Origin of the sequence: Ktedonobacter robiniae, assembly GCF_016587375.1 — a bacterium.
Classification (GTDB): domain Bacteria; phylum Chloroflexota; class Ktedonobacteria; order Ktedonobacterales; family Ktedonobacteraceae; genus Ktedonobacter; species Ktedonobacter robiniae.
Map to the genome: position 1 here is coordinate 4,073,427 of NZ_BNJG01000001.1, position 57,520 is coordinate 4,130,946.

51 protein-coding genes and 2 pseudogenes (2 of these 53 only partly in view) are annotated in these 57,520 nt (G+C 54.2%); 30 read left to right on the plus strand and 23 right to left on the minus strand.

Features of this window, described 5'->3' with window-relative positions; genetic code table 11:
- Window positions 1-1,596: the 3' portion of a sensor histidine kinase gene (locus JMJ04_RS16955; protein WP_201371633.1), read on the plus strand. It extends 114 nt beyond the left edge of the window; the window shows 1,596 of its 1,710 coding nt (coding positions 115-1,710); its start codon lies beyond the left edge, outside the window; its stop codon occupies window positions 1,594-1,596.
- A 24-nt stretch (window positions 1,597-1,620) separates the two neighbouring features.
- Here the strand turns inward: JMJ04_RS16955 and JMJ04_RS16960 are convergent, their stop codons facing one another.
- A complete protein-coding gene (locus tag JMJ04_RS16960) occupies window positions 1,621-2,571 on the minus strand; it encodes a heme NO-binding domain-containing protein (protein WP_201371634.1) in 951 nt (316 codons plus the stop codon).
- 785 nt (window positions 2,572-3,356) lie between these two features.
- Between JMJ04_RS16960 and JMJ04_RS16965 the strand changes: the two genes are divergently transcribed.
- From JMJ04_RS16965 to JMJ04_RS16975, 3 genes are read left to right on the plus strand one after another with little or no spacing between them, the layout of a single operon-like run.
- Window positions 3,357-4,718 (plus strand): PAS domain-containing protein, encoded by a 1,362-nt coding sequence (locus JMJ04_RS16965; RefSeq protein ID WP_201371635.1) that lies wholly within the window; start codon window positions 3,357-3,359, stop codon window positions 4,716-4,718.
- On the plus strand, window positions 4,709-5,911 hold the full coding sequence (locus JMJ04_RS16970; protein ID WP_201371636.1) for a sensor histidine kinase: 1,203 nt from the start codon (window positions 4,709-4,711) through the stop codon (window positions 5,909-5,911). The genes JMJ04_RS16965 and JMJ04_RS16970 overlap by 10 nt, the downstream gene beginning before the upstream one ends.
- A 3-nt stretch (window positions 5,912-5,914) precedes the next feature.
- Window positions 5,915-7,135 (plus strand): hybrid sensor histidine kinase/response regulator, encoded by a 1,221-nt coding sequence (locus JMJ04_RS16975; RefSeq protein WP_201371637.1) that lies wholly within the window; start codon window positions 5,915-5,917, stop codon window positions 7,133-7,135.
- A 21-nt stretch (window positions 7,136-7,156) separates the two neighbouring features.
- Here JMJ04_RS16975 and abc-f read toward each other — a convergent pair whose 3' ends face one another.
- The 6 genes from abc-f to JMJ04_RS17005 all read right to left on the minus strand — a co-directional run bounded on the left by abc-f (window position 7,157) and on the right by JMJ04_RS17005 (window position 16,812).
- On the minus strand, window positions 7,157-8,827 hold the full coding sequence (abc-f, locus tag JMJ04_RS16980; protein WP_201371638.1) for a ribosomal protection-like ABC-F family protein: 1,671 nt from the start codon (window positions 8,825-8,827) through the stop codon (window positions 7,157-7,159).
- Window positions 8,828-9,287: 460 nt separating this feature from the next.
- Window positions 9,288-10,472: a VWA domain-containing protein gene (locus JMJ04_RS16985; protein WP_201371639.1), complete on the minus strand. Its 1,185-nt coding sequence runs from the start codon at window positions 10,470-10,472 to the stop codon at window positions 9,288-9,290.
- Complete coding sequence (locus tag JMJ04_RS16990) at window positions 10,459-12,786, minus strand: DUF5682 family protein (RefSeq protein WP_201371640.1); 2,328 nt, start codon at window positions 12,784-12,786, stop codon at window positions 10,459-10,461. The genes JMJ04_RS16985 and JMJ04_RS16990 overlap by 14 nt, the downstream gene beginning before the upstream one ends.
- On the minus strand, window positions 12,786-13,916 hold the full coding sequence (locus tag JMJ04_RS16995; protein WP_201371641.1) for an ATP-binding protein: 1,131 nt from the start codon (window positions 13,914-13,916) through the stop codon (window positions 12,786-12,788). Before JMJ04_RS16995 ends, JMJ04_RS16990 begins: the two co-directional genes overlap by 1 nt.
- A 2-nt stretch (window positions 13,917-13,918) precedes the next feature.
- Entirely contained in the window at window positions 13,919-15,493 is a 1,575-nt protein-coding gene (locus JMJ04_RS17000; protein WP_201371642.1) for a DUF5691 domain-containing protein, read from the minus strand.
- 2 nt (window positions 15,494-15,495) lie between these two features.
- Window positions 15,496-16,812 carry an SWIM zinc finger family protein gene (locus JMJ04_RS17005; RefSeq protein WP_201371643.1) on the minus strand — a complete coding sequence of 439 codons (1,317 nt, stop codon included), beginning with the start codon at window positions 16,810-16,812 and terminating at the stop codon, window positions 15,496-15,498.
- 314 nt (window positions 16,813-17,126) lie between these two features.
- Between JMJ04_RS17005 and JMJ04_RS17010 the strand changes: the two genes are divergently transcribed.
- The gene (locus JMJ04_RS17010) at window positions 17,127-17,621 is read left to right on the plus strand and encodes a hypothetical protein (protein ID WP_201371644.1); all 495 of its coding nucleotides are present in this window, start codon (window positions 17,127-17,129) and stop codon (window positions 17,619-17,621) included.
- A 47-nt stretch (window positions 17,622-17,668) separates the two neighbouring features.
- Window positions 17,669-18,064: an Hsp20/alpha crystallin family protein gene (locus JMJ04_RS17015; RefSeq protein ID WP_201371645.1), complete on the plus strand. Its 396-nt coding sequence runs from the start codon at window positions 17,669-17,671 to the stop codon at window positions 18,062-18,064.
- Between the two features lie 112 nt (window positions 18,065-18,176).
- Here JMJ04_RS17015 and JMJ04_RS17020 read toward each other — a convergent pair whose 3' ends face one another.
- Window positions 18,177-18,665 (minus strand): fluoride efflux transporter FluC, encoded by a 489-nt coding sequence (locus tag JMJ04_RS17020; RefSeq protein ID WP_201371646.1) that lies wholly within the window; start codon window positions 18,663-18,665, stop codon window positions 18,177-18,179.
- Window positions 18,662-18,991, minus strand: a pseudogene (locus JMJ04_RS17025) (fluoride efflux transporter FluC); the annotation flags it as partial. The pseudogene JMJ04_RS17025 and the gene JMJ04_RS17020, both read right to left, overlap by 4 nt.
- Before the next feature lie 732 nt (window positions 18,992-19,723).
- Here JMJ04_RS17025 and JMJ04_RS17030 point away from each other — a divergent pair.
- Window positions 19,724-20,806: a zinc ribbon domain-containing protein gene (locus JMJ04_RS17030; RefSeq protein ID WP_201371648.1), complete on the plus strand. Its 1,083-nt coding sequence runs from the start codon at window positions 19,724-19,726 to the stop codon at window positions 20,804-20,806.
- 171 nt (window positions 20,807-20,977) lie between these two features.
- A complete protein-coding gene (xylB, locus tag JMJ04_RS17035; protein ID WP_201371649.1) occupies window positions 20,978-22,516 on the plus strand; it encodes a xylulokinase in 1,539 nt (512 codons plus the stop codon).
- Window positions 22,517-22,647: 131 nt separating this feature from the next.
- On the opposite strand, the gene JMJ04_RS17040 is transcribed toward xylB, so the two are convergent.
- Entirely contained in the window at window positions 22,648-23,205 is a 558-nt protein-coding gene (locus JMJ04_RS17040) for a DUF4190 domain-containing protein (RefSeq protein WP_201371650.1), read from the minus strand.
- 312 nt (window positions 23,206-23,517) lie between these two features.
- Here JMJ04_RS17040 and JMJ04_RS17045 point away from each other — a divergent pair, with 312 nt between their 5' ends.
- Window positions 23,518-24,177 (plus strand): thiaminase II/PqqC family protein, encoded by a 660-nt coding sequence (locus JMJ04_RS17045; protein WP_201371651.1) that lies wholly within the window; start codon window positions 23,518-23,520, stop codon window positions 24,175-24,177.
- A gap of 562 nt (window positions 24,178-24,739) precedes the next feature.
- A complete protein-coding gene (locus JMJ04_RS17050; RefSeq protein ID WP_201371652.1) occupies window positions 24,740-26,011 on the plus strand; it encodes an MFS transporter in 1,272 nt (423 codons plus the stop codon).
- A 12-nt stretch (window positions 26,012-26,023) separates the two neighbouring features.
- Here JMJ04_RS17050 and JMJ04_RS17055 read toward each other — a convergent pair whose 3' ends face one another.
- On the minus strand, window positions 26,024-26,275 hold the full coding sequence (locus JMJ04_RS17055) for an endonuclease III domain-containing protein (protein ID WP_201371653.1): 252 nt from the start codon (window positions 26,273-26,275) through the stop codon (window positions 26,024-26,026).
- A 348-nt stretch (window positions 26,276-26,623) separates the two neighbouring features.
- On the opposite strand from JMJ04_RS17055, the gene JMJ04_RS17060 reads away from it, so the two are divergent.
- Window positions 26,624-27,361: an endonuclease III domain-containing protein gene (locus JMJ04_RS17060; protein WP_201371654.1), complete on the plus strand. Its 738-nt coding sequence runs from the start codon at window positions 26,624-26,626 to the stop codon at window positions 27,359-27,361.
- On the opposite strand, the gene JMJ04_RS17065 is transcribed toward JMJ04_RS17060, so the two are convergent.
- Window positions 27,358-27,741, minus strand: a complete 384-nt coding sequence (locus tag JMJ04_RS17065; protein ID WP_307811690.1) for a sigma factor — start codon at window positions 27,739-27,741, stop codon at window positions 27,358-27,360. The genes JMJ04_RS17060 and JMJ04_RS17065 overlap by 4 nt on opposite strands.
- A 314-nt stretch (window positions 27,742-28,055) precedes the next feature.
- On the opposite strand from JMJ04_RS17065, the gene JMJ04_RS17070 reads away from it, so the two are divergent.
- The 7 genes and pseudogenes from JMJ04_RS17070 (at window position 28,056) to JMJ04_RS17095 (ending at window position 32,539) form a co-directional block, all read left to right on the plus strand.
- Entirely contained in the window at window positions 28,056-28,847 is a 792-nt protein-coding gene (locus JMJ04_RS17070) for an SDR family NAD(P)-dependent oxidoreductase (protein WP_201371655.1), read from the plus strand.
- A gap of 190 nt (window positions 28,848-29,037) precedes the next feature.
- Entirely contained in the window at window positions 29,038-29,949 is a 912-nt protein-coding gene (locus tag JMJ04_RS17075; protein ID WP_201371656.1) for an alpha/beta hydrolase, read from the plus strand.
- A gap of 29 nt (window positions 29,950-29,978) precedes the next feature.
- A complete protein-coding gene (locus JMJ04_RS17080; RefSeq protein WP_201371657.1) occupies window positions 29,979-30,287 on the plus strand; it encodes an EthD family reductase in 309 nt (102 codons plus the stop codon).
- Between the two features lie 132 nt (window positions 30,288-30,419).
- Window positions 30,420-30,599, plus strand: a pseudogene (locus tag JMJ04_RS46560) (IS5/IS1182 family transposase); the annotation flags it as partial.
- Between the two features lie 311 nt (window positions 30,600-30,910).
- Window positions 30,911-31,498, plus strand: a complete 588-nt coding sequence (locus JMJ04_RS17085) for an IS110 family transposase (RefSeq protein WP_201371658.1) — start codon at window positions 30,911-30,913, stop codon at window positions 31,496-31,498.
- Window positions 31,473-31,940, plus strand: a complete 468-nt coding sequence (locus JMJ04_RS17090) for a transposase (RefSeq protein WP_201371659.1) — start codon at window positions 31,473-31,475, stop codon at window positions 31,938-31,940. Before JMJ04_RS17085 ends, JMJ04_RS17090 begins: the two co-directional genes overlap by 26 nt.
- A 401-nt stretch (window positions 31,941-32,341) precedes the next feature.
- Complete coding sequence (locus JMJ04_RS17095; RefSeq protein ID WP_201371660.1) at window positions 32,342-32,539, plus strand: hypothetical protein; 198 nt, start codon at window positions 32,342-32,344, stop codon at window positions 32,537-32,539.
- A gap of 384 nt (window positions 32,540-32,923) precedes the next feature.
- Here JMJ04_RS17095 and JMJ04_RS17100 read toward each other — a convergent pair whose 3' ends face one another.
- Window positions 32,924-33,259, minus strand: coding sequence for a hypothetical protein (locus JMJ04_RS17100; RefSeq protein WP_201371661.1), 336 nt, complete (start codon window positions 33,257-33,259; stop codon window positions 32,924-32,926).
- A gap of 548 nt (window positions 33,260-33,807) precedes the next feature.
- Here JMJ04_RS17100 and JMJ04_RS17105 point away from each other — a divergent pair.
- Window positions 33,808-35,082, plus strand: coding sequence for an MFS transporter (locus JMJ04_RS17105; RefSeq protein WP_201371662.1), 1,275 nt, complete (start codon window positions 33,808-33,810; stop codon window positions 35,080-35,082).
- Between the two features lie 119 nt (window positions 35,083-35,201).
- On the opposite strand, the gene JMJ04_RS17110 is transcribed toward JMJ04_RS17105, so the two are convergent.
- From JMJ04_RS17110 to JMJ04_RS17120, 3 genes are all read right to left on the minus strand, one after another.
- Window positions 35,202-36,326, minus strand: a complete 1,125-nt coding sequence (locus JMJ04_RS17110) for a pentapeptide repeat-containing protein (protein WP_201371663.1) — start codon at window positions 36,324-36,326, stop codon at window positions 35,202-35,204.
- 264 nt (window positions 36,327-36,590) lie between these two features.
- Window positions 36,591-37,109, minus strand: a complete 519-nt coding sequence (locus tag JMJ04_RS17115) for a hypothetical protein (RefSeq protein ID WP_201371664.1) — start codon at window positions 37,107-37,109, stop codon at window positions 36,591-36,593.
- Between the two features lie 99 nt (window positions 37,110-37,208).
- Window positions 37,209-37,679 (minus strand): methyltransferase family protein, encoded by a 471-nt coding sequence (locus JMJ04_RS17120; protein ID WP_201371665.1) that lies wholly within the window; start codon window positions 37,677-37,679, stop codon window positions 37,209-37,211.
- 229 nt (window positions 37,680-37,908) lie between these two features.
- On the opposite strand from JMJ04_RS17120, the gene JMJ04_RS17125 reads away from it, so the two are divergent.
- Window positions 37,909-38,715 (plus strand): hypothetical protein, encoded by an 807-nt coding sequence (locus tag JMJ04_RS17125; RefSeq protein ID WP_201371666.1) that lies wholly within the window; start codon window positions 37,909-37,911, stop codon window positions 38,713-38,715.
- Window positions 38,716-38,851: 136 nt separating this feature from the next.
- Here JMJ04_RS17125 and JMJ04_RS17130 read toward each other — a convergent pair whose 3' ends face one another.
- Both JMJ04_RS17130 and JMJ04_RS17135 read right to left on the minus strand, forming a co-directional pair.
- Complete coding sequence (locus tag JMJ04_RS17130) at window positions 38,852-39,658, minus strand: ABC transporter ATP-binding protein (RefSeq protein ID WP_201371667.1); 807 nt, start codon at window positions 39,656-39,658, stop codon at window positions 38,852-38,854.
- A 21-nt stretch (window positions 39,659-39,679) separates the two neighbouring features.
- The gene (locus JMJ04_RS17135) at window positions 39,680-41,131 is read right to left on the minus strand and encodes an ABC transporter permease (RefSeq protein ID WP_201371668.1); all 1,452 of its coding nucleotides are present in this window, start codon (window positions 41,129-41,131) and stop codon (window positions 39,680-39,682) included.
- 357 nt (window positions 41,132-41,488) lie between these two features.
- Between JMJ04_RS17135 and JMJ04_RS17140 the strand changes: the two genes are divergently transcribed.
- A complete protein-coding gene (locus JMJ04_RS17140) occupies window positions 41,489-42,241 on the plus strand; it encodes a 2-phosphosulfolactate phosphatase (protein WP_201371669.1) in 753 nt (250 codons plus the stop codon).
- A 7-nt stretch (window positions 42,242-42,248) separates the two neighbouring features.
- Here the strand turns inward: JMJ04_RS17140 and JMJ04_RS17145 are convergent, their stop codons facing one another.
- On the minus strand, window positions 42,249-43,553 hold the full coding sequence (locus JMJ04_RS17145) for a WD40 domain-containing protein (protein ID WP_201371670.1): 1,305 nt from the start codon (window positions 43,551-43,553) through the stop codon (window positions 42,249-42,251).
- Between the two features lie 259 nt (window positions 43,554-43,812).
- Here JMJ04_RS17145 and JMJ04_RS17150 point away from each other — a divergent pair, with 259 nt between their 5' ends.
- The 4 genes from JMJ04_RS17150 (at window position 43,813) to nadA (ending at window position 48,529) form a co-directional block, all read left to right on the plus strand.
- Window positions 43,813-44,226 carry a secondary thiamine-phosphate synthase enzyme YjbQ gene (locus JMJ04_RS17150; protein WP_007905760.1) on the plus strand — a complete coding sequence of 138 codons (414 nt, stop codon included), beginning with the start codon at window positions 43,813-43,815 and terminating at the stop codon, window positions 44,224-44,226.
- 350 nt (window positions 44,227-44,576) lie between these two features.
- Window positions 44,577-46,271 carry an L-aspartate oxidase gene (gene nadB, locus JMJ04_RS17155; protein ID WP_201371671.1) on the plus strand — a complete coding sequence of 565 codons (1,695 nt, stop codon included), beginning with the start codon at window positions 44,577-44,579 and terminating at the stop codon, window positions 46,269-46,271.
- Entirely contained in the window at window positions 46,264-47,106 is an 843-nt protein-coding gene (gene nadC, locus JMJ04_RS17160) for a carboxylating nicotinate-nucleotide diphosphorylase (protein ID WP_201371672.1), read from the plus strand. The genes nadB and nadC overlap by 8 nt, the downstream gene beginning before the upstream one ends.
- Before the next feature lie 235 nt (window positions 47,107-47,341).
- Entirely contained in the window at window positions 47,342-48,529 is a 1,188-nt protein-coding gene (gene nadA / locus JMJ04_RS17165; RefSeq protein ID WP_201371673.1) for a quinolinate synthase NadA, read from the plus strand.
- 91 nt (window positions 48,530-48,620) lie between these two features.
- Here nadA and JMJ04_RS17170 read toward each other — a convergent pair whose 3' ends face one another.
- The 4 genes from JMJ04_RS17170 to JMJ04_RS17185 form a co-directional block, all read right to left on the minus strand.
- Window positions 48,621-49,955 carry a hypothetical protein gene (locus tag JMJ04_RS17170; RefSeq protein ID WP_201371674.1) on the minus strand — a complete coding sequence of 445 codons (1,335 nt, stop codon included), beginning with the start codon at window positions 49,953-49,955 and terminating at the stop codon, window positions 48,621-48,623.
- Between the two features lie 321 nt (window positions 49,956-50,276).
- Window positions 50,277-51,407 (minus strand): glycoside hydrolase family 113, encoded by a 1,131-nt coding sequence (locus JMJ04_RS17175; RefSeq protein WP_201371675.1) that lies wholly within the window; start codon window positions 51,405-51,407, stop codon window positions 50,277-50,279.
- The gene (locus JMJ04_RS17180; RefSeq protein ID WP_201371676.1) at window positions 51,404-52,831 is read right to left on the minus strand and encodes a glycosyltransferase family 2 protein; all 1,428 of its coding nucleotides are present in this window, start codon (window positions 52,829-52,831) and stop codon (window positions 51,404-51,406) included. Before JMJ04_RS17180 ends, JMJ04_RS17175 begins: the two co-directional genes overlap by 4 nt.
- A 99-nt stretch (window positions 52,832-52,930) precedes the next feature.
- On the minus strand, window positions 52,931-53,401 hold the full coding sequence (locus JMJ04_RS17185; protein WP_201371677.1) for an alpha/beta hydrolase family protein: 471 nt from the start codon (window positions 53,399-53,401) through the stop codon (window positions 52,931-52,933).
- Between the two features lie 247 nt (window positions 53,402-53,648).
- On the opposite strand from JMJ04_RS17185, the gene bcp reads away from it, so the two are divergent.
- The 5 genes from bcp to JMJ04_RS17210 form a co-directional block, all read left to right on the plus strand.
- Complete coding sequence (gene bcp, locus JMJ04_RS17190; RefSeq protein WP_201371678.1) at window positions 53,649-54,146, plus strand: thioredoxin-dependent thiol peroxidase; 498 nt, start codon at window positions 53,649-53,651, stop codon at window positions 54,144-54,146.
- A 253-nt stretch (window positions 54,147-54,399) separates the two neighbouring features.
- On the plus strand, window positions 54,400-54,660 hold the full coding sequence (locus JMJ04_RS17195) for a glutaredoxin family protein (RefSeq protein WP_201371679.1): 261 nt from the start codon (window positions 54,400-54,402) through the stop codon (window positions 54,658-54,660).
- 36 nt (window positions 54,661-54,696) lie between these two features.
- On the plus strand, window positions 54,697-55,353 hold the full coding sequence (locus tag JMJ04_RS17200) for a DUF2085 domain-containing protein (RefSeq protein WP_201371680.1): 657 nt from the start codon (window positions 54,697-54,699) through the stop codon (window positions 55,351-55,353).
- 262 nt (window positions 55,354-55,615) lie between these two features.
- Window positions 55,616-57,103, plus strand: coding sequence for a tRNA (N(6)-L-threonylcarbamoyladenosine(37)-C(2))-methylthiotransferase MtaB (mtaB, locus tag JMJ04_RS17205; RefSeq protein ID WP_201371681.1), 1,488 nt, complete (start codon window positions 55,616-55,618; stop codon window positions 57,101-57,103).
- On the plus strand, window positions 57,090-57,520 hold the beginning of the coding sequence (locus JMJ04_RS17210; protein WP_201371682.1) for a Vgb family protein. 721 nt of this gene lie beyond the right edge of the window; 431 of the gene's 1,152 nt are visible here — the first part of the coding sequence; the start codon lies at window positions 57,090-57,092; the stop codon falls past the right edge of the window. The genes mtaB and JMJ04_RS17210 overlap by 14 nt, the downstream gene beginning before the upstream one ends.

Sequence of the window (57,520 nt, forward strand, 5' to 3'; positions counted from 1 at the left end):
CTCTATGTTCGCCGAATGCGCCTGCACGCGGACCAGGTACAGCGGCGCCTGGATGCTCTCCTGGAAGTGTCTCCCGAGGCAATTTCTGTCTATGATAGTACGGGGAGACTGGTACAGTGTAATCGTGCCACGCGTGCTCTATTGCGCTCAAGTCAATTTGAGCATACTCCAGACGAAGCGCGTGATGAGTCAGATCCGCAGGTGACTGATTTTTCCCAGGCCTACCATCCTCTGAGTCGTGCTTTAAGCGGTGAGGCCGTGGCTGGCTACGAGGTACGCCTCCTGGATGGGCGCCGGCGCGGACAGGTGCTTTCAGTGGCCGGTATACCTATCTCTCAATGTGATGGGAAGATTGAAGGCGCTGTACTGATCGCACAGGATATCTCGGCCTTGCAGGCACTGCGGCGCGAGGCTGTGGCACAGACGAAAAAGTGCCAGGCATTGCTCAATGCTGTCACCGATGCCGCCTATGTATTGGATTGCAAAGGGCATATTATTCAGACGAATATGAGTGCACGCCTGGCTCTCCTGAAAATGGAGGGAGGAGCGTTGAGTAGCGCCTCGCTGGTAATGCCGAGCCTTGAGTGCCAGATCTTAGATCCTCAAGGTGGGTCTCTCTGGCCGGACGCCTTGCCTTTAAAACGGGTACTGCGGGGCGAGGAACTGGTGGATGAGCAAAAAGTTGAGCTTCAGGTGCATGCGCATGGCATGTCAGATCTCTGGCTCAGTGTGAGTGGTGTGCCCATTATTGGCGATGAAGGGTATATCTGTGGCGCGATTCTCATCGTGCGCGATATTACGCAAGAACGCTCGCCAGGGTTGCAGGTTGAGTCGTCTTCGCAAACGAACCAGCCAGGTCAGCCACCTCTGGACCAGTTCCTGAGTATTGTTAGCCATGAGTTGCGTACTCCCCTGACAACGATCAGTATGAGCCTGCAATATTCACGCTTACTGTTAAGCAATACGACGCAAACATTATTAGCCGATGACCCCTTGCGTGAGAAGCTCCAGGAAATTCACCACTTGTTGGGGAGGGCAGAGCGGCAAGTTGGAGTCCAGAACCGCATCATTAACGATGTGTTCGAGCTTTCTTCTATCCAATCTAGCCGCTTTCTTTTACAGCCGGTGGCATGTGAGCTACAATCGACACTCTCTCTGCTGGTAAGCGACTATCAATCCTCTCATCCCGAGCGTGTCATCACGTTTGTTCCGCCGGTTTCTGCTCAGCCGATACCGACAGAGATTGATGTGGAACGGATCACACAGGTGCTCAATAACTACATGAACAACGCGTGTAAGTATACGCCTCCGGTGACACCAATCGAGGTTTCTGTAGAGGTTACACAGGAGGAAGTGCGTGTTCTGGTGCGAGACGAGGGGCCGGGGCTAACCGCTGAGGAGCAAGAGCAGGTATGGAAACTGTTCTATCGCGTCCCGGGTGTTGAAGCCAACGAGGGGGCGAGCAAGGGGGCAGGGCTGGGCCTGTATATTTGCCAGGTGATCGTTGAGCAACATCAGGGGCGGGTTGGTGTTGAGAGCACCCCTGGTGTTGGCTCAATTTTCTGGTTTACCCTGCCGCTGAAGCGAGAGACATGATGATTTTTTCTGAAAACGTTTGCCCTATCTGCTCTGAGTGGTTGAGGAGTGGCCTCCGGTGCGTGTCCTGGAGATCCGGGGTTGTGGACCGGTGGCGGAGTGATACCCCTTTGAGTGCGCAGGGGTTGCCTGTGTCGAGGTGGGAGCGCGCCAGTAGCGTCGATGCATGGGGATCTCGCCCGGCTGATTTGCTGTACTTGCTACCAGGCCCACAAACTGTAGATGATTGATGGCCTCTTGCAGGGCGCTCAGGCGGGGCGCGTTCAACCCAAGTAGGGGGAGCTGGCGTTGCAGGTGCTGCTGAAGCTCGCCCAGCTCGATTCCATCGTGATCGGGGAGCACTTTGAGCACGACTTCGGCCAGCTGCTGTTTTTCGCGCCGCTTGGCAATTTGTTCTGGTGTCTCCTGCGGGTTTGCTTGGTGCCTCGGGCGGAAACGAAGCTCAAAGCGACAGACGGGCGCGCCCTGTTTCATACACGTGGTTTCAATAACGCTGACATGTTCGTGAAAGCGCTCGGCTGCGCCCTCGATGGCTCCATGTAGTACTGGACAGAGCTGACGTGGACTATCATAGATGAGCGCAAACTCATTAGGGTGAGTGCCGGCCTCATAGCCAAAGAGCGGAGGTGTCAGAGCTTCGGGGACGCGTCGCATCTGTGCGTGTGCGGTGCGCATGACCAGGAGCAGGTCTTTTCCGCTATGGACACGCGTGAGGAGATAGGCACAAAGATGGCTGGTGAGACCATTCAAAATGAAGTAGCGGCCGTATTCGCGCAAGATGACCTGGGCTGAGAGTCCGGTCAATTCGCAGGCGGCAGCTACACCCGCTAAGAGATGGGTATCTTCATAGACCTTACTGGCGAGGGGCGCATTAGCACTTGTTTCGCCAATCGCTTCTCTATAAGCTTTGAGGAGTGAGTTGCCAAAACGGTCCACCAGATACTTCTCCCACGTAACAAAAACCAATCCATGCATGAGTACACCCTTCCAATAGTACAAAACTAATGCTCTTTAAAAATTTGCTGGCTAACGATTGAGCATGCTCGCTTTCAGACGTAATCTTTAAAAAGCATCAACTATCCAGAACGCTTACTCTCTTTGCTTATATCCATGCTCCCTGCATGCGAAATGTTGTATAGTCAGCAGGTTGAGTACACAACCTATCTAGTTTCTGCCTGCCCTGAGACCTGCCTAATACAGATTGCTGCTGATGACGTCATACGTTGCCTTCCTCCTGGCTGGGTATGTCAATATGCCGATTTAGAATCGTTTCTAGCCTGTGCTTACGCCCTACCTGATAACGCCTGCTTGCCGAGAATGTTTTTCTTTGCCTCTGTCGTAAATTTCTTCATCAGTATAACATGTCTGTAATTGAAATAGATATATTGCCGTGATTAGGTGAATAACTTGTAATAAATTAATGTAGGCTTTACATGTATATTTACGTATTTTTAATTATCTTGTATAAGAAGAAGAGAAAAAGAAGAAATGACCTGGTAAAAGCAACTTCTATCTAGGAGTTTTGTCTTATACAGATGCCTGGGAGGTGAACCAGGGGAAGTCGCGAGAAGTGCAGGCGCGAAAGTTTTTGTTGCCCGCTACCATGTGTAATCCTTTGTTCAAAGGATCTAGTTGCTTGCCCTAAATAAAAAAGGTCTGTTATACTCTTAGTGAATTGCTAAACAACCTACGCTTTTGTCTTTTTTGTTCTGTGATTCGTGACAAAAATACTATAGTCTCTGGCCGGAGGTTGCTATTTTATGTTAGAGAATGTGGTTCCTAAAACTACCGCTGATGGTCATGTCAACACCATCGGAACCAAATCACACGGCTCATTGGATGCCGATATCATTATTAAAAATGCGCCAGACCCGGTCTTTGTCGCGGATCTGGATGGCAAGATTCTGCTGGCGAATGATGCCGTCTACGAACTGTTAGGCTTTCGCACCGATGAGGTCTTGGAGCAGTCGCTCTCGCGTTTCATTAACCAGGAGGAGACGCGCGAGTTCACCGCCGCGTTGCGCGAAGTCATTGAGCGTGGTGTGACGCGTAATGTGCGCCTCAATCCTCTGAGTGCCTCGGGCGAGATCATCTCGACCAGCTTGAACGCCTCGGCCTTGCGCGACGCGGATGGGAAAGTCATCGGCGCGATTGGCATCCTGCGCGACATGCGCGAACTGGAGCAGGCGCGTGTCTATGCCGACAACCTGATCAAGAATGCGCCAGACCCGGTCTTTGTCTCGGATCTGGAGGGCAAAATTTTAACCGCTAATGACGCGGTATATGAGCTACTGGGGTTCCGCACTGACGAGGTGCTGGAGCAGTCGCTCTCGCGTTTTATAAGTGCAGAGGAGACGCGCGAATTTACCGCGGCACTGCGCGAAGTCATTGAGCGTGGTGTGATACGTAACACGCGCCTCAATCCTCTGAGCGCCTCAGGCGAGGTCATCCCTACTAGCTTGAATGCCTCGGCCTTGCGCGACGCGGATGGGAAAGTCATCGGCGCGATTGGTATCCTGCGCGATATGCGCGAACTGGATAAGGCCCTGGCCTACTCTGACAGCTTGATTAAGAACGCGCCGGACCCGATCTTTGTCTCGGACCCAGAAGGTAAGATTCAAAAGGCCAACGATGCTGTGTATGAGCTACTGGGGTTCCGCCCAGATGAGGTGCTGGAGCAGTCGCTCTCACGTTTTATAAGTGCGGAGGAGACGCGCGAATTTACCGCCGCTTTACGCGAAGTCATTGAGCGTGGTGTGACGCGTAATGCGCGCTTAAATCCCCGCAGCGCCTCCAATGAAGTCATTCCAACGACTCTAAATGCCTCTGCTCTGCGTGATACAGATGGGAATGTTATTGGCGCAATTGGTATCCTGCGCGATATGCGTGCCTATGAAAAGGTCTTGTTTGACTTACAGGAGTCTAAAGCCGAACTGCAAGAGAAAATCCTGGACCTGGAGAAGTTTGAGGAAGTGGTCGTTGGTCGCGAACTGAAGATGATCGCACTGGAGAAAGAGATAGAGAACTTGAAGCGCGAAGTAGAGGATCTGCGTCGGGGGCAGGTCGTCAAGCGCGAGCATGATAGCAGAGATAGTCGTAGTCAGGGGGGACGATGGACTTAGCACAGCGGCATGCTATGGACTATACTAACAAAACCGCAAGTTACCGAGAGCAAGAGGCTGAAGTTGAACAACTCAGAGCCGAACTCGCGCAACTTCGTAAAGAGCATGAGTGTGTGCTTCAGGAAAAGCAGATGCTGGAGATGCGGGTGCAGAGAAGCGAGGAGCGCCGCCGTGCTTTTGTGCATATTCTCAGTGATGTCAACACCCTCAATCGCAAGCTTGTGGATCAACGCAAGGCCATGATTCATATCCTTGCCGACTATGAGCAGGACCGTCGCCGCATGGTCAAGCAGACCGAGCGACTGGATAACTCACGTCGGGCGCTCCTGCATATTCTTCAGGATTCGCATCAATCAAATTTGCGCCTGGAGAATAGCCGCAAAGCCATGATTCACATCATGAACGACTTGAAAGTAACGACGGAAGCCGTTCAGCATAGTGAGCAGGAGCTACGCGCGAAGCAAGAGCAACTGGTGCAGGCCGGAAAACTGGCAACGCTGGGTGAACTGACGACTGGGGTCGCGCATGAACTAAATAACCCTTTGAATAATATTGGCCTCTTTGTTGGCAATGCGATTGATCTCATCGAACTGGGCATGGCCGATACCGAGCCTGGACGCATTTTGCAAGAGCTCTCGAATGCGATGCAGCAGGTGCGTAAGGCCACTGAGATTATCTCGCACTTGCGCACCTTTGGCCGGGCCGCTTCTGTAAGTCGTGAGACGATCAATGTGACTCAGGTCATCCAGCGCTCCATCTCGCTTATGGGCGAGCAGCTACGTCTGCGCCTGATCGAGGTAAAGATGCAATTCCCCGAGGAAGATATATTTGTGATGGGGAATGCTATTCAGATGGAGCAGGTCTTCATCAATCTCCTGACAAATGCTCGTGATGCCCTGACCAGCGCTCCAACGAAGATTATCTCTATTGAATGCATCAGGCGCGATGAGATGATCGAGATCAGCGTGGCCGACACAGGTCCTGGTATTCCCACTGAACTGGAGCAGCGTATCTTTGATCCTTTCTTTACCACCAAGGAAGTTGGCGCTGGAACGGGTTTAGGTTTGTCGATCACGTATGGTATTATAAAAGAACATAATGGAGCGATTACCGTACAGAGCCGACTCGGAGAGGGAGCACGTTTCCTGATCCAGCTTCCACTTAAGCCTGATGACGATCCTGAAGAGGTGTAGTCCTTGAAGCAATCTTGCATTCTTTTAGTCGATGATGACACTGCCCTGTTGCAGGCCTTACCCCAGGCAATCTACCTGCGTATGAAGGATGTCACGGTTGATACCTGTGACTCGGCCCTCGATGCGATTGAGCGGATCTGCTCATGCGAATATGACGCGATTGTGAGTGATATTAAGATGCCGGGTATGGATGGCCTGGCCCTGCTGGGAAAGGTGCAGCAAGTCTCTCCCAATACGCCGGTCCTCTTGATTACGGGCCATGGTGATCATAACCTGGCGATTCAGGCCTTGCGCGGCGGAGCCTATGATTTCATCCAGAAGCCAATTGATCGCGATTATTTTGTCGCCGCGCTCGCACGGGCGATTCAAATACATCAGCTTCGTTACCAGGTGGAGGAACAACAACGCGCGCTAGAATTGCATGCTCGCTCGCTTGAGCAGGCGGTAGAGGAGCGCACTCGTGAACTCACGGCTGCAAACTCCGCCAAAGATGAATTCCTGAGCATGGCTTCGCATGAACTAAAAACCCCGCTCTCGAGCCTGAAGGGCATGACGCAGTTGCTACGCCGTAAACTGGAGCGTACTGGCTCAACTGACGTCCCGAACTTGATTAGCATGGAGAACTCCATCCGGCGCATGGAGGTGCTGGTGAATGACCTGCTCAACATTTCTTTTATTGAGATGGGTGTCTTTGAACTGCATACCATGCCGTGCAACCTGAATGTGTTGTGTCAGCGCCTGGTAGATGAGTATGTTATCGGTACCAATCCCCAACCTATCGTAGAACTCCATCTGCCATCTGAGCAGATTGAGGCCAATGTGGATGTGGAACGCCTGGGCCAGGTTGTGATTAACCTGCTTTCTAATGCACGTAAATACTCGAGTGCATCTATTTATATGGCGCTCAGCTATGACGAGACCGAGTGCGCGATCACGGTGCGCGATACCGGGATTGGCATCTCGCCTGAACTCTTGCCCCATATCTTTGATCGCTTCTATCGTGTTCCAGGCGTGGAGGTACAGCGTGGCTCTAGTATTGGCCTGGGCCTGGGCCTCTACATCTCCAATCAGATTGTCGAGAGCCACGGTGGTCGGATTACGGTCGAGAGTATTCCCGATAGTGGGAGTGTATTCTCGGTCCATCTGCCATATCTCTCTGTACAGCCAACTGAAGCCAGCGCCGCCGCCGATGATGCATCGTTATCCTCTCAGCCTCACCCATAGCGGCGGCGGCGCTCTGCCATTTTAAGCCGAGGTAACTATTTCATGGTCTTCCTTCTTGACCAACTGGCTCTCTCGCAACTCCCAGACTTCGCCACCGAAGCGCTGGATGAACCAGCGGTCATGCGAGATGGCAATGACCGGACCAGGAAAATGCAGGACTGCTTGTTCAAAGGCTTCCAGCACATCGAGACTGATGTAGTTGGTCGGCTCGTCGAGTAGGAGCACATTGGGGTTCCTGGCCATCAAGCTGGCAATCTCCAATTTACGTCTCTGCCCGATACTTAATTGCCTGACCTTTTTCTGCATATCCTCCAGGCGGAAGAGTCCATACCCGATCAAGCGACTTATAAACTCCCCCTCATAACCTATCTGCCCATAGCGATAGGTCTCGATGACCGTCTTCTCCAGGTCGGGAAGCTCCGGGTCCTGGGGGAGATAGCCTACACGTGCGCCAGATGCAAGGGAGATCGTACCACCGTCAGGCTGCTCCTCTCCAAGTAGTAACCTGAGCAGCGTCGTTTTTCCCGCTCCATTGGGGCCAGTCAGCATGATGCGCGACCGAGGGGTCAGGTTGAGATGAACATGCTCAAAGACCTGGCGTTCACCAAAGCCTTTGCGCACATCGGTCATCTGCACCACGCTCTGCGATTGAATGGCCTCTGTGCGAAAGTAGGAGGTGACGCTGAGTAGTTCGGGTGGCTTGGGAATTGGATCAGCCTCAATGCGCTTCAGGCGCTCTTCCGTTTCATGAATATCGCGGGCCACGGCGCTGTCAACACGCTGCCCCAAAAAGTGCTTGACGAACTTATCGTTATCGCGTGGTGCGCGATTGCTATGCCCGATATGTCTTCCTTTCTCTTTGATGCGTTTGCGCAGCTCTTTGATCTCTTCTTGCTGGCGCAGGTAATCCTCCTCCCACTGCTTGCGCTCCGCCTCGCGTGCCGCGACATAGGCGTCATAATTGCCAGTATAGGCTTTGAGGTGATGAGAATTGTCATCGATCTCAAAGATGGCATTGACGGCGCGATTGAGAAACTGGCGATCATGCGAGACGATGAGCGCGGCTCCGTGATAGCTTGAGAGATAGTTCTCCAACCACTCCATGCTGGCGACGTCGAGATGATTAGTCGGTTCATCTAACAAGATAATATCTGGAGAACGTAGCAACAAGGCCGCCAGGCCGACACGAGCCTTCTCGCCACCAGAGAGCGTCTCGACCTCCTGGGTGCGCGGAAAGTAGCTCAGGCGCAGGCCCTCCAGGATGCTCTCTATCTTATAGTCTATTTCGTAGCCACCACTGTCTTGAAAGCGTGTTGAAACAAGGGCATATTCCTCAAGGAGCGAGGTGAGTTGCTCCGGGGTGGCCGTGCTCATGACCCCTTCAAGCTCGTGCATACGTGTCTCAAGTTGGCGCAGATTTCCTACGGCCTCAAGAATTAAATCCTGTATGCTACGTCCATAGAAGGGGGGCGTGGTCTGAGGCAGATAGCCCACTTCAACGGAGGGAGCATAGACAAAGCGGCCCTCGTCGGCCTCTTCGCTCCCGGTAAGGATACGTAAGAGGGTAGATTTGCCCGCGCCATTGGCACCAACGATGCCCACCCGGTCTCCAGCATTGACTACGCATGAGATTTCACTGAGTACGGTAATCGCGCCATAGGTTTTAGAGAGATTGCGTACAGTTAATAACATAAAGCTGCACCTCGTAATTCTGGTTGCGGTCGTTTTGCCGCCAGGTGTGTAATGAAGTTGTCTGCGAGGTGCCTGAACGCGCTCAAGGGGTACAAATTGCTAACTGGTTGTGGTTAACATCGTGGGTAGCTTCTAGCGAAGTGATAGCAGAAAGTGGTAGAGCACCTTGTGATGTACCATGAGCACGGCATCAGGCCAGAAGTAACCAGCAACGAGCGCAAGTAGATATATGAATGCTGTAAAAGCATATTCTAAAAGCGTGCGTGGGGTTACTTAGCGGTAGATGTTGCTCATGTTTACAAGTGTTGCTCCTTTGATAGAGGTTTTTTACTGTGGTATGTATCCATCATACAGGATCTCAACAAAGAAGTCAAGCAGTTATTTGGTTGTTTTGGTCCTGAAGGTGCTGTTGGCGCGTCCGCGCCAACAGCACCTTCAGGACCAAAACAACCACTTCTTTTTAACGGGTGCGCGTGGCGACGATGTCGTTGCGCGCGGCCCACATGTTGAGATCTTGTTGCTGAATGGCAGCGGCCATGAGATCCGGGAAGAGGTCAGGCGTACAGGCGAACGAGGGAATGCCCATGCTCGCCAGGTGCGCGGCATTCGTTTTATCGTAGCCCGGGGCACCATCATCGCTGAGGGCCAGTAGGCAGATGACCTGGACTCCGCTGGCGACCAGTTCGGCGGCGCGGCGAAGCATCTCGCGCTCGTTTCCTCCCTCATAGAGATCGGTAATCAGGACGAGGATGGTCTGGCTGGGACGACTGATGATCTGCTGGCAATAGGCCAGGGCACGATTGATATCGGTGCCGCCGCCCAGTTGTGTGCCGAAGAGCAGGTCGACCGGGTCTTGCAGGTCTTCGCTGAGATCGACAACGGCGGTGTCGAAGACGACCATGCGTGTGCTGACCGCACGAATGGTTGCCAGGACGGCGCCAAAGATGCCTGAGTAAACGACGGAGGTTGCCATAGAGCCGCTCTGATCTACGCAGAGGACGATATCACGCAGGGAAGAGCGCTTATGCCCATGCCCGATCAACTGTTCGGCGATGATGGTCTGCTTCTCCGGCAGGTAGTTTTTCAGGTTGGCGCGGATGGTGCGATGCCAGTTGATCTCATTGGCACGTGGTCGTCGGGTATAGGTGGAGCGATTGAGGCTACCCCGTACCGCCTGTTGCAAGGGATTGGCGAGTTTGCGCTCCAGTTCTTCGACGACCTTGCGTACCACTTGCCGCGCCGTATCCTTGGTTTTCTCGGGAATGACGCGACTCAGCGAGAGCAGGGAGGCTACGAGATGGACATCCGGCTCAACCTGCTCAAGCATCTCTGGTTCGAGCAGCATGCGTGTAAGGTTGAGCCGTTGAAGCGCGTCCTGCTGCATCACGCGTACGGTCGAGGAGGGGAAGTAGGTACGAATATCGCCCAGCCAGCGGGCTACGTTGGGCGAGGAGCCTCCCAGCCCGCCCGAACGCTGGGCATCGTAGAGGGCTTCGAGCGTTTTATCCATGCCCAGGTCGCGGCCACTCAACATGTCCTGCCCATCTCCTGGCGCACCTCCACCCGCGCCCGCCATTCCTTTCTCCGCCTGCTTGCCTAAAACGAGGCGCCAGCGGCGCAGGCGCTCTTGCTCATTTATGCTCATTGAAGCTTACCCCCATCAGTTGTGCCAGCACGGGCAGAACGCCCTCCGCTCGTTGCTGGTCGAAGCCCACGCTGGTAGATGATGCCGTCATCCCTGGTACCGCGCCGCTCTGGCCCGACATTGTGCGCAGGTGTTTGACCTTTTCGCCCATGGCACGGCGCTCAGGCGGCTCAAATTCGCTGAAGGCGCGGCGTAGGATTGGTAAGAGAGCCTCGAAGGTCTCGCCCGAGAGATCGCTGAGCCAGCTATCCAGAGCGCTCCACAGCTCCTCCTGGTGGAGGGCGATAAGCCCGCTACCCATGAGGACGCCCTCGATCCAGCGCGCGGCTTGAGCCGCTGGTAACGCGGGTGTGAGGGCCAGGCGTGTCTGGCGTTGCAGCTCAGCTCCATCGATGACGTGCTGTTCTAGCAGTAAGCGACAGCTTCGCCCGCGTAGCAGGCCATGCAGATCCTCCTGTTCCATCAAGCGGCGCAGGAGCTTCTGCCAGTCTTGACGCTCCTCTTCCTGGTTGAGCAGGCTGAGGGCCTCCTGAACGTGGTTGATGCTTGTGAGCATGCCCCGAGCGGCGTCATCGTCAAGCGAGGAGCAGGCACCGGGTAGACCAACCAGCACGCGCTCGAAGAGACGTGTGAGAATGGGCTGGACCAGCTCGGCCTGGGTACCTCGAACATTGCCGTAGCGTGCGATCCGCGCCAGGGGTGGCATGGCATCCATCAAATGGCGTATATCTGCCGATACTGCCGCGCGTTGCTGGATGACTGTAAGCAGGTGCGCAATCGCCTGGGGCAAGGCCGCCAGCATGGCCTGGTCGAGCAGGCTGGTGAGTTGCGGTAGCTCTTGAAGCTCTTCGGCCTGGTGCGCGACGAAGGCGCTTGCCGCCTCGAAGACGGTGTTCCCCCAGGCGCTGGCTTCAATGAGAGTTACTACAAACTCAACCTGCCATTGTAATTGCCAGTATTCCCAGAAGGTGCCCTGCTTCTGGTTGCCGGTACGCAGAGTTTTGCCCCAGGGAATGTTGAGCAGGGAGAGGCGGTGCAGCAACTGGCTGCGCGCCAGGGCGCTCTCTTTGCGCAGGTCTAGCTCCAGGCGTGTACTCTCAGGCGAGGGCGCCATGCGCAACTGGCGCTGTTGCTGCTCCAGATCGCGCTGGAGCGGGATGGCTGGCGTCTCCTCCGGTACGCGCCCCAGGCGCTCGCCAATTTCGAGCTTCTCGCGAATTAACTGCATGGGTTCCGTGTTGCCATGGCAGAGAACAGTCTGGATGGCCTCGTGTAGCTCGATGAGGCCGGGCATGGGAAGCTCGCGCAGGGCTGCCAGGGTCTCGCTCAGGCGTACCGCCTCAATAACGCTGGCCGAGGAGGCATCCAGGTCTTCTTTGCGGAGCAAGCGCGCGGCGCGTGTCACCCAGCGTACCACGGCCTGATCTGGCGTCTTCCAGAGATGCTCGTACCAGCCAGGAGAGGTGATGCCAGCTCCATAGCCGCTGCGATAGGAGAGGCGTGAATTGGTCCAGGGAATCCAGGTGGCCTCAACCTTCAATTTTTTTAGACCCTTCAGGCGTTTCTGATCCTCGCCAGGTGCGCCGGGGTCGACCAGGACGGGGGCATGCCAGGCTCCACATACAACGGCGATGCGCTGGAAGCCCTCGCGCTGAGCCGTGCGGATGCATTGACGCATATAGGCCTCGCGAAGCGCGTCCTCTTCCCTGGTTTCTCGTCCCTCTCTGAGGGCCGACATGGCTTCAAGGATAGCCGCGAAAATGTCGCGGCTATCGACGCGCTGCTCAATCTGCTGTTCCCACCAGCTTTCATGATCGCTATAGCCTGCTGCCTCGGCAAGCATCCCGAGTGGGTCCTCACGCTCCTCCGTTTGAGGCGCAGGTGCGAGGGTCGCATTGCGCGTCTCCTGACCTGGCTCTGCCTCATCTCCAGGATGATCGAGCTCTTGCGGCTCCTGCTGCTCCGTTTGTTCAGCCAGGGCCTCGTGTTCGAGGCGCAGCGCCATCTGCATGGCTTGGGGCAGGTCCATAAAGCGCGTTTCTATACCCTGCTCAAAGCTATAGCGGAGCGCCTGCCATTCTGGCGAGAAGGTGGTAAAGGGATAGAAGACGGCACGCTTTGGATGCTCAGGCGCGTAGATGAGGATCGCGACGGGAGGCCGCATCTCCTGGTGCATACATAGCGGGAGCACTTGCTGGGCGTCGGGCGGGCCTTCGACCAGGACGATGTCTGGCTGGTACTCTGTGAGCGCCTGGCGCAGGCTGCGTGCGCAGCCTGGCCCATGGTGGCGTATCCCAAAGACTGAAATGCTCACTACAACACCTCGCGGCACGCTCGATAGAGGTCCTTCCAACCTTCACGCTCTTTGGCGACTGTTTGCAGGTATTCGAGCCAGACGACACGATCCTGGACCGGGTCTTTGACAATGGCGCCGGTCAGGCCCGCAGCCAGGTCGGCGGCTTTTAGCTCGCCGTCGCCGAAATAGCCCGCCATGGCCAGTCCGTTGTTGATGACGGAGATGGCCTCCGCCGTTGAGAGTGTGCCACCAGGTGACTTCAGCTTGGTCTGCCCGTCTTCGGTGACGCCATTGCGCAGCTCGCGGAAGATGGTGACGACGCGGCGAATCTCCTCCAGCGCGGGCTTCTCGGCTGGCAGCTCCAGGGCGCGACCCAGGCTGGCGACGCGACGCTCCACGATGTTAACCTCGTCGTCCATGCTATCAGGCACGGGGAGAATGACGGTGTTGAAGCGGCGCATGAGTGCGCTGGAGAGCTCGTTGACGCCCTTGTCGCGGTTATTGGCGGTCGCGATGACGTTAAAGCCTTTGCGCGCCTGGACCTCTGTGTTGAGTTCGGGTACAGGCAGCGTCTTCTCCGAAAGGATGGTAATCAGGGTATCTTGGACCTCGCTGGGAATACGTGTGAGCTCTTCAATACGCGCGAGCTTGCCATCTTGCATGGCCTGCATCATGGGGCTGACCACCAGAGCCGCTGGTGAAGGACCTTCAACCAGCAAGCGCGCGTAGTTCCAGCCATAGCGAATGGCGTTCTCATCCGTGCCTGCCGTGCCTTGAATCAGGAGAGCCGAGTCGCCCATAATGGCGGCGCTTAGATGCTCGCTTACCCACGATTTTGCAGTACCAGGAACGCCATAGAGCAATAGGGCGCGGTCAGTGGCGAGTGTAGAGATGGCGATCTCCATCAGGCGGGGGTTGCCAATATACTTTGGCGAGATCTCAAAGCCATTGTCGAGCTTGCCGCCCATGAGGTAGGTGCGCACAGCCCAGGGCGAGAGCTGCCAGTTAGGTGGCCGCTGGCGCGTATCCACTTTAACCAGTTCAGCCAGTTCCTCCGCGTATTGCTGCTCGGCGTGCTGGCGTAAAACGCTATTGACCTCGGCTCCTGTGATATGTCCATTTTGTGCAGTATTTTGCGTGCTCGTCATAATTAGCCAATCTCCTCTACTATCATTTTGCGCAGGTGTATTGTCTCTAGAAAATGATTTACGCTATTTTTGGTTTGCTGATGTTCGTAGTAGATGCTGTATTCATATTTTTCGGGCAGATCGGGTAAGTTCCATTCCTGTAAAGCCAGGGGAAAACAGGTTGGAGGGAAGGCGAGCGCTGCCGGTGGGAGCGTGAGTCGCAGGTATTCAAGCGTAGCTTTCCCTGTCTCAGTTTCTATGGGAAAATTATGTACCACTTCGCGCGCCCAATCCAGGTAGAATGTGCCAAAGTTGTGACTCCAGGGACGTGGCAGGACAGACACATTCAAGATATGGGATGCAAAGTGACTCCCAAGCATTCCCTTGAAGATACCTTCTGCCTGTTGCTGGGAAAGGCGAGAGATAAGACCAGCTATCTCCAGGTTACGCTCCTCACGCCGCGCATCGCGCAGTGCATCTGGTTGTGCTTCTTGCCAGAAAGCCAGGAGACTGTCGATGCTCGGCAGGTGATACTCGCGTGCGGCACGTCTGCAAAGCACCGTAAAAAGCATGTGCTGCCAGGTTTTATTTTCAATCGCCTCTAGCAACTGGTAGGGTGCCAGCGAAAAGCGTTCTTCCCAATAGGCGAGTGGCAGGTGTTCTAGGAGGCGCTGGCAGGCATCGTTAATGCCAGATGTGTTCTCCACCCTGTTGATCAGGCCATCGCGGACCCAACTCTTATCTAGGGTAGCAGGCTTATGAACGGCAATTTTCCCCTTCTGATACTGGAACAGAGTACCTGCTTGAGCACGCATGCGCTGCATAAAGGCTGAGCCTGGGAGCATGGCAAGCAGCCGTATTGCGACCAGGCGCACCTGTTCGCTGCGGTCATCGAGCGCTTTCTCCAGAAAATCTTCATCTTCTGGTGAGAGCTTGAGTGCCAGGATTTCGAGGAGTGGTGCGCGGGTATCGGCACGCTCCTTCTTCCAGCTCTGCTGGAGCCATTGCCTCGCCGTATCTGGAGCGAGGAGGCGCTGCTGGCGCAGGGCTTCTACGCGCTGCTTGAGTGTTCCCTCTTGCCATGTGGCTTCGATCTGTTCAGCGGGTATCGCGCCTGCCTCAGTGGACAACTCGTTCACCCAGTTCCACTTTGGGTTGTGCTGGCTCAGCCAGCGCCCGCGTTCACCTAGCAGAGGGAGCGCTTGCTCACGTAGCTCTTTCCCTCTGGTGACGGTTTCCAGAAACGCTGGCAGGAGATCATATGGCACCCGGCAGCGCCGCTCTTGCATATAGCCTAGAGCCTCCTGAAGGAGTGCTGTTTCTTTATGAGGCAGGAGCATCTCAAGAATCTGCGGTCGCTGAAGCGGATACCAGTCCTGGGACTCAGGTTGCGCGGGTGCAGGCAGTTCAGGCGCGGACTCGGCGAGGTGCCCCGCGTTTTGATAGGCGCCCCAGGCAGCAGCTGTCAGCAGGAGCTGGTGTTCTTTTCCACCCTCACTGAGTTGACTACTCAGCTCATCAATTCTGGTACCGGTGGTGAGTGCTGTATCGCCGCTCTGCTCTGTGCCAACGATGGCGGCGGTGATAAAACGTTCCATGTCTACCTCCCCTCCGATAAGCTATAGTAGCGGCCATCGACCAGGATGCCAAGTGGGGTCAGCACTTCGCCGTTCCAGATTCCCGCGAAGTGACTAGCATGCCCTCCTGAAAGTGCGATCAGGCGCCAGTGCTCCCCTTTAGCCAGCGGCAAGGCCTGCCCGGCGTTGTCACACAGCAGCCAGCGTTTCTGATCGAGAACAGGGACGGCATCTCGCAGAACGCACAGAAAGGTGTCCTGCCAGGGGTGACGTGCCAGTGTCTGAGCGACTTGATTGAGAAAGGCATCTATCGTCTCTTCTCCAGGCAGCGTGCGCTCAAAGGGGCGAAGTTCTCCCTGTTGCTCGACGATAAGCGCGCGCGCGGGTGCGGCCCCTGGCCAGTATGCTAGCTCGACCGCCTGGCGCATACCAAAGGGATACACGCGGGCAAAAGCAGGATTCACTCGTGGCGCGAACTGCATCAGCATGGCTGTACGTTTGCTTTGTTCGCCATAGAGCCAGGTGCGCTGTGTTGTGCCCTTATCGGTCTCCTCAAGCGTAGAGCCGAGGAAGAGCCAGGTATCGCGTATGTGTTCGCCGCGCGCGAGCACCTCGTCTTCGGTTAGTGCCCACCCCAGTTGCGTACGTACCTCATCTTGAAGATTGGGTTGAAGTGTATCGATATTGCGATATGCCTGACTGAGCAGGGTCAATTGCCCGGATTGTATGAGCAATTTCTCGGTCCAGTCTGGCGAGGCATGAATGCTCTCACCCAGGCGCCGGATGCGTGTCGCGACGCCTGGAAGCTGGTTATCGACCATCTGCTTCGCCATATCGCTCCAGTAGGCATCCGGGTGCGTCTCAGCGCTGGCCAGGCCAGTGCGTACCAGGTCGCTTAACCAGAGATCGAGACGTGCCAGACCCTGCTCGACTAGCTTTTGGCGCCGAGCGACGGTCTTCTCGGATGGAGCTGTATATTCTTTAGTTTGCTTGCTTTCTTTGCGTTGTAACGACGCGGCCCGCTTTTCTAGCCAGGCGGTGACCCAATCTGGTGGATCGCCGCTTGTGATCTCCTCACCCATGGTGCTTGTAAGTAGTAGCAGGCCCAGACAATGTTTACAGGGCTGTTTCCGACTGGGGCAACTGCATTGTGCTGTGAGGGTGGAGAGTTCAACCTTGACCTGGTAGAGCGCGCTCCCCTGGCATTCTCCCCAGAGGGCAAGCTCGTTATGACCAAGATTTGCCCAGTGCTTGCGATTACTGAGCTTTCTAGCGTTGGCGAGCGAGGCCGTGTCGGGAGCTATGGCTTTAACCTGTTCGGTGGTGAAATCGAATCCCACGTGTTCTGCTCCCCCATCTAGTAGTTTTTTGTTCTCTATCTAAGTATATATTCTGGCTGAGTCTGGAGAAAGCGGAAACGCCGCCTATGAGAGTATATTCCTGTTTGCAAAGGATGTTCTCAGCACCTACACCGCTTCGGGCGATTGCCGCAAGCGCGGGGCTATTATTTACTGTGTTGAAACCTCTTCCCACTGGAAGACGTGGCTACATTAGTAGCTACGCATCAGCATAGCTTGTGTAGTATGGCGCCACAAGTAGGCTCTAATGCCATACTGTTTCTTGTTCCATCCCAAAGGATTGGAGGAATCCCTTTATGTATACAAATAACGAGCATGATTCTGCCAGCCAGCAGTCTGGTGAAGATGTCACGCGTGAAGATATAGCAAATATAGATCGAGCCGCTAAGGCGGCGGGTACCACGCGTGAGAAGGCCTCTCGTAACCTGTCTTCCCAAGAGCAGCAGCAGCTAAGCAGGCGCCAGCAGTATAACCAGCAGACGGCAGAATCAGAGCAGAATCAGGCTGACTCCTATAATGAAAGTAATGATAATACACCCTTACGCCAGGATGGCTATGAGGAGACCGAGGGGAGCGGCTATGGTGAAACGCAAAACACGATAGGCCAGCCCGCGCAGGAGAATCCAGCACAACAAGGCTATGATCCAGCTCAGAGTGGGACGCAGTCATCCAGGAGGCACCCAGGAGCGAAGGTCCCCGCGCCTGGACGCGAAACAGGAACCGCCTGGGCCGAGAACGAGCAGATGGGGTATACAACCGATACCCCGGATCGTGGTAATCCCGCGAACTAGAGTGTCTGTTGTATGTTTGCGAGTTTGAGTCATAAGAAGGAGTCGCGATGATGTCCGAGAAAGCCAAAATTCAACATATTCCAGTCAAAGTTTATCGCACACACGATCGTTTAATGGTAGCCGCGCCTATGCCTGGCTTACAGCCGGAGGATCTTGGCATCGAGGTCACGGCGGATAATCACCTGATATTGCAGGGTGAGATTCGTGGTTTGCTCAAGGACGTCAAAGAACTGGTCGTTGATGAGTGGAGCGTGGGCGCCTATCATCGCGAGATACAGCTTCCCGTGCCCGTCGACGCGGAGCGGGCCAACGTCTCGTATGGAAATGGCGTGATCGTGGTGGCCTTTATAATCAGCTCGCAAACCGTGCCTGCGCGCCTGACTGTCCAACGTGTCGCGCCCGATCACGGACAGCGCGCAGGCTATACCGGGCATACCACCTAAATCAAGTAGAGTCCATGCTGGCATGGACTCCGAGGCCCGCAGGCCGACACCCAGATGGCGGAGGTCGCTGCGCTAGGAGTCCATGCCAGCATGGACCCTACAAGCAGGGCGCCTATACCCGATGCTCTTCTTCAAGCACCTGCTCGTCCGAGTGGGTGGTGTTATAAAGCCCCAGGCTACGCATGCGTGGGCGCTTTTTGAGCCAGTAGACTCCTCCTTGCCCCAGGCGCACGCCTAGCACGATGGCGAGCAGCCCACCAAGCAGGCTGGTCAGTAGATAGAGAAAGGCGGGCAGTGTCGCGCCCCCATTGAGGAGATTGAGTGTGCCCAGTGCCAGGCTGCTAAAGGTGGTATAGGCGCCCAGGAAGCCCGTAACGAGAAAGAGGCGTCGTGTGGGGCCAATGAGCATTGTGGTCTCGGCCAGGGTGCTAATCAAGGCGATTAGCAGGGCGCCAGTAATATTTATCAGGAGAATATCATAGGGCCAGCCTTTCCCCAGTACTTGCTGGATCGCCAGGCTGAGAAGATAGCGTGTCATGGTCCCCAGGAAGCCACCTGTGAGCACGGCTACGAGCTGACGTAACGTCACATTATTTTTCATGCCAGCCAGCCCCCTATCCCTAATCCAAGGGCTGCCATCCCGAGGCCTAGTAGATAGGTACCTCCCAGGTAGCAGAGTGCGCGGTTGCTCTCGCCGCGGCGTAGCAGCAGAAGCGTCTCCCAGTTGAGTGTACTAAATGTCGTATAGCCACCCAGAAAACCGGTAGCGAGCACGGCTTGCAGTGACGTCGAAAGTGCTTTGTGACTTACGAGCGCAAAAATAAAACTGATCAAAAAAGCCCCACTCAGATTAATACAGAACGTCCCCAGGGGGAAACGCGTGGGAAGCCATGTGGTCAACAGGTTACCAAGCAAATAACGCGTAACTGCCCCAGAGCACCAGCCAGGCTAATGCCCCCGAGCAGCGCCATCGCGGCCCATGTCATACTTTATTCCTACCCTTCCAATGTATTTTTTAGATACGCTCATCAACTCTTTGGGCATCCACTCACCAACTCTTTGAGCACCCACTCACCAACTCTTTGAGTACCCACTCACCAACTCTTTGAGTACCCACTCACCAACTGCCTGGTTAGTAGTGTGATGCGGGTTGGCAGCCTGCGGCTGCCAACCCGCATCACACTACTAACCCTGCGAGCGCCGTAGGCGCGAGAAGTCCAGTATTAAGCCCCCAGAAAGCACAAAAAAAGACTCCTGATAACGCATACTCAACAAGTATGCGTTATCAGGAGTTATTAGCTTCTTTGCGATTTCGTCAGGTATAGCCAATTCTTCATAAGATAAAAAATCGGTCAGAGAGCGTTTCCCTTGAAGAGGCATTATTTGACGTGGTGAACCCCATCACCAATTATTCTATTGTTCTGACTATAGCATAACTACGTGGTCCAAGCCAGTTTCTTAGGAGTTGTTGGTAGAGGAAAAGCTGTGACCTGGTTCATTCACAAAATGTGAAATATCCTCTAGCATGTTTCCCTGCTTTGCGTTATAGTTGCTACAGTTGATTGCTAGCTACCGCGCCCGCCTCTCTGCTTTGACACAGTGGGATGGTGGACGGTTTGTTGGAGGACTTCGAGGACTTCATGGAAGGAGTTTACCTATATGTACTGTGGAAATTGTAGAGCTATCTTGCCGGCCGGAGCTGCAGTGTGCCCCTCTTGCGGCACGCCGGTTCCCTACAATGTGTCTGGAAACGTTGCGCCAACGGTACAGGCACAGCCATCATATCCGCAAGAGACCGCGAACCCCCAGGTCGCGCCAACTGTCTTTGCACAGTCACCTGATCAAGGTCCTGGTGGCCCTTCTGGGGCATATTATAACCAGGGGAACTCAAATCCCAATAACGCGGCCCCACCACCACCATCGTATTACAATCCCAATCCAGGGGCGGCATCACAGCCTGGAATTTCGGGTGCTCAATATAACCAGGTGCCCGCGACTCCCAATGTATCGGGAGCTAATTACAATCCCTATGCCAATAGTGCGCCACCGCCACCAACGCCTTATCCAGCTGGTCCGCAGCCCGGTGCTTATCCACAGCCCGGCGGCTATGGGATGCCCCCACAACCGCCTAAAAAGAAGAGCAGCCTTGGTCTAATTCTCGGTATTATCGGAGCTATTGTCCTGTTTGCCTGCATTGGTAGCGCTGTTCTGATTGGTTTGGCCGCCAATAAAGGCGTTAGCGATGTGCAAGCCACCGCGACCGCGATCTCGAAGGGCACGACTCCTACTGACAACGCGACACCTACTACCGATGACGCCACGCCAACGACCAGCACGGGTGATAATTCTCAATCGCCATCGGGGCGACCGTTCTCACCGCTTGCTCAACAGATTATCACTGATCCAGTAACATCGAGTGCCGTCGATAGCGATACGCTTCCAACGAATCCGACCAAGTCGTTTACGGCTGGTTCGTATGTCTATATCACCTTTAAGCTCAAACTGGCTTCAACTGGCTTGAACTTTGATAATGGTGACAAAGGCTATGTTGAGGGCCGTTTTTATGCTGACAACGAATTTGGGAAAAATACCATCCTGACAATTGATCGGAACGCCCCCAATGGATATGTGGCCATTCAATACCTGGTGGCTACTCAGGGCGCGGCTGAACTCTACTGGTGCCGCCAGTCTGATTGCAGCGACCGCCAACTCGCCCAGGTTGTCACATTCACAGTCTCCTAAAACGTTCTCATCTGGCATTTCAGAGTAAAGAGTGAGTGCGTGGGAAACGGGCAAAGCCCGTTTCCCACGCACTCACTCTTTTTTTCTTCGCGCCGCAGGCGCGAAGGTTCTTCTGAGAAGGAAAACAGTGGTAAAATAGGAGTACATATTTTTGTCAGCAAAGGAGCCTACATGCAAGCCCTGCTTGGTATTGATCTTGGAACTACAGGCGTGAAAGCCGCTCTGTTCGCGGTTGAAGATGGCCATGTTCTGGCCGACGCCTTCATCGATTACCCTCTCTATCATCCTCAGCCCGGCTGGGCCGAACAGCAGCCCTCTGAGTGGTGGCAGGCGACACTTACAGCCATTCAAGGATGTTTGGAGCGTGCGAGTGGTCTTGGGGTTCGCGCATCCGATATCCGTGGCGTCGGTCTCTCGGGCCAGATGCATGGGGTCGTCCTGCTAGACGAGCAGCAGCAGGTGTTGCGTCCCTGTATCATCTGGGCGGATCAGCGCAGTGATGCTCAGTGTCGCTGGATGACCGAGCGTGTAGGCGCTGCCCAGTTGATCTCTTATGTCAGCAATCCCGCGCTTACAGGCTTTACCGCCCCCAAACTCCTCTGGGTACGCGACAACGAGCCAGAAATTTTCGCTCGTGCACGTACGCTGCTTCTTCCTAAGGACTATATCCGCTACCGCCTGACAGGCGTGCTGGCGATGGAGATCTCGGATGCTGCCGGGACATGTTTGCTGGATGTCAAACAGGGCACATGGTCGCGAGAGGTGTTGAGTGCCATCGAGCTTGATCCCTCTCTCCTGCCGCCCGTTGTCCCAGCTGATGCTGCCAGTGGCTCTATCACCCACGAGGTACAAGCTCTGACGGGCCTGCCAGCGGGCATACCTGTGGCAGGTGGTGGCGCGGATAACGCCTGTGGTGCGGTTGGTAATGGTATTGTGGAACCTGGCCTGGCCCTGCTCTCAGTTGGAACCAGCGGTATCGTTCTGGCCCACGCGACCTCGCCCCAGGTGGATACCTCGGGTCCAGTGCCCCGTGTGCATACCTTTAACCATGCCGTTCCCGGTGCGTGGTACCTTATGGGAGTCACGCAGGGCGCGGGCCTCTCGCTGCGCTGGGTGCGCGACAACATTGGTCTGCCCGAGCGTGCGCTGGAGCGCTGGACGGGCGTAGATGCCTATGAGACGCTGGCACGTGAGGCTGAATCCGTTCCCGCGGGAAGCGAGGGCCTGATCTTCCTTCCCTATCTGCAAGGTGAACGTACACCGCATCTGGACGCCTATGCGCGTGGTGGCTGGATCGGCCTGACCGCCAGCCATGATCGCCGCCACCTCGTGCGCTCAGTGTTGGAGGGTGTCGCCTTTAGCCTGAAGGATTGCATGTCGATCATCCGCGAGCAGGGTCTTCCCCTGGAGCAGGTGCGCGCTACCGGTGGTGGTGCGAAGAGCCCGCTCTGGCGCCAGATCATCGCTGATATTCTCGAGATGGAATTAGTCACCACCAGCGCAAGCGAGGGACCTGCGTTTGGAGCTGCCCTGCTGGCGGGCGTCGCTGGTGGCGTTTACGCCTCTGTTCCTGAGGCCTGTGCGCAGACCGTGCGCATCGTGGAGCGCACCGCGCCCAACGCCGCCCTGGCCCCGGCCTACAGACAGGCCTATGAGACCTATCGCGCCCTCTATCCCGCGCTCAAGCCTGTTATCAGCAAACCTCTGTAAGCAAATATCACATAGTTTGTAGGGGCAGAGCTTGCTCGGCCTGCGAGCGCAGCAACCGTCCAACGTCTGGGTAGCGGTCTGCGGGCCTCGCGGTCTATGCAAGCATTGACCCTACAAGCTATATAAGCCAGTTAATGGGTCGATAAGTTGTGAAAGGCCAGGATGAAGCTAAAGCTGAAGTACCCAATTGTGAGAACAAGACCAATAATCGAGAGCACCAGGCCCCAGGTGGCCATTGTCTTGCGCTGAATAGATTTCCTGCCAAGCGCCGCAAAGATGATGCCGGGTACCGAGACAAGCAGCCCAACGCACGGAACCAGCCATGCGATCACGCTGATGATTCCTAATACCAATCCAGCAATCGCCATGCCACCGCGTGAATCCGGTGCCTGCTGAGGTGGATAGTAGCCCTGTACTGGCGGCTGCATATTGGGGTAGGCCCCTGGATATTGCTGCTGCGGATACTGAGGCTGGTAGTTCTCCACAGGCTGCTGCGGGTACTGAGGCTGGTAGTTAGCGCCCGAGGGTTGCTGCGGATACTGAGGCTGGTAATTGGCACCCGAAGGTGGCTGGTAATTGGGTTGGTAGTTCTCCGCAGGCGGCTGGTATTGGGTAGGCGGATACTGATTGGGATCACCAGCTGGATTGTTTTGCGATGAATATGGATTGTACGGATTTTGATCGCTCATAAGAATGAGATCCTCTCCCTGATTCAATGAGTGGCGGCAAAAGAGACCTGCTTGTAAGCAACCTATGCAGTTTTACATTTCCCTTTAGCGCCAAATGATAAAGAGTTAAATAAAAATGCATTGATGCCTATGAATGTAGCAGAGATTCCTTGCAATGTAAAGTTTCTTTCTGCTATTTAATAAGACGGAAAAACTATTCCAGAATACAAGCAAGCCAGAAATGAAGCGAGGGGATGAGGCATATGGGCTACAATAGAGGCGCAAGCAATAAAAAGAAAAAGTAGTCTTTGAGAAAGAAAAGAGAGGATAGCTATGAGTTTCGCCGATAGTATCGTTTCTGCGGATATTCAGCAGTTGCGCGCTTATATTCTAGGGCATGCCCTCTGGCGGCGTATCGAGGAGGGAACGCTGGAGCCGGAGCGGCTGCGTCTCTTCGCCTTGCAGGACTGGTGGCTGGTGCGTGAGGCCTACCGCCTCGATGCCCTGGCGATTGCCGCTCTCCCTGACCTGGAGATCCAGGATCTCTTGATTCGTAAGTTGACGCCCAAAGTGGGCGGCTACAAACTTTTGCTGCGCTTCGGAGAGGCTCTTGGTCTCTCTCTCGCTGATTTTGATGCCGTAGAGCCGCTGGCAGGCTGTATGGCGCTGACCAACTTCTTCTACTGGATGCTGGCCTATGGCGCGCCCGCCGAGAAACTGGCCTCGGTAAGCGCCAGCGAGGATATCTTTGTACAGATCTGCGCTCGCATCGCCCCTGCCTTAATTCGTCACTATAACCTGACCGCTAAGCAGGTGGAGTTCTTCTCTGCCCATGACGCGATTGGCGAGCAGGTCACCCCCGTAGATGAAACCCTCCTGGCGCGCTATAATTCGCCCGAAGACCAGCAGCGTATCACCCGCGCCATTCGCCTCAGCCATGAGTACGAGATCATGTTTTATGACACTATTCTGACGGCGAAGGTTGGTTCATAGCGCGTACTCGCGCTGAGCGGCCTCGGCCTACGTATATTGACGTTGAAGCCGCTCGCATGCTACTATGCTAGTGTGAAATTACCTTATATCAGACTGAAAAATCATCCACACGTCAAACGCGGGTGGATGATACATCGCAACCGCAACCGCGCTACAAGCACCCTCGCTGCGTAAGCCCGGCACGCGCTTACGTGGCTATTGAGGTTGTGCCGCCTGTTACTATCACACAGTAGTCTTTGTGAGCTACCGTGATAGTGTCGTGTTTTCTGCAGGCGTCATCTCTCTTCTCTACTCACTTGCACATCTCCCCAGTTGCCGGGAATAACGCCCTTTCTCGCGTGGCGTTCTCGGTGTTATTCCTATAGACATACTCTGTTTATGGCATTTTTCTGCCTGGATGCTGTCGCGAAGGGGCACTTTTCCTCCTTGCCCTTTATCGTATAGCTTTGCTCATTTTTGGAGCAATTCTCTTGCTGACAACTAATGCTATTTCCATTGCCAGCGTTTCTACACTCATGCTTCTGGATAGTAGTCAGCATGCTTTGATGAATGGAGTCATCGTATGACAATCTCTTCTAAGAATGCCAGGCAGCACGCTTCAATCCCACTTTGGCGAAATCGAGACTATGTTTTGCTTTGGAGTGGACAAACAATCTCAACTATTGGAGGGAGTGTTTCATTATTGGCGTTTCCTCTGTTAGTACTGGCGGTGACTGGCTCAGCGTTACAATCATCTATCGCTCTGGCCTTGCGCACACTTCCACGAACACTGAGTATGTTTTTTGCTGGAGCGTTAGTGGATCGCTGGGATCGCAAACGTGTTATGATCGCCTGCGATATCGGGCGCGCACTGAGCATTGCAAGCATTCCACTGGCGCTCAGCCTGGGCCACCTGACCTTCGCACAACTCTGTTTTAACGCTTTTCTTGAAGGGACGCTACAGAGTTTTTTTGAAGTTGCGTATTCCTCTAGCCTGGGCCAGGTCGTGAGTGGCGAGCAGTTATCCGCAGCCATGGGCCAGGAGGAGGTTGTTGAAGGCATTACAAGCCTACTTGGTCCCTCGCTTGCAGGCCTGCTTTACGGCGTGGCGAGTTTGCTGCCCTTTCTCGCCGATGCCATTTCATATACCGCTTCATTTGTGACGCTGTTCTTGATTCGCACACCGTTTCAGCAGGTACGTACAGACGCGCGACGCCACCTGATTCTTGAGATTCGGGAGGGCTTTGCCTGGATGTGGCGCCAACCAGTATTGCGTACCATGAATCTTGTGAATAGTGTTGGTGCTCTCATCATACCAGGCAGCACACTGGTCTTAATCGTGCTGGCGAAGCAGCAGCACGCTTCTGACACTCTGCTTGGCGCTGTGGTGGCGTGTGGTGGTATTGGTGCGCTAATTAGCTCGCTGCTGTCGCCGCTTATCCAGCGAACTCTCCATGTAGGCCGTGCGATACTCATCACACGTTGGGCCTTTGCCTTGCTCTGGCTTCTCTACATGCTCTTGCCGCATTTCTGGTTGCTGGGAGTTGTAGAGTTTCTGATTGGCTTTGCGGATCCGATTGAGGATGTCCCCTACTTTAGCTATCGCCTGGCGATTATCCCTGATCACTTGCGTGGTCGTGTGATTAGTGCCTGTCGCCTCTTCACTAGTGTAAGCAATCCCCTTGGCCTGCTCTTGACGGGCTGGTCTTTGGAGCACTGGGGGACAGCCCCCACCATCATCATTGCCAGTGTGGTGTTAGGGGCTACCGCCCTGGCCCTCTCCTGCTCCCGAGCAATCCGACAGGCCCGGCATCCACAGCCAGAAACATATACGTTCTCTGGTAATGAACAATAACCAGGCTGTAATCTATGCAGGCTGTGTGATGCCTTTATAGTAATCACAGAGATCTGTGAGGAGACACTTACTACAATGGGGATGCTCGTAGACGCAGGTGCGCTGCCCATGGCGCAATAGACCCTTGTGAAAATCGTAGATGCTGCGGGCATCCTCCGGCAGCAGGGCCTGCAAGAGGTTGTGTGCGGCATCTGCGCTTACCTTGTGTCCAATCAGTCCCAACCTGCCTGAGACGCGATGGACGTGGACATCGACCGGAAGCAAAGGCAGTCTGCAACTAAAAAGCAGTATACAGCCAGTATGCCCATTTTAGGAATAAGAAAGACGTATAACAAACGTACAAAGAAATATACCTTATCCTGCTTGATGTGCTAGGAAATACTACCTATTCAAGCTCTTTGCCCTATAAGTAAAGGCGTGAGCCCCAAGCCACTGCTATGCCGAACCTCTTGAATGGCGACGCGCACCGCTTGTACTGCAATGAGCGGTAGATGCCATTTTCGCTTCTGCTCAGCAAATGTGTGAATACACGTGTTAGGACGTTTTGGAGCGGTTCGCGAAAACGATTCGTATATACTATATATATCTGCTACAAGAGAAGAGGAAAGAGTCGTGAAACAATTACCCCAGCGCGTTCGGAATCCTGCGGATTACGGCTATCCGTCTACCGATATGACTGCCCTTTCTGCAAAAGCTCTCGAAGTGACGACAATACTGACCGAGCAGTTCGGGGAAGAGTCTTTTTCCAAAAAAGACCCGATGAGTATGTTGGTTGATATTCTCCTTTCACATCGGACGCGTGATGAGCAGACAGCGGCAGGCTACGCCAACCTCTTAAAGCGCTTTGGCTCGTGGGAAGGGGTACGAGACGCACCAACCAAAGAGGTAGAAGAAACAATTGCCAACGTCAACTTTCCTGAAGTCAAAGCGCCGCGCATACAGGTGATTATGCGCCAGATCACTGAGGAGCGGGGTGACCTCAACCTTGACTTTCTCTGTTCGCTACCTGTTGAAGAAGCAGCTGCCTGGCTCAACCGTTTTCAAGGAATCGGGCCTAAAACCACTGCGTGTGTTCTACTGTTTAGCTGTAAAATGCCCATACTTCCTGTTGATGTTCACGTCCACCGCACTTCGATTCGCATTGGACTGATTGGTAAGAAAGTCACAGCAGATAATGCGCATACGCTATTGCAAGCCTTGTTGCCTAACGATGCAAAGACCATCTACAATTTCCACAAAGGGCTGCTCCGGCTCGGCCAACGTATCTGTGTCTATGAACGTCCTCGCTGCAACCAATGCCCGCTTACTAAACTGTGCGATTACTATCGTACGGTGGTGGAACCAAATTAGAATTTACGTAACCTGCTTGATGTGTTAGAGCATCGGTCAAGAAATGCTATGCTCGGAAAGTACAAGCATGGGATGATGCCTTTCTTGAGCATATCCAGGCTGGTGTTGGTGGCAATTGTGTACAACCAGTTCCGCAGCGATCCCGGCCCCTTCTCGGTGAAGGTGCCGAAGTGCTTCCAGGCACGCAGCATCGTCTCTTGCACTGCATCCTCAACGTCGTGCAAAGATCCCAGGAGACGATAACAGTGCAGCAGCAATTCATGGCGATAGAGCTCAAGCAGGTGGCTACGCTGGGATTGATCGCCGGAAGCTTGACCAGTGATCTGCGCCTCATCCCCCCGATCAGTATTCCTCTGCTTTGCGCTCTCACTGTGCGCCATGCTTTTTCCCTATCAGTTCCTTTTCTTCAACAGCTGTAGCCATACCATCGCTGTTGACGGAACGGCTGAAATAAAGCCTATCACATGGTTCAACGCTTTGCCATAGGTCGAAGCGAGGCCGCGAACAGGCGGAACCATGCATCCCCTTGATGAGCCAAAAATGTCCCCCTCAGACCGAACAGTTTTGCGTGTTCGGGCAGTTTATTGAGTGTCAATCCTAGAGAAGGTGACTCGACATGATGGATGAAGGGTCTCTCAGCAGAGCAACTGCTGACATCTCTGAGGAAATTCCACGACACATGAGGAGAATTGTTATGCTGCTTGAGAAGAAAAATGCCGTTATCTATGGAGCCGGAGGTGCTGTTGGCGGCGCTCTTGCGCGAGCCTTTGCGCGTGAAGGAGCGAGAGTCTTTCTTGCTGGTCGGACTCGGAGCTCCCTTGACGCTACCGCTGAGGAGATAGCTGCGGCTGGCTGCCAGGTCGAGATTGCTCTGATTGATGCACTTGATGAGCGAGCAGTCGAATCACATGCCAACGCGGTGGTCCGAGACGCGGGAAGCATCGATATTTCCGTGAACGCCATCAGGATTGCGGAGCCAGGCATTTACGGCATCCCGGTCGTCGGGCTGTCGCTTGAGAAATTCGCTCTCCCGATTACAGCCTATCTGAGGTCTCACTTCTTGACCACACGGGCGGCAGCACAGCGCATGAGCGAACAAAGGTCAGGGGTGGTCATCACCATTACAGGGATGCCTGCCCAGGTGGCAACTCCAGGCGCAGGAGGAGTGGGAGTCGCGTGGGCAGGGATTGAAGCGCTCACACGAGGGTTAGCGGCAGAGCTGGGACCGTTGGGCATTCGAGCTGTTTGCCTGCGATCCAATGCCATCCCGGAGACGACCGTGATTCGCGAGGGGTATGACCATCGCGCGAAAGCTACAGGCCAGACACGTGAGGAAGTGCAAGCCGCAGTGGAAGCGACCACGCTGCTCCGGCGGTTGCCCACCCTTGTAGATCTGGCGAATGTGGCGACCTTTATGGCTTCGGATCAGGCCAATGCGATGACGGCAACCGTGGCGAATCTGTCTTGCGGCTTCCTCGCTTACTAGGATGGACTCGCCTTCCGCAAGCATCGCCCGGTCAGGAGCAGGTGGAGAAAGCGCACCAACCCTTCCCTCAGTGATCCGCTCTTGGGAAACATAGGGTGAGCCCAGGTGCGGGCCGGACAGGAAAGTATCACCTACACAATGTCATCTGAAGAAAACAAACAGAGATGAAAGAAAAAAGAGGAGGTTTCTCATGATGAGTCCTCAAGCTCAGGAAATCCGCACCTTCATGGAGAGGACGGCTGCATCCTCCATCGTGCAAGCCCATCTTCCCGTCGAAACGAGGCGTGCCCAGTTTGAAGCCCAGCGGGCGCTCATTCCCTTGCCATCCGATGTCCAGGTCGAAGCGATCACGGCGGGATCAGTGGCAGCCGAATGGGTGCGGACCCCAGAGTGCGATGAGCACCAGGTTGTGCTGTATGTCCATGGAGGAGTGTTTGTGTGGGGTTCCTGCGCCTCCTACCGTGTGGTCGCGGCGACCTTTGCTCGGGTGGCACATGCGCGTGTCCTGGTCCCCGACTATCGTCTTGCGCCAGAGCATCCCTTCCCAGCCGCCCCACAGGACTGCCTCGCGATCTACCACTGGCTGCTGGACAGCGGCGTCTCGCCCGAGCACCTCGTCATCGTAGGAGACTCCACAGGGGCCGGTCTCGTCCTGGCCCTGCTGGTCAAGCTCGCGCAAGAGGCACTCCCGCAACCAGCAGGAGCCGTGCTGATTTCTCCCTGGCTCGACCTGACCTTGAGCGGGGATTCTTACATGAGGAACGCACAGACAGACTTTATGGAGAGTCGGGAGCTGCTCCTGGAGATACGTCAATCCTATCTTGGAGCACAAGATCCACATTCGCCGCTGGTCTCTCCCCTGTTTGCAGAGATCTCTGGACTTCCCCCACTGCTTGTCTATGCTGGCAGTGACGAACTCCTGGTGGATGATGCGATCCGGTTGGCTGAACGTCTTCGCCAGGTGGGAGGTTCAGTCGAGCTTCAGATCGGGGAGGGCTTCTGGCACACCTGGCTTATCACGGCCACCATGCGCCCGTTTCCCGAGGGAACGCAGGCCCTTGAGCGCATTGGGGTTTTCGTTCGCTCCCATCGTACCTGTTGAATTTGGAGTCCAAGTACAAGGAGGATTCGATGGTCAAGTTTCTCGTGCTCTACACCACACCAGAAGACCCCGAGGCGTTTGAGCGCCACTATCGCGACGTGCATATTCCCTTAACCAAGAAGCTGCCTGGCCTGCGACGCTACACGATTGGCCGTCACGTGACGGCGATTCGCGGAGGTGAACCGTATTACTGGATAGCCGAGTTAGAGTGGGAGAGCATGAATGCTCTCCAGCAGGCGTTTCAATCACCCGAAGGTCAGGCTGCCGCGCAAGATGTTGCCAATTTAGAAAGCCTCGCTGGGGTGCGGAGTATGGTGTATGAGGTAGAAGAAGTCTAGAAGAACAGCCAACGACACACGATCTCTTTCGCATCTCCTTTTCCCTTTGGCAAAGCGGTGTCAATAGCGGGCGAGAAAACGCCTTCTCGTCCGCTTTTTTGATCGCAAGAGGATTTCTCTCAGGAGTAGCATATGCGCCCCTTACCCTGGCATCCTCCGGTTGAACTGTCACCTGTAGAGCAAACCATCATCACACGCATCAAACGAGCGAAATTGTTTGTATTTCTTCGTTCTCACCGCCATGAGTGGTTTGATGACACCTTTCAAGAAGAACTGGCCACACTCTATGCAGCTCGTCCTCGTGGGCGGCCTCTCAATGGGTCCAAGTTCTTTTCTAGAAAAAATGCGGAACTCGCGAGGCAAAAAGAACGAGCCTGTATTGCCCGCTCCTCTGTCCCTGGTGACAGCTCGTATACTAGGAGCATCGGTTCCAAGATGATGGTGAGGACGAGGTGACAGCAGCGGTTCGACCGCGAACGTAAGATGGTCCCCCATCATCTCGGGCTGGCCCAAGTTTGAACCGTATGGTGTGGCTTTGACCACGTATCACGAGCTAAGACTGGCCTTGCCCCAGGTCCGAGACAGGAATGAATTTCTCTCTCGATCAGACGAAAGGAGTCGCTATGACATCCTCACCAGAACCATTGTATGACCTCTTCGTTGGCATTGACATCGCAGCGGTAACGGCATCTGTCGCTTGGAAGGAACCCTCCCGGAAGATCTGGCACGCGCTCACTATTGATCAGACCCCTCAAGGCTTCCAGACGCTCCAGCAACGCTTGCTCGCTACAGGGCATTCAGCCAAGAGCATTCTTGTTGTGATGGAAGCAACTGGTTCCTATTGGATGACGCTGGCAACCACCCTGGCTCAAGCTGGCTTCGCCATCAGTGTCATTACCCCAACTCAGGCTCACCATTTTGCCAAAGCCTTACTTAAGCAAGCAAAGACAGATGCCATCGATGCTCAAACGCTGGCGCAACTCGCCGCTTTGCTTCAGCCAGCCGTATGGACCCCTCCTCCGGCCATTTTTGTTGAACTCTATCAACGATTGAACGAACGTGAGAGCCTCATGCACATGCGTCAACAGCTCCGCAACCAATTGCATGCCTTGAGTCACTGTCCCGCGCGTGATTGCCTCCGTACACACACGCATGCAATTCTTGATAGAGTCGCTGACCGAACAGATGTTGGAAGGAGAGGCCGAGCTTGATGAGGCTCTTTCTCTTGATTCCTTATGGACAGCATCCGCCATCAGGCTCCAGACTATTCCTGGGATCGGGCTACTGACTGCCGCCTGGCTCCTGGTTACGACACTCAATTTTACGCTGTGTAACACGGTGGAAGAACTGACGGCATATGCTGGGCTGGCTCCTCATCCCTTCCAATCGGGAACCAGTGTCCATGGGCGAGCAAGCATTGGGCATACAGGAAATGCTGCACTTCGTACGGCAGTGTATCTGGCAACCTTGAGTGCCGCTCAATACAACCCCGTGATCAAGGCATTTTATGATCGTTTACGAGCGGCAGGCAAACCCATGAAGGTCGCCCGCTGCGCTGCGGCGCGAAAGCTCTTACACATTGCCTTTGCGGTCGTCAAAAACGAGGCGGACTTTGATCCGTTGTATGCAGCCAGAGCACAAAAAACGGCTTGATAGTTTGACACATCAAGAGAAGAAAATGTTTTCTTCTTCATATCCCACATGTTTTTTATTTTTGGTAAACTGAGCAATGCTCCTCTTGACAAACAATACCGTATCTTACATGTGCGCTCCCCTTACCTCGCCAAGGGCCTACTTCATAGCGCTATCCCTTTCTTCAACTCATTTGGAGATGACAATCCCCATTAAAGGGGAGACGGGTGAGCAGTTGTCCTGGTAACAGTCCTCGGTGGTGAGCAGAATTTGTAGGCGCGAGGAAGGCTTACTGTTGTTACTTTTGTTGGGTCCTTCGCTCATCAAGTATGCTTGGTTGCTTCAACAGAAGCGGTGTTTTCCTGATATATTTTCATCGATGGGTTGATATACACTGATTCTCTGGAAGGAGAAGCGCACTGATGAATGCCGTAGATGTAGGAACACTTGCCTCTTGTTTTGCTTTACCAGAGAACATGGCTATCACTTCTGTCCATCCGAACCTCACCGAGCGGTGGCAGCAGGGTGAACGTGCCCCCTTCGGGAGCTGCAAGCGCAGGGATACAAAGGTGGTGGAGGATCAATCGATGAAACGGAGCAACGATGTGAATTTTGTCTAGCACTCGGTTCCCACCAGGGGGAGATCTGAAGATCAACGACGAGAGCGCTGCTATGCTCAGCCCGTTCACAACCACGAGCACCTTTCATCTCTACCACACTCTTCACTCCAGCAGGAACCTGACAGGTGCCCTGTAGTGGGAGGACGATCCCTGATGAGCATAGATTCGGTGAGCATTCATCTATCTTATCAAACGTTTTTCAATCTTCAATTCAGAGATGAGGTTTTTTTCATGCAGAATACATCATATGATCGCGGCAACTCAAGTACAGTTGGACGAACCGCTGGCTGTCGCTGGCTGGAGTGGTGGGTCCCATCCTTGCCGTGATCGTGTCCACGTTGGCGGGTTTTCTGCGTTCAGGATATTCCCCCGCCAGCCAAGCGATCAGCGCGCTGGGCGTTGGCGCAGATCGACCTCCTCTAAGCGGATATTGACCAGCTCGCTGACACGGATGCCTGTATAGAACAGCGTTTTGATTAAGATCATATCTGCGAACTTGCGAGCCTGCCACACTTGCTGATAGAAAGCTCGTATCTCCTCCTCCGTTGGGATGTTGGGCAGCCGGGGAGTGGAGCGTTCCACTTCGATCTCCAGTTCTTTGCGCAGCTCTCGAAACACGCGAGAGCGTGTTGCTCCTGTCTTATTACCCAGAAGTGCCCGCTCTTCGGCATGCAATGTCCATTGATCAATGAGATCTTCTCTTTCCCATTCTCGCTTCATAACAAGCATTATCTCTTTTATCAAAACTTGAGGGACAAGTGCCGAGAAAAAATGAAAATCGGAATTTTACTCATAAATGTGGGTATATCGGGATAAACCGATGAGCACAAATGCAGAAAAGAAAATAGCAAAAAAGGTGCAGTTCACTTTCCAAGAAGAGAATCGGTACTTTGAAGAATGTCTATGTCACTAGTCCTTACGGCCTCTCGGTACATGTTCTTTGACAAGAATCCAGGCTGTATGCTATCGTAGAAGAACATCTTTCTCTCCATACAATCAAAGCAGCTATTAGAAGGAGGAGCGCCTTGGGTCGTATGACACAAACCACAGATCATATCACTCTGTGGGGACATGGCACACCATGTCAAATCGATAACTGTGCCGTCGCCCACAGCCGTACTCTGTCCTTTTTCAGGAGCCTCTAGACAAAAACACCTTGAAAAGAGAGTAGCCGTGGGTGACATTTTTCCAACCACGGTTTTTTTGCGCCTGGAGATCATGAGGTGAATCTTTCACCTCATACTTTTCCATCTTTTCAAGGAGTTTCTATGCGATTTCGCTTGCCACAAGGATTATGGCATCACAAGGATTTTCTCAAATTCTGGACAGGGGAAACTATCTCTGCATTTGGCTCGCAAGTAACCGCGTTTGCCCTTCCCATTACTGCTGCACTCACCTTACACGCTACAGCCATTCAAATGGGAGTTCTCTCGTTTTTAGCTTTTGCTCCTATGTTGTTTTTGAGTTTGTTTGCAGGTGTGTTCGTTGATCGTTTTCCACGTCGACCAATACTTATCATCACCAGTCTTGGGCAGATGGTGAGCGTTGGAAGCATTCCATGTATGGCATTCCTTCACCTGTTGCACTTGGAATATCTGTATGGGATTGCTCTCTTCAGTGGATGCCTGACCGTCTTTTTTGAGATTGCGTATCAAGCCTATCTTCCCTCACTTGTTGAACGAGAGTATTTGATTGAAGGCAATGGAAAATTAGAGACGAGTCACGCATGTGCTCAGATCTCTGGCCCAGGGCTAGCGGGTTTGATTGTCCAATGGCTCACAGCTCCATTTGCTATGCTGATTGATGCTGGCTCATTCCTGATTGCTGCACTTTTTCTTTGCTGGATGAGGAAACCGGAACCGAGAACAGAGCATCATGAAACCGAGCGGGCTATCTTCAAAGAGATTGGTGAGGGACTGAAGACAGTTCTCCATCATCGTGTCCTCTGGTCGATTGCAGCATGCAATGGAACCATAAATCTCTTCAACAGTGCATTTATGAGCGTTGCTGTTCTTTATGTGGTTCGTGATCTCAAAATAGCGCCTGTTCTGTATGGTTTTGCTCTCTCGATGGGAAGTGTGGGAGCCTTATTAGGATCTTTTCTGGCCAAACGGATTGCTGACCGTTTTGGGGTAGGTCCAGCTATCATCGGTTCTGCATTCTTCTATGGAATAGGAGGCCTGCTTCTTCCTTTGGCAAGTGTTTCGACAATGGTGGCTATTCCGTTTCTCATACTGAGCTGGTTCGTGCAAAGCCTGATGTTGATCGTGTTCAATATCACCCAGGTCAGCCTTCGCCAACGTCTAGTCCCTGGGAGCCTCCAAGGGCGCCTCAATGCAAGTATGCGCTTTCTTATCTGCAGCGCTTTGCCGATTGGCTCGCTTTTAGGAGGTGCATCTGGTGAAGTAATTGGGCTTCTTCCAACCGTTACACTCTCAACTGTTGGAATGTTTTTCGCGTTTCTCTGGGTCTTTTTCTCTCCGGTATCCTCTTTACGAGAGCAGCCTACCTTGAAGAGCAGCGAAGAACCTGGCATATCTTAGAACACAAAAACAGCTCTGATGAAGGAGGAGAAGCCTGCTCATCCCGTCCCGACGCCAGCGGCAAGCAACGCTGCGGGCGCTCTGGGCGGAACTCCAGGCTCGCAGGCGTCCTGCTCCGCTCAAGGCTCGCGTTTGAGCGCCTCACCAGAGCCTATTGTGCCCAATTGTTCGTCTGTTACCTTTGCCTCGCGCAGATCGGCCATCTCGAAGATTGCCAGGGTGAGCCTCGCCCCGCTGAGGTCAGCCTGGCGCAAGTTCGCGCCAATGAGGGTCGCCTTGCTCAGATTTGCCTCTGTCAGGTTGGCTCCCTCTATATTCGCCTCCGTGAGAGTCGTCTCCGTGAGGTTCGCGCCGCTGAGGTCGGCCCCTTGCAATTTCGCTCTATAGAAATACGCCTTCGAGAGGTCCGCGCCGCGCAGATTTGCTTGGCTGAGGTCAACGCCGCTGAGATAGGATCCTCGCATCTGTGCGCCAACGAGTTGCGCATGTGAGAGATCTGCTTGCAGATCGGGACGGCGGGCGCTCCCTCTCTCGCCTTGAGAGCCAGGAGCGTCATGACCTCCCTTCGCCTCCCCGAAGCTCGAACCACTCAGGTCAGCACCCGTGAGATCGGTACCGCGCAAATCGACCCCCCTCAGGTCGGCGCCCTTCAGCATTGCGTGCGAGAGGTTGGCCCCGGAGAGGTCGGCGCGATTGAGGTTCGCGCCGCTGAGGTCGGACCCTTGCAAATTCGCCTCCCTGAAGTTCACACGCCTCAGATCCGTCTGGGCTAAATTGATCTTCGGCAGCACTATCTTCTGGAGATCAGCCCCGACCAGGGCTTTGCTTCCCTGCAAGCCATCGCCGATAACGGTCGCGGGCAAGCCGTTGTGACTGAAAAACTTCAGCATGCTCAACTGCTGGTCGCCCTCTAAGGTTTTCAAGACCCGGCCCAGGCGTTGCTGCGCCATCTGCGAGACCTCTGGCTTGTCGGCGAGTACGCCAAGGAAGTAGGTCTGGAAGACCAGTTCTTGCAGCATCGTCATCCATTGTTTGCTGGTCCTCTCCTGGCTATAGACCTGCCAGGCCGAGAGGCTCAAACTGAACAACATCGCGAAGACAAGCGCCGTCAAGACCATCTGCGAGGTTTGGCCGCCACTGATAAGATTGATGAGCAAGCCGATGATCGCGCCAAAAAGACCTGAGAACACCGCCAGCGTCGAGGGATGGAATAAGACCTGGCTTATACTAAAAGAACGCTTCACGCCGTTCGTGGCTCCTTCCTTTCCGACCTCGGACCTTTTCTCTCGGTGTAGCTGTAGATCCCAAAATTCAGCAGGAAAAATTGGATAATGAACAATCTCAACTGAGTTGTAAACGACTTATCCTGGGCTTTTAGCCGCACATATGGCCATTCTGTATCTACTCGCTCGCCAGGCTCGGGCCATCGCAGATCCTGTCCCCATTCGAGCAAGGTAGTTTCCCCTATTCCAACTGAAACCAAAGCCTGAAGGTAACATCGAACGCTCTCATGAAACGTTTCTTCTTCGCAACAAAGGAACAATGGTTTCGATTGAGACATTTCCGGCTATTTTCTCTCTCATGAGGAATGCTCTTATGATTACCTGACTTGGTAACATTTTCTTGAAGCGTAGCATAGGGGCTCGTGGTGTACAAAATATCTTGGTCCTTTGTAGTACTTGTGGCCAACCTTTTGGTAGAGAACGGCCAACCTTGACCTCTGGCCAGTTTACATTCGCAATGGTCTCCTGCACCTCGCTGGTGGGTGCGTCTCGTACTGCTTCCCACGAGCCAAAGCGCTTGAGCAAATTGTCATAGGCCGCCGCAGTCTGGGCGTCTTTTGTACGATGTGAGAGGATGATATTGACGAGCATGCTCATTGGGTCCTTCTTGGACCAGTCCGAGGGACCATAGAGCTCGGTCAGACGCTGCGTAACGAGATGCGCCTTCTCTTTGAGGCGCGCGATATCCTGGGTTGGGTAGCCGTAATCGGCAAGGGTCCGTTCGCGTTTGTTTGGTTGTGTCACGTGGGCGCTCCTCTTTCTATCCCTGACATCCCGCGAGATGCTGCCTGCTTTGCAGCTTCTCACATGAGACGCTACCTTCAACTCTTTTGGGGCAGTCACTTAGAGCCAGCGAGGCACACGCTCTTTGTAGCTGATATATTCCGCGCCAAACTTCTTTTCCAGGTACTTTTCTTCTCGTTCAATCACGCCGATACGTATAACACGTAGTAAGGCTGGTAGCAGTAGCAATGGCCAGACGCGATTCATGATGAGCGCGAGTCCAGCATAGAGTAAGGTGAAGGCGCTATAGATAGGGTTGCGTGTGAGCCTATAGGGTCCATGTTGAATGATGGTTGTGGTGGGTTTGGTAGGCTGCAGCGCCGTACCCGCCTGGCGCATCTCGCGTATGGCCATGATGCCTGTGGTCAGGCCAATACCAAGGAGTGCTCCGCCAACAAAGGAGCGTGCCGCGCGCGGAATCAGGCGCAGAGGAAGCCATGAATCCAGGTAAAGACCAAAAAGAAATGTGCTGGCGTAGAGCAGTGGTGGCGGGGCTATGACATTGGCCTGGTCCTCGTTGTTGCGTTTCATATCTTCCATATTCTTCTCCGATCACAAATTGTCCCGTTCTTGCGCACGGGGTCAGTATCTCGCGAGATGTATCTCTTCTCTAGTATGGCACGTATCAAACCTCTACAGCGTGACAGAGTGAGTGGTTTTATGCATGAGGGGTGTTCGTAACGCTTCTTGTGGTTCGTTCGTGATGAAGATGGTAGGTTCCGCATAAGAAGGATAGAGGTGTTTGCTAAAGGAGGCTGGTATGACTGATATGGCTTTGGGGCAGGAGGTTGTGCGCCAAAAGTTGGCGGCATTTGAAGAGCTGCGACCGAAGTTTGAGCAGTGTTTTCGCTTTGTGCAGGAGGCCCATGGCCAGAAACGCTTTGTCTCCTGCTCTGTCGGAGACATTGTGTACTATTTGCATGCGCGCTGGATCTGTGATTGTAAGGGCTATCTCTTAAGTGTGCCTCATTCGCATAAAATATATGAGGGTCGGCGTTGCCTGGAACTGCTGCGCGAGTGGCAAACCGATGGCAATAGCGCGAATGTAATCGCTTTCTTGCAGCGTAAGCTTGACACTCTCCCTTATGCCGCTCTGACGCGCCAGATTGAGCAAGGGCGTTTGCGGCATCAGAATGATGGCCTGGAGAGACGTCTATTGCATGGGCGCACTATTTTACTGAATCGTGGTTTCAATTTGTTACTTGCACTGGATACGCTGTTCTCCCTCTCGCGTGAGGAGCTAAGCGCAGAGGTTCACGCAGCCTGCGAACAGTATGGGCATTTCCCAGAACAGATTGAGCAGCAACTGGCGCTTCTGGATACGTCCCTGTATAGCTATGTTCCTCATCAAGCGCTGGCTCGCTTGAACATGACGCTCATGAATAGGTTTGGAAGTGATGTGCTGGCTCAAGAAGAGAATGCTCCCGGTGAGCGCTCCTGGCGTGTATTACCTTCGGAGGAGCCACTGACACCGCCCGCTGAACATCTCTTCCCCGCCTACCAGGACCTGACCCAGACCGGGCATAACAACATCATGCGCCACCGTTTTAATAGCCCTACCTCCTAGCGAGTATGAAAAGTGGGGAGTGCAGAGGGGCGTCAGCCCCTCTGCACTCCCTTTCCCCTCCCGCCGCAGGCGGTATGAATCCCTTTCAAACGAATTTGAACAGAGTACGAGATGCATATGACCAGAAGCGAAGCTGCTATCTTCTACGCTTCTTCTTGAGCGTTGGCTGAGGCGCGGGTACGACAACGCCACTGATATCCTCGATCTTGCCATCTTCAATCTCGATGCGCACATCTGCCACCTTCGCTACGCTGCGATCATGACTGACTACGATGACCGTGCGCCCTTGATTCGCCAGGCGCTTTAACAGGTCTATGATGCGCTTGCCATTCTGTGAGTCCAGGTTTCCGGTTGGCTCATCCGCCAGGATGACTTTGGGATCGTTGGCGAGCGCACGAGCGATGGCGACGCGCTGCTTTTGTCCACCAGAGAGCCTGCCGGGGCGATGCCGGTGGCGATTCTCATCGATACCGACCTGGAGCAGGAGTGTCCGCGCTCGCTCGCGCATGTCGGCTCGCGACTTTCCTCCTGCCAACTCCATTGGAAGCATGACGTTCTCTAGCGCCGTCAGATTGGGAATCAGGTGAAATGATTGGAAAACAAAGCCCACGTTTTGACGTCTGAACTTATGCTCCTTTGGCCCGGTCAGGCTCATCACATTAACACCATCGACGACCAGTTCGCCTCCTGTCGGTTTATCCAGGCTCCCGAGAATATAGAGTAAGGTCGATTTGCCGCTGCCGCTGGGACCCATGATGGTGACGAATTGCCCCTCTGTAAAGACAAAGCTTGCGTCATCTACGGCCTTGATGACTTCACCATACATCTTAAAGTGCTTGCTGAGATGCTCGGCGACAATCGTGACAGTTGGCTCTTTCTGAACGGTTGAATCTTTCTCTAGAACTGCGGGCGTGGCCGCGTCTATAATAGTCTCTTCTCCCATGGTTTATCCTCGCTTCTCAGACTAGTTGTTGCCTTTTCTCAGCACGACTGCGGGTCGGATGCGCGCGACATAGAGAGCGGGAATGACGCTTGTTAAGATTGCCAGGCCGATTCCCAACCCCATGATGATGAGCAGTGTTTGCCCATTAAGCGTGACCGTTGATAGATGAATGTCACTGAGCTGCTGCGTTAATCCCTGACGAAAGCCCTGGAAACCCTGGAAGCCCTGGAACGATGGACCTCCCTGTGTGCCTTGTGCCGTTGGAGTTCCTCCCATCATAAATGAGCCTCGCCCTCTGCCAGCTACAGAACCAATATCACTGGATGCTGTGGAGACATCAAACTTCTGTGAGATGATGGGACCAAGTGTCACGAGAAGCACAGTCGCGACCGCCGATGCCAGGACACTGAGCGCCAAAACTTCTGTCCAGAACTGCCCTATCACCTGCCAGTGTGAGGCACCTATTGCCTTGAGCGTGCCGATTTCCGCAGTGCGTTCGCGAACAATAACGAAGACCGAGAAGATGATAATTGCGGCCGAGGTGGCTATGGCGACGATGAGCGCCAGCTTGATGCTGTTCTGTGCGGTACTGAGCGCACTGATCGCGCTTGAGTACATCCTGTTCTCAGTGACGACGTTGTATTTGCTGCCCAGCGTCGTGCGAATATTGGTTGCAACAGTGTCTACCTGGTCATAGGTCGTGGCGTAGGCCGTAATACTGTCGACGCCACTGACGGCGTAGAGCTTCTGCATGGTTGCCAGGGGCAAGGTGAGCGTATTATCGGCTATTGCTGCATCTGAGGTGTAGAGTCCAACAACTGTGAGCTTGGTGCTTTTGAGTGTAAAGGTTGAACCAACCTTGAGATTATTTGTGTCGGCCAGTGTCTTGCTCATAAGCGCGACGTTTGCCGTAGCATCGCTCGTCTGGAGTCCGCGTCCAGAGGTGATTGTAGGTGTGCCACCCTGGATAGTGAAATGCGTGGAGCCGCTTGAAATACCATAAATTGAGGCTGGAATAGTTCTGCTTTGCCCGTTAGGCATCTGGACGCTGGCGGTCTTCAATTCCTGATCGGTGTCATAGCGTCTCAGGCTCTCCTCGACACTGGTAACGCCAGAAATCTTTTTGACTTTATCGATAGCGTCAGAGGGTATCGGCGTACTCGCGTTTTGTGATTGGAACAGATTGAAGCCGCCATTATTGCCATTCCCACCATTGCCACCAGGGAACCCTCTATCATTTCCGTTGTTGTTATTGCCATTATTTTGTGTTTGACTCTGGTTGTCGGTCACATAACTGATGGTAACGCCCGTTCCTACTTCTGAGCGCACTTTGGTAAGTTGCTGCTGCGCGCTGCTGTTGAGGCTGACCATGGCCGCAACAAACATCAAGCTTGCTCCCAACAGCAAGACGATGAGCAGCAGCCGTAGTGGATTCCGCACCACATTTCGCATGCCGCGTAAGACTATGCCCATGCAACTAGTACTCCTTCGTTTGGTTCGTCAGCCTGGTGACTGGTTTCATTTTTTTATCAACGATGCCTGCTGGCTTCTTAGCTACGAAGGATAGCGAAAATTTATCAGAGAGTCTTCAGAAAAGTGTAAAAGTAGTGTAGGAAATTGTAAAAGAAATTTAAAGCAATCGATGTGTAAGCGTTGTAAATACATATTTAGAGGAAAAGAGTAATTAATGTAATGTGTGGAATTCTGTACTATGGCGTGTCGAAGCACTTTATTTAACTGTTAAGAGCCAGGCAGAAAAGGCGGACACCGCTTTTTAGGATGTATAATGCTTGATACGAAAAGAGCCATAAACTGAAAAGAGGAGCATGCATGTATTTCTCGCAGGAAGCCTATCGCTGTCGCCTGGAGTGGGGGCGGCGTGGCGTCGCTGAGGCGGCGGCGCGCGGCGACGTACTGGTAATTATTGATGTTCTTAGTTTCTCCAGCGCGACCGTGACCGCCATCGCTCGCGGAGGTCGTATCTACCCTTGTCCTCTTGAGGCCGATACCGCTGAACTGGCGCGGCGTGTGCAGGGTGTGGCGGCGGTTTGGCGTCGCAAGGTTCCGCAAGAGGGGCGCTTTTCGCTGTCGCCAGCGACTACGCTCTCGCTTGAACCAGGAATGTGTGTCGTGCTGGCCTCTCCCAATGGCGCGGCTTGTAGCCACTATGGCCGTTCTGTGTCGCATCTACTGGTGGGATCATTGCTCAATGCGCAGGCGGTCGCGGACGCAGTGGCCTCGTTGCTGGCAGTGAATGAGCAACGAGCGGTGAGTGTTATCGCCTGTGGCGAGCGCTGGCACGAGCCCTCTGAGGATGGCACGCTCCGTTTCGCCCTGGAAGATTACCTGGGGGCAGGCGCGATTCTCTCTTCCCTGGATACCTTCTCTCAGTCGCCCGAGGCTCGGGTGTGCGTGGGAGCCTTTCGCCAGGTTAGAGAGCAACTCCCCGAACTCCTCCAGGGATCGTACTCGGGCCAGGAATTGATCCAGGCGGGCTTCCCTCAAGATGTTGAGCGTGCAGCCAGGCTGGATCTCTATAGCTGTGTGCCGGTCATGCGTGAGGGCTTTCTCGAACAACTATAATAGTGCGTCAACGGGCCTGCCATACCTGGACATGCCCGTCCAGCAGGCCCGTCGCAACGAACTTACTATCGGGTGACCAGGCCAGGGTCCAGGGGGTCAGGCCTTCTGGCAGGTAGGTATAGACGCTGGCGCTCCTGTTAGGGTCCCAGAGCTTGACTGTATTATCAGCGCTACTGGAGACGATCTGCCTGCCATCGGGCGACCAGGCCACCGATTGAATGACCCCATTGTGCTCCCGGTAGACCTGGCGCGTCTGGCCTGTTGCCGCGTTCCAGACCTGAACCGTCGTGTCGCTACTGCCCGAGACGATGAAGGCGCTATCGTTTGACCAGGCAATGGCTGTTACTTTATTATCATGCTCGGTATAGATGCTGGCGGCGTGGTCTGCGTCGAGGTCCCAGATATGCACCGTGTGATCCCAGGAGCCAGAGGCTATCTTTCCCCCATCGGGTGACCAGGCGACGCTGTAAACGACATCCTGGTGCCCCTGGTAGGTGTAGGCGCTGCGCCCACTCTGTGTGTTCCAGACGTTGACGGTGCCATCATTGATGGCGGCTGCCAGAAAATCACTGCCAGGCGACCAGCTTACCTCCCAGATGGTATCGGTGGTATGCCATACCTGGAGTGTACGCAGGCTATGCGCATCCCAGATACGCACTGTGTTGTCAGAGCCTGCTGAGGCCAGGAATTTTCCATCAGGTGACCAGGCGACGGTCTGAACGTTTTTTGTATGTCTGGCATAGACCTGGTCGTGCTGGCCCGTAAAGGCATCCCAGATATGAATATGCCCCCCTTTTAAGTCCTGGGGACCCGCGGCTGAGGCGATGCGCGAGCTATTTGGGGACCAACTCACACTGCCAACCGATCCTTCTCCACCCGGATAACGATAGCGGAGCGTACCTACACCTGTATGGGTTTGTGTGGCCGTAGGATGTAGCCAGGCTTGAGCGCGCCGCAAGAGCGTGTCTCGCTGGAAATAAGCGACCGAGCCACCAGCACCCAGGAACAGGGCCGTGGCACCGCACCAGGCCAGTGCGCTTCGCCTGCTGTGACGGCGTGGCCGCTCCTGCGGGATGGGTGTATGGGGAGCCGCGCTTGAATCTACAGGAAAGGTGGTCGCGCCAGCTATGTGCTGTTGTGGACTTGATATGGAATGCCTATTTCGTGTGCCTGTTGGCTGCGCAAGAATAATAAGGGATTGTTCCGTGGTTCCTTCCCTATTTGGGTCACGCACAAGCAGGCCACATTTGCCACAGAATGTGGCATTGCTATCTACGGCCTCTCCGCATTTTTTGCACGTTCTATGCTCCATAGCCACCCCTCCAAAATCACACACCGCTTAAAAACATTTGCTGCTATTGTACTAAAAAAAAGAAGTTTTTGAAAGTAGTACGCGCAAAGAAAAACATTTGAAAGAAGTACAGGATATTTGTTATTCTGTGGGTGTACTTCTGATCCGAAAACCCTGAGCGCGCAGCGCTAGACACGTAAGTGGCGCGCGCCCCGAATGGGGTTGGGTTTCGGAATAAGATCATATTGTATTCCAGCCAGAATAATAAGGAGTAGCTTCGATGAAGACGCATACTGCGTACATTTCTTTGCATACGAAGAAGCGCCGGGAGTTTGTACCCTTGACGCAGCAGGTTGAACAGATTATCCGTGAGAGTGGTATTCAAGATGGCCTGGCGCTGGTCACCTCGATGCATATTACCGCGGCGGTCATTATTAATGACTATGAAAGCGGTCTATGGCAGGATATTATGCAGTGGCTAGAAGAGATCGCGCCTGCAAAGCCCGATTATCTGCATCATCGCACCGGCGAAGACAACGCTGATGCCCACTTAAAACAACTGCTTCTGCATAACCAGGTCGTGGTCCCCATTACCAACGGCGAGTTTGACTCTGGCCCCTGGGAACAGATCTTCTATGTCGAGTTTGATGGGATGCGCGATAAGCGCGTCCTGGTAAAGGTAATCGGGGAATAGAGGGAGGAAAATGATGGCCCGGCGCTCGTGGCGTACGCCACGAGCGCCGGGCCATCATTTTCCTCCCTCTACTAGGCCTTTGGTACTAGCTTTAAGGATAGGCAAGGTACGACTTTTTGGCCCTTGTGTTTCTACTCCCTTGTCTGGTATACTTTCTCCTACAAAGGTTAGTGTATTTACAACACCTTTTCTTTTTTGTCCGGCTTATAAGTGTACAAAATACACTTATAAGAAATGAGACTACTTCCTCTCCGAAAACCTGAGCGTTTATCCCCGAATGGGCAAAGCGCTAGTCACGCGAGTGACGTTGGATTTCGGAATAAGAGCTTATTCAAAGGAGAATAAGGGGTATGCCTATCCTGGATGGCCAGCCCTTTGCTGCCGCAATTATAGGTGGAGGAATCGCGGGTTTATCACTTGCCCTGCGTCTTCCCGAGACGATGCCTGTGGCCCTGCTTACTAAGGGACAACTTGGCGAGAGCAACACCCGCTATGCGCAGGGTGGGCTTGCGGTTGCCTTGGGGCAGGACGACAGCTCAGAACTACATTTTCAAGATACTATGGCTGCTGGTGCTGGCCTGTGTGATGCGGAGGCGGTACGTATTCTGGTCGAGCAAGGACCAGGGGCGGTGCGCTGGCTCATGCAACAGGGCGTGGAATTTGATCGTGCGCAACCTGGAAGCGATGCCTATACAACCCCTGATGGGTTCTTGCTGGGTCGCGAAGGGGCGCATTGTCGCTGGCGTGTCTTGCATGCCGGTGGCGATGCGACTGGTGCGGAGATCGAGCGCGCTTTAATGAAAGCTGTCCGTCAGCGATCCTCCGTGACTGTGTTTGAAGAGACGTTTGTCGAAGAACTCTTAGTAGAAGATGAGAGCTGTGTGGGTCTGCGGGCCCGCAAACGTGATGGCACGTCCCTGGCTATCTTCGCTCAAGCGACCGTGCTTGCCAGCGGAGGCGCGGGTGGTCTCTGGCTCCATACCTCTAATCCCTCGGGGGCCACGGCTGATGGTCTCTCTCTGGCCTGGCGCGCGGGTGCCGCCCTGGTCGACCTTGAGTTTATGCAGTTTCACCCTACCGTCCTGGTGGTGAATGGCACATCACATCTGATCACGGAGGCAGTCCGTGGTGAAGGCGCTTACTTACGCAATCACGCGGGCGAACGCTTTATGCCGCGTTATAGCGAGCAGGAAGAACTTGCTCCACGTGATGTTGTGGCACGCGCCATTCTTAAAGAGATGCTGTTGGAGGAGACGGATTGCCAGTTCCTTGATCTCCGTCACCTGCCGGCTGAGAAGATGCATGCACGCTTCCCCACGATCTCGGCGTTCTGCCGTGAGCATGGGCTGGACCTGGCTCGCGATCTGCTTCCCATTGCTCCCGCGGCGCACTATTGCATGGGGGGCGTGATGGTAGATACATGGGGGCGCACCTCTGTGCCTGCGCTCTACGCGGTTGGCGAGGTCTCCTGTACCGGCGTCCATGGCGCGAATCGGCTTGCCAGCAACTCGTTGCTGGAGGGATTGGTCTATGGCCTGCGCATCGCTGATGTGCTTGCCTCGGGTCAGCAATCACATGCACAGCCAGGCCCTCAATCGACGCTGCGTGCCTCCTCGTCGCTGAATGTCTATGCTGAGATCTCATCTGCTGACATGCAGTCATTGGGTCTTGCGCATGATATATCGGCCACACAGGTGCGTAGCGAACTGAGGCAGCTCATGTGGCAATATGCCTCACTCTCGCGTAGCCACGAGGGGCTGGAGCTGGCTAAAGGACGTGTCTGCTTCTTGCGCTCTCTGGTGGCAAGCAAGCTGGAGACCGAGGGTCCATCTCGGTGGCGCGAAGTGCATAATATGTTGCAGGTCGCTGAACTTGTGATGGTGGCCGCGCAAGCGCGCTGTGAGAGCCGTGGTAGCCATTGGCGTCTTGATTACCAGGCAACCGAGGAACAGTTACAGCAGCGCCACTTTGCCTGGCAGCGGCAAGCGGTAGGAGAAGAGTCGATCACTCAGATTGTCCAGGAAGGAAGTTGCCCTCATGCATAAAGCTATTCTTGACTTAATTACAGCGGCGCTCGAAGAGGATGGAGCCTATGACGATATCACAACCCTGAGCACTGTCTCGCCCGAGGCGCAGGCAAGTGCCCAGATTGTGACGCGCCACGAAGGCGTGATCGCTGGGCTCTCCCTGGTTCCTGAGACCTTTCGCCTGTTTGATAGCCGGGTCTCTGTCGAACTGGTAGTCAAGGATGGCGCCCATGTGCAGGAGGGCGATGTGCTGGCGCGTATTCAAGGCCCGGCTCGCTCAGTCTTGAGCGCCGAGCGTGTGGCCCTAAACTTCCTGGGACGCCTCTCGGGCATTGCCTCGCTGACTGCGCATTGTGCTCGTGCGCTTGAGGGTACACAGACACGTATCCTGGATACGCGTAAGACTACTCCGGGCCTGCGTCGCCTGGAGAAGGAGGCTGTACGCCTGGGTGGAGGCCAGAACCATCGCTTCGGTTTGAGCGATGGGGTGTTGATTAAAGACAACCATATTAAAGCCGCTGGAGGTGTTGCGCAGGCTGTTACTGCCGCGAGATCTCTTGCTCCTCATTTACTGAAAGTCGAAGTTGAGTGTGAGACGTTGGAAGAAGTGCGAGAAGCCTTACAGGCCGACGCCGATGTTATTCTGCTAGATAATATGGATGCCGCGCTTATGCGCCAGGCCGTTACCATTATTCGTGAGCAGAGTCCGCGCGTCCTGATCGAGGCCTCAGGCAATATCGGCACCAACACCGAGCGCCTACTCGAGGTGGCCCATACGGGAGTCGATTTCATCTCCCTGGGTGCCCTGACGCACTCCGCACCTAACTTCGATGTCTCTCTGGAGTTCGCATAGTGATGTAGCTGTCGGTAAAGACGTACACACGACTCATGGGTGTTTCCATTCAAGAAAGGGGAGGTGCAGGAGGGAAACCCTCCTGCCGGGGCGTGGGCTTCCTTTCCGCTCGCCTGAGCCGACAGGCTAGCTGCGAAGCAGCGTTGGTGAGCGAAATACAAGGCCAGTTCCCCACACAAATTTCTTCCCTTCTTTACTTTGGGAGCAAACCACTTATTCATGGAGGAGAAGATATATGGCAATCGATACAGCTTGCGCGGAGAGCCAGGAGTCGCGTATCCTGCCGCTGCTCAATCCAAAGACACGTGCCAGGCATGATCTGTCGAAGCGTTCTGATGTCATTCCGACCTTCTACGCCGAGATGGACGGCGACGAACTCGACCGTCGCATCGCCGCGGCCCGGGCCGCCCTGGGCGAGCGCCTGGTTATTCTCGGTCACCATTATCAGCGTGATGAGATTATTAAGTATGCTGATTACCGTGGAGATTCATTTAAACTAGCGCAGCTTGCCGCCGAGCGTCCCGAGGCCGATTATATCGTCTTCTGTGGCGTGCACTTTATGGCTGAGAGCGCCGATGTGCTCAGTGGCCCGAACCAGAAGGTAATTCTGCCCAATCCTGCCGCTGGCTGCTCCATGGCCGATATGGCTAACATCACCGAGGTCGAGGAGTGTTGGGAGACCCTGACCGACGTCCTGGGCGAGGATGCGGGTATCATCCCCGTGACTTATATGAACTCTGCTGCCAATCTGAAGGCTTTCTGTGGGCGCCATGGTGGCATCGTCTGTACCTCATCGAATGCCCCCGCCGTCATGAAGTGGGCCTTTGAGCAGGGCAAGCGCGTCCTCTTCTTCCCTGACGAGCACCTGGGACGCAACACGGGCCTGAAATTTGGCATTTCCGATGCTGAGATGACGATCTGGAATCCGAAGAACCCCATGGCCGAGAACGATGCCGAGGACCGCCTTGAGCATGCGAAGATCATTCTCTGGAAGGGCTACTGTACCACGCATATGCGCTTCAATGTGCAGCAGATCGAGAAAGCCCGCGCCGACTATCCAGATATTAAGATTATTGTCCATCCCGAGTGTCGCCGCGAGGTCGTTGAGGCCGCAGATCTCTATGGCTCGACAGAGTATATTATTCAGCAGATTGAGAAGGCTCCCGCTGGCACGAAGTGGGGCGTGGCGACAGAGATCAACCTGGTGCACCGCCTGGCGCAGGAGCATCCCGACCAGTTCATCTTCTGCCTCGATCCCATCGTCTGCCCCTGCTCGACGATGTACCGCATCCACCCGGCCTACCTGGCCTGGGTCCTGGAGGGCCTGCTGGATGGCGAGGTTATCAACCAGGTAAGCGTCGACCCTGACACCATTCACTGGGCACGCGTGGCCCTGGAGCGTATGCTGGCGCTCAAAGGCTAACGCTAATACCTGCATGGCTATGACTGAAAAAAACAGGTGTGAGGAGATTGGCGGACATACTCCGCCAATCTCCTCACACCTGTTTTTGGCTTCACATACTCGGGTTGGTGGGATCATTGTAGTCCGGCCCTGTATCCAGGCTTGTGAGCATGACCAGGGAGTTGGCCGGCACCTGGGTTATTAGTTCTCCATTTTTTTGCTGTCTGCTTGCAGCTACGGGTAGCGGAAGCTGTGAGGCGTCGCTCAAACGTGTTTTATCACTGTAGACGTATTGGCGAAAGATGTCTTGTTGGGTGTTTTCTGGCAGCTTGAGTGCGAAGGCTTGGGTTGTGGCCTGGCGATTGAGAAGCATGAGTGTCCAGTAGTGGCGTGCCGGATTGGCTGCACTCGACATCTCTGCCGCCAGCAGGCGCACATCCATAGGTTGTTCTGGATGGTAAATCGTCGCACCTGGTCGGAGATAGCGGCTGAGCAATGACCAGGAGTAGAACCAGGGGCGTGGTAGTGGCTCTGTGCTGATATTCCACATGCCCCAGACTTTGTTGTGCATGGCATCGTCCAGATTCCAGGCGGCGCCTCCAGACATACCGGCTCGAGCCAATTGTATGGCGTAATCAGCCATCTCCAATCCATATTGATACGTCTTTACCTGGTGCTGGTTGTCGCCGGGGCCACTCTGATAACCCCATCCCATCTCGCCCAGGAGGAGTAGTTTTTGTTGCGCTGGATCAGCGCTCTTGAAGCGCTCCACGATTGGACGGAATATGCTTTCAACCTGCCCATGCTGAATGTCACAACAGGTTCTGACATAGTTATGCCATTCATACGCTCCAGTTTGCTTGTTCGAAGGGAGCGTACTATTGGTAATCCAGCCATTGGTATTTGCGGTATCTGGACCAATGATCTCTACCTCGTTTGTGAGTTGGTGGCGCTCCAGGGCGGTGTACAATCGCTGATTGAAGGCTTCCCAATCTTGAAATGAAGGAAGTTTGGTATCGGGTTCATTGACGCTGTTGGTATAGCGAATATTGCTGTACCCACGTTCGTGGATCAGGTAGTGGAGTAAATCGCTTAGGGCAGTGGCATACTGGTTTGTGTGGTAGTCCCAGGGCTTCAGATCCCATGTTCCAATGGTGAGTGGAATGTTGTGCGCCCGTGCATAATCGAGAATAGGGTACCAGGCTAGCATACTGGACGAATCGAAGGTATAGCGTCCTACAATCCCTTCTGGACAAAACCATTGAACATCGATCATGCTGCGTATCCATGCCGGGCGCATATAATCAACACGGGTATAGAGCATGTCCCATTGTTTCTGTGAGAGTTGAAGCGGTTGAATATCGTTAGTTTCGGCATCCCATTCAATGCCAAAGCCCAGCCAGGGCGTGCGTGTCGCGTCAGTAGACCAGATGTTGATTGGTGTCATAGGTGCTCCTGGAGAGAGAGAGATTGGGGGCAGCATCGGCGTTTGCGTGCTTGCGGTCTGAAGGAGCATAAGGAGCATAGTGAGAAGTAGTCCTATCCCTGCCAGGCGTGCTCTCTTCTGCCCATGTATCACGATTCTAGCCTCCTGCTCGTTTGTTGCGTAATACTATTGTGTTTCTCTTTGTACAAAGATGGTTGAGAGCCTTCGCTGGAGAACCCACCAGACGTACGAGCACAAGCCCATTCCAGCCTGGACTCTACCAGTCTTCACCACACGCCCTTATTCTGGCGATGTGAATTGTAGGGTCCAGGCTAGCTTGGACTAAGAAAGCTTCTCATACCACTGGTGAATAGTTTGAGCGGCAGGGGTGCTGTTGGGCGCGAAGGGTGGTTTCGACCAGGCCCAGATAAAGATTCCATCGATGAGGTGATCATTGGCGATGTTTTGTAGGGCGGCATCATAGAGCGCTGCCTGCACCTTCAGATCTTTCTGTCCCTGATCCGTGTCCTGGTAGGGACGATAGCCAGCATGGTTAGTGTCACGGTAGCCTATCTCGGATAGGAAGATGTTTTTCCCCAGTGTATGCGCCAGGTCATCAACATGCGCTTGCACTCGCTCGCGCCAGAGCACAGGTAGTTGCGCTAGCGGCACAGTGCCCTCGTTATCAAGCAGTGAATAATAGGCTGATACGCCAATCTCGCTCAGCAAGGAATCATGCATCCACTGCGGGATGGGAGACTTCAACTGGGTTGAGAAATTGATATTGTAGACGATCTGCCCGGAATAGGCACTATGGACGCGAGTTAAGAGTTGATGCCAGTAGTCACCAGGAGATTGCTCAAGCCCCTCGTATTCATTGCCTATCGAGAAGCGGTCACATCCGGCCTCCTGGCAAGCCGCGACAAACGGCTGTAGCTGTTGCCAGTAGTTATCAAACCATTCCTGGTTCTCTGCATCGCTTGTATATTTAATGTAGCCTGCCCAGCCATGGGCATTGTCCAGTGTGATCGCGGGAAACACATAGACCTTATAGCCCATTTTATGGGCCATCTCAATGCCTTCCTTGAGTCCGGCAGGTGTCTGCCCGTCCTTTGCTAATTCAATTTGGGTCGTATCCTCTGAGGCCTGGTGAAACTGGAGATAGAGTCCCAGCCAGCGTGCCCCGGTCTGGGATTTAATCTCCTTGAGGCCCTGTGTCCAGTTTTTATCGGCTTTCGTATAGGCATTTGGTCCCCACTGGGGAAAGATCATGCCGGTGGCCATGTCAGGGCGTAGTGGTACTGGCGTTGGCGTTGCTGGATTTGCTGTCCGGGTTAGATTGGATTTCTCAACGGCTGCCTGCGTGATGAGGGCCGCGAGCGGGGCTGGTTTGACATAGTAGAGTCGCGCCGCCAGGAGCGCGCCAATCAGGATAATCAGTGTGAGCCAGAGCAATTTTCCTTTGATTTTCATTGTCCTCCTCCTGCCGTGATAGAAACCTTGTCAGCCTCAGCCGTCTTGGGGGTTGGTTTCCAGGAGACTTTACGATTCCCACGCATCCATTGAAAGATGGCCCAGAAGGCCGCGGAACTCTCCAAAACGCCTGCTATAGGCGCGATGGCAATAACCTTGGCCATCTCCGCGATGCCCTGGTTGGCAGGCAGGTGCATAATGGTCGAGATGTTATACCAGGCGCCGATAAAGATCGAGTTCAGCCAGAGAAAACCAGCGAAAATCATCCAGAGCATGACTGGCAAGGGCATAGGCGGTGTTGCCTGGTGTCTCAGAAAGAACTGGGCGTATTGATACATCAGGTAGAGCAGCGAGATCGCACCCGCAGGCAGACCCAACGCGAAGGTCGTGATACGATAACGTGTTCCCCAGGTCAGGCGAAAGCGTAGTCCTTTGGGAAGCTGCGAAAACATCGGCGTACGCTTCATCATCTCCATTCCCTGGAGCACGCCAATGATCCAGCGGAAGCGCTGGCGAAAGGCGCTCTTAAATGAGAATGGCGGCTGCTCAAGCATGACGCTGCCATGCCAGCCGAAAATTGAGGAGCCATATCGCAGATAGGCGTTAACGCCAAAGACATAATCCTCAGCGATAAAGGGTTGCCCATCCAAATTGCCAATATCCCAGCCCAGCTCGTTCTCCAAATCCTCGTCAATAACCAGGTTGGAGCCATGTAAATGCAGGGGAATACCCTTCTCCATCACGTCGCGGCATTCGAAGCAGCCAATAGGGCGGTTAGCCTCCATGGCGCGGCAGATCACGCTTGCATCACGATATTCCAGGGGATAGTAAATGGGTCCCTCTGTCAGCTTCTTATCAGTGAGCGCGAGGTAGCGGAAGAGGCGCCGCAGTTCCAGCGGCTCCATGACGCTCTCCTCGTCATAGTGAACAATCACGGTGCGCCCATGTTTGCGATTTAATCCGCGTCTACGCATCTCGACCATGTAGTGCAGGCCACGTGCCTTGAGCTGAGTGCCTCCCGGCGTTTCATAATTTTTGGGCAGAACAACAACGTAGACTGGTACGGGCGTACCCACAAATTCACGCTCAAAGAGCTGTTTCTGCTCCTCCGATTCGGTCACCACTTCAATGTTGAGATAATGACCATAAAAGGTCGGATCCTCATAGGCCAGGCGCATGATATACTTGATGCCACGCCGGATAACCTCAGTGCTGCCTGCGCTCCCACGTGTCGTAATCTGGATTTTTATATAGGGCAGCGGTAGCCTTTGTAAATCACTGGTGGTGACCTTTTCGCGTCGTCGATAGCGCGGCCAGTGGACGAAAAAACTGTAGAAGTAAGAGAGGAAGCGGATATTGATAAGGCTAATTAGCGCAAACATGCAATATCCCAGCCCATCTCCTACCATTGCAAGTATATTCATAAAGCGTTCCATTCTATATACGGCATCGCATGAAAGAGATTTTTAATGGGTGATTATAATTTTTTTAAAAGAAGTCGATATAGAGGTGTTCTTCAGTTCCTACCGTCTCATGACTGGTATTTTTACTGTTTCATCTTGTTCAAAAGGGCTTGCTGACTGTTGCGAGTGTGCCACAGGAAATCGCTCCGTTTCCGCATCTACCAGTACATTGAAGGGCATGTTCTGTGCTGTGGAATCGATTGTATTCTTATGCTGTTGCTGCTGTAGAGCACGCATCTCTTGCGTGTGCAATTTCCTGGCACGTGAAGTCTTAATCAAGATGCTACATATGATAAACTCACCAAGTGTGAGAATGAATAGGGCGCAGAGCAACTGTGTCATCCAATCATGCAGCCCGCTAAAGAAAATCATTAGAGGAACGATCAGGTAGAGGGAAATGACTATGCATGCCCCAATCACCGCAATCGTGCCCCAGGCTTTATTCCCCGACCCACGGCCATTTTGTGTTGTGTCCAGGCTTGCTGTTGGGGTGCTATATGTTTCATGTTGATTGTCTCTTGTCGTCTTCATAATGTGCGATCTATCTCCTCTAGATACAATTGACTGCAAAGACAAAGGTCATATGTCTTACGTTTTTGCTCCATTGATTGGTTTCAATATAATGGGAGATATCCTGTGCTGGGTCAGGCATATAGAGACAAAACTATCTCTATATGCTATGTTTATAGCGCAAGAAAGTGGAGTTAACGCCGCTCGTGGCTTGCTTCACTCTGCATATACACAAACTAATACAAATTGTCTTTCAAGGAGACATTCAATGAGCGATACAGCCATTCAGGAGCAACAACTAGCTCCCGACTTTACCCTGCCCGCCGTTGGCGATGAGAGCGTCGTACGCGGCGGCCAGGTACACCTGGACGATCTCAAAGGCAAAATTGTTGTCTTGTACTTCTATCCAAAAGATGACACCCCAGGCTGTACTGTGGAAGCTTGCTCGTTCCGAGATGCCAACCACCTGATGCAGCAGCGTGGAGTTGTGGTCCTGGGTATCAGCAAAGATAGCGTGAAGTCACACCAGAAGTTTGCTGAGAAGTTCGGCCTGCCCTTCCCGCTGCTCTCCGACACCGAGACCCAGGTAGCCCAAAGCTATGATGTCTATAAAGAGAAGAGCATGTACGGCAAGAAATACATGGGTGTCGAGCGCGCCACCTTCTTGATCGATAAAGAAGGCGTCATTCGCAAGATCTGGCCCAAGGTAAAGCCCGACAATCACGCCAACGAAGTGCTCGAGGCAGTGGAAGCCCTCCAACTCTAAACATGTTGCCAGCCTTGGCTAGTTACGCAAACCTTTTGAGTAACGGGTGTGCCTATCTCTGCTCGTATAACGGGCCTTCTGAGAGAGTGCCTGGAAAACGGCTTTGCCGTTTTCCAGGCACACCCCTCCTCCTTGAGCGCCGCAGGCGCGAAAGATAGACATGAACTGCTTGTCTCGTGGCATTGCCTTCTTGCAGAGGGCGTAGTATGATTAATAGCGAAGCTAGCAGATGTGCGGGAAAGGAAGCGGATTTTTGAGCGAAGCATTACCCCAGGCCTTGCCGAAGGTCATACTCTATACAAAAGCAGGCTGCCATCTCTGTGATGAGGCCCGCGACATATTAGATGAGATCGCGTCCGAGGTCGAGTTCCTATTGGACGAGGTCGATATTCGCAGCGATATGGCGCTCTTTGAGGCGTATCGCTACCGTATCCCCGTTGTGGTACGTGATGAAACTATTCTCGCCGAGGGGCGTATAGAGTATGAGACACTGGCGAGCGCCTTTGGCGTGTAGCGTTATAGAAGAAGGGCAAGCGAAGGTTAAAGCATCATGGCAACATCTTCTCTGCATACAACTGGGCGCGGTAAACAGCCACTACCATTGAGGCCGGGCCAGCTTTCCCGACCAGCTCGCAATCAGCCGCGTATCATTCAATCCCTGTCGGACTTCTCTAATAAGATGGGAGATTTTCTCACCGAGCACTGGGCGACGATTGTTACTGTCGGTCTGGGAATACTCGTTTTTGCTGCCATCTCTGTTCCCTTCCTCTCCTACCTGGGACTGGACGTCCTCTCTAAGCCCATTTTCTACACGCTGCACCTCGTCTGCGCACAGATTCCCTCGCACTCCTTCTACATTTTTGGTCACCAGCTCGGTATGTGCGCACGCAACTTTTCAATCTATACCTCGATGTTCATTGGCAGCCTGATCTTTACCCTCTCCAAGAAGCGCATACCCGGCATTCCCTGGTGGTTCTGGGTGATCCTGATGCTCCCCATCGCCTGGGATGGGCTAACGCAGATGTTCGGTTTACGCGAAAGCACCTGGCAACTCCGCCTGCTGACAGGCACGCTCTTCGGCCTCGGCAATGTCTGGTTTGCTCTCCCCATGATGCAAAAGAGCCTTACCCTGCCCGTCGCCCCTCCCTATCCCACTATGGCACAGGGACAACAGAACATCGTTGCAGCCCCTTCTCAGACTGAGTAAGATGTGTGCGCGTGGAAAGAGCGGGATTGCAAAGGGCGGCTAGCCCTTTGCCGGGGTTCGGGGTGTCCCCGAAAAATCATTTTTTCGCTTTTTGCCTGCCGCCGCAGGCGGCAAATTGGGCGCTGCAACAGCCCTGAGCAAAAAGGCCGATGGACTACCCAAGCAAAGTATAATGCGCTATAATCATGCACAGACACCAATCATTTTCTGAAGACAAAACCTCCTGCATAACGTAAAGAGCGCGTGGAAGATAGTAGTAAAGATGTCTGAGCACACAACACAAGAAACCACATTCGCCGTTACGACGCTTGGCTGTAAGGTGAATCAGGCCGATAGCGAGGCCATTGGCGAGCAGATGAGCACTGCTGGCTTTATTCAGCGTGACTTTGACGAGGCCGCCGATATCTATATTGTCAACACCTGCACTGTGACGCACCTGGGCGACCGCAGCTCGCGCCAGCTTATCGCACAGGCCCAGCGCCGCCATCCAGATGCCTTTCTCGTGGTAACCGGCTGTTATGCCGAGTTGAATCCGCGGGGTGTGGCCGCGCTCCCCGGCGTCGATATGGTGATTGGCAACACCGGCAAAGACTCGCTGGTCGAGACCATTAAGCAGCGCTATGAGTCCATGACAAGCCAGGTGGCTGCTTCAGAGCCAGAAGAGCCCACTCCTTCTATAGATGAGGCGCCTGCGCGCCGCGCTCTGCCCGTCTTGCCGCTGGATACGCAGCATATCGGGAGCGATAATGCCCTGGACTTCCTACCGGCAGAGCCTGAGCCAGCGCCTGAAAATCCCTCCAGCCTCTCGCCCTTTACCGATAATACGCAGACCACGGAGCAGGCCAACGCGCGCATCTTCTCGCGTACCCGTGTGCAGATGAAGGTCCAGGACGGCTGTAATAATCGCTGTACCTACTGCATCGTTCCCTACGTACGTGGCAACTCGCGCAGCCGGACCATCGACTCTGTCGTGGAGCATGTGCAGCGCAAGGCGCGCGCGGGCTACCAGGAGATCGTGCTGACCGGTATTCACCTGGGCGACTACCATCCGGTGGGGGACGAGCAGAAGGACCTGGGCGACCTGATCGCGACCCTTCTGCGTGAGACCGATATGCCCCGCATTCGCGTCTCTTCGCTGGAGCCTGAGGATTTCCGCCTGGAGTGGCTGGACCTCTGGCAGGACCCGCGTATGTGTCGCCACTTCCACCTGCCCATGCAGAGCGGCTCCGACAACATCCTGCGTCGCATGGCTCGCCGCTATAACAGCACCCGCTATCGTGAGATCATTCTGACCGCCAAGCAGCGCATCCCGGGCGTGGCCATCAGTACCGATATCATTACGGGCTTCCCCGGCGAGACCGACGAGGACTTTGAGCTGACCTATCAGCTTGCGCAAGAGCTGGAGTTCGCCAAGACGCACGTCTTCCGCTTCTCCGCCCGCCAGGGAACCGCAGCCGCACGCATGCGTGGACAGATTAAGGACGTGGTCAAGAAGGAGCGCAGTGCTCGCCTGCTTACCCTGAATGAGGAACATAGCCGTCAGTTCCGCCAGCAGTTCCTGGGCCAGACCGTGGATGTGCTGATTGAGCAGTCCAAGCATGGTTACTGGGAGGGCCTGACAGATAACTACCTGCGCGTTGAACTGCATGATCTCCCCAATCCCGAGAGTGCCTGGCAGCATAAGCTGGTCACTGCGCGTCTCTCGCATCTGGTTGATGATGGCATCCATGGCGCATATGTGGCGCACTAAAGGCCTGCCCTCTACTCAACAAGCTCGACGGCTGACATGGCTGCTACCCTTGCTCTGCCTGCTCTTATGGTTGCTGCCTGCCTGTAGCAATTTTACCCAGGATAACCAGGCAGGTAGCAGTAACGGCACGCAGGATGCTCCGCCCCTGACCCTCTCTACCTCGGGACGTTTTCGTGAATATACACTGCCACAAGCCCATAGTGGCCTGATGCGGCCCGCTGTCGACTCACAGGGCCGTGTCTGGTTCTCCGAGATGTCACGCGGCTACCTGGCGGCCTTTGATCCCCGAACGCGCTCTCTTCAACAAATGACGCCTCCAGAGAGCGCGGGTGGTCTGATGGGGGTCACGGTTGCCCTCGACGATACGATCTGGTTCGCCGAGGAGTATGGCAATTTCATCGGGCACTATGATCCCCG

Excerpts from the sequence above, each read along its gene's own strand:
- JMJ04_RS17095 (WP_201371660.1), top strand. The coding sequence starts at position 32,342 with ATGAATGCCGTAGATGTAGGAACACTTGCCTCTTGTTTTGCTTTACCA.
- JMJ04_RS17090 (WP_201371659.1), top strand. The coding sequence starts at position 31,473 with ATGTTGGAAGGAGAGGCCGAGCTTGATGAGGCTCTTTCTCTTGATTCC.
- JMJ04_RS17050 (WP_201371652.1), top strand. The coding sequence starts at position 24,740 with ATGACAATCTCTTCTAAGAATGCCAGGCAGCACGCTTCAATCCCACTT.
- JMJ04_RS17075 (WP_201371656.1), top strand. The coding sequence starts at position 29,038 with ATGATGAGTCCTCAAGCTCAGGAAATCCGCACCTTCATGGAGAGGACG.
- JMJ04_RS17105 (WP_201371662.1), top strand. The coding sequence starts at position 33,808 with ATGCGATTTCGCTTGCCACAAGGATTATGGCATCACAAGGATTTTCTC.
- JMJ04_RS17030 (WP_201371648.1), top strand. The coding sequence starts at position 19,724 with ATGTACTGTGGAAATTGTAGAGCTATCTTGCCGGCCGGAGCTGCAGTG.
- nadC (WP_201371672.1), top strand. The coding sequence starts at position 46,264 with ATGCATAAAGCTATTCTTGACTTAATTACAGCGGCGCTCGAAGAGGAT.
- JMJ04_RS16995 (WP_201371641.1), bottom strand. The coding sequence starts at position 13,916 with ATGACGAGCACGCAAAATACTGCACAAAATGGACATATCACAGGAGCC.
- JMJ04_RS17145 (WP_201371670.1), bottom strand. The coding sequence starts at position 43,553 with ATGGAGCATAGAACGTGCAAAAAATGCGGAGAGGCCGTAGATAGCAAT.
- JMJ04_RS17200 (WP_201371680.1), top strand. The coding sequence starts at position 54,697 with ATGGCAACATCTTCTCTGCATACAACTGGGCGCGGTAAACAGCCACTA.
- JMJ04_RS17120 (WP_201371665.1), bottom strand. The coding sequence starts at position 37,679 with ATGAAACGCAACAACGAGGACCAGGCCAATGTCATAGCCCCGCCACCA.
- JMJ04_RS17185 (WP_201371677.1), bottom strand. The coding sequence starts at position 53,401 with ATGAAGACGACAAGAGACAATCAACATGAAACATATAGCACCCCAACA.
- JMJ04_RS17070 (WP_201371655.1), top strand. The coding sequence starts at position 28,056 with ATGCTGCTTGAGAAGAAAAATGCCGTTATCTATGGAGCCGGAGGTGCT.
- JMJ04_RS16960 (WP_201371634.1), bottom strand. The coding sequence starts at position 2,571 with ATGCATGGATTGGTTTTTGTTACGTGGGAGAAGTATCTGGTGGACCGT.
- JMJ04_RS17080 (WP_201371657.1), top strand. The coding sequence starts at position 29,979 with ATGGTCAAGTTTCTCGTGCTCTACACCACACCAGAAGACCCCGAGGCG.
- JMJ04_RS17125 (WP_201371666.1), top strand. The coding sequence starts at position 37,909 with ATGACTGATATGGCTTTGGGGCAGGAGGTTGTGCGCCAAAAGTTGGCG.
- abc-f (WP_201371638.1), bottom strand. The coding sequence starts at position 8,827 with ATGTTATTAACTGTACGCAATCTCTCTAAAACCTATGGCGCGATTACC.
- nadB (WP_201371671.1), top strand. The coding sequence starts at position 44,577 with ATGCCTATCCTGGATGGCCAGCCCTTTGCTGCCGCAATTATAGGTGGA.
- JMJ04_RS17100 (WP_201371661.1), bottom strand. The coding sequence starts at position 33,259 with ATGAAGCGAGAATGGGAAAGAGAAGATCTCATTGATCAATGGACATTG.
- JMJ04_RS17065 (WP_307811690.1), bottom strand. The coding sequence starts at position 27,741 with ATGGCGCACAGTGAGAGCGCAAAGCAGAGGAATACTGATCGGGGGGAT.
- JMJ04_RS16965 (WP_201371635.1), top strand. The coding sequence starts at position 3,357 with ATGTTAGAGAATGTGGTTCCTAAAACTACCGCTGATGGTCATGTCAAC.
- JMJ04_RS16970 (WP_201371636.1), top strand. The coding sequence starts at position 4,709 with ATGGACTTAGCACAGCGGCATGCTATGGACTATACTAACAAAACCGCA.
- JMJ04_RS17135 (WP_201371668.1), bottom strand. The coding sequence starts at position 41,131 with ATGGGCATAGTCTTACGCGGCATGCGAAATGTGGTGCGGAATCCACTA.
- JMJ04_RS17150 (WP_007905760.1), top strand. The coding sequence starts at position 43,813 with ATGAAGACGCATACTGCGTACATTTCTTTGCATACGAAGAAGCGCCGG.
- mtaB (WP_201371681.1), top strand. The coding sequence starts at position 55,616 with ATGTCTGAGCACACAACACAAGAAACCACATTCGCCGTTACGACGCTT.
- JMJ04_RS17040 (WP_201371650.1), bottom strand. The coding sequence starts at position 23,205 with ATGAGCGATCAAAATCCGTACAATCCATATTCATCGCAAAACAATCCA.
- xylB (WP_201371649.1), top strand. The coding sequence starts at position 20,978 with ATGCAAGCCCTGCTTGGTATTGATCTTGGAACTACAGGCGTGAAAGCC.
- JMJ04_RS17170 (WP_201371674.1), bottom strand. The coding sequence starts at position 49,955 with ATGACACCAATCAACATCTGGTCTACTGACGCGACACGCACGCCCTGG.
- JMJ04_RS17180 (WP_201371676.1), bottom strand. The coding sequence starts at position 52,831 with ATGAATATACTTGCAATGGTAGGAGATGGGCTGGGATATTGCATGTTT.
- JMJ04_RS17015 (WP_201371645.1), top strand. The coding sequence starts at position 17,669 with ATGATGTCCGAGAAAGCCAAAATTCAACATATTCCAGTCAAAGTTTAT.
- JMJ04_RS17085 (WP_201371658.1), top strand. The coding sequence starts at position 30,911 with ATGACATCCTCACCAGAACCATTGTATGACCTCTTCGTTGGCATTGAC.
- JMJ04_RS17130 (WP_201371667.1), bottom strand. The coding sequence starts at position 39,658 with ATGGGAGAAGAGACTATTATAGACGCGGCCACGCCCGCAGTTCTAGAG.
- JMJ04_RS17020 (WP_201371646.1), bottom strand. The coding sequence starts at position 18,665 with ATGAAAAATAATGTGACGTTACGTCAGCTCGTAGCCGTGCTCACAGGT.
- JMJ04_RS17000 (WP_201371642.1), bottom strand. The coding sequence starts at position 15,493 with ATGGAACGTTTTATCACCGCCGCCATCGTTGGCACAGAGCAGAGCGGC.
- JMJ04_RS16985 (WP_201371639.1), bottom strand. The coding sequence starts at position 10,472 with ATGAGCATAAATGAGCAAGAGCGCCTGCGCCGCTGGCGCCTCGTTTTA.
- bcp (WP_201371678.1), top strand. The coding sequence starts at position 53,649 with ATGAGCGATACAGCCATTCAGGAGCAACAACTAGCTCCCGACTTTACC.
- nadA (WP_201371673.1), top strand. The coding sequence starts at position 47,342 with ATGGCAATCGATACAGCTTGCGCGGAGAGCCAGGAGTCGCGTATCCTG.
- JMJ04_RS17045 (WP_201371651.1), top strand. The coding sequence starts at position 23,518 with ATGAGTTTCGCCGATAGTATCGTTTCTGCGGATATTCAGCAGTTGCGC.
- JMJ04_RS17140 (WP_201371669.1), top strand. The coding sequence starts at position 41,489 with ATGTATTTCTCGCAGGAAGCCTATCGCTGTCGCCTGGAGTGGGGGCGG.
- JMJ04_RS17010 (WP_201371644.1), top strand. The coding sequence starts at position 17,127 with ATGTATACAAATAACGAGCATGATTCTGCCAGCCAGCAGTCTGGTGAA.
- JMJ04_RS17175 (WP_201371675.1), bottom strand. The coding sequence starts at position 51,407 with ATGAAAATCAAAGGAAAATTGCTCTGGCTCACACTGATTATCCTGATT.